We start from the raw sequence: 56,588 nt of genomic DNA, 5'->3' as shown, positions 1-56,588 counted from the left end.
GGAAGAAACCTTCCTGATCTTCCAGCACATTGCTCCAGAACGGCGAGTGATACAGCGCCACCGCGCCATGCACCAGCGCCCAGGCCGCACAGTAATGGAAGTAAGGCGGCACGTCTTCGAGCTTGCCTTCGCTGATCCGGCCCTTGATCAGCAGGGTCAGGCGTTCGAAGTTCGAGGCGCGGATCTTGTGCAGCTCTTCGACCATCTCCGGCACCTGGTTGCCCTTGACCACCTTTTCTTCCAGGCGATCGAACAACCGATAGCGTTGCGGGTCGCGCATGCGAAATTCGAAGTAGGCCCGGGACAGGGCTTCCTTGTCCTTGTCGACATCGGCCGAATGCAACAACTCGTTCAAATCGCGCTCGTAATCGAGCATCAGGCGCAGATAGATCTCCGCCTTGGATTTGAAGTGCTTGTAGATCGTGCCTTTGCCGATACCGACGGCATCAGCAATCATCTCGACGGTGACACTGTCTTCACCTTGTTCGAGGAACAGCTTGAGCGCGGTATCGAGAATTTCTTGCTCGCGGCGACGAAACTCACGGACCTTACGAGGTTCTTTATGCATAAGAAAAGGTCTGTAGGGGTCAAAATTCGAAGCCGCGTATTATGCCTAACTTGCGCAAAAATGCACGGATCATCCAACCATATATGTGTTTCTTGATGAATTCGCACCACCTTGAGGGTTAATGAGAACTCAACCGAAGCGCGCGTATTCCAAATTTGTTTAAAAACCCGACCAGCTAAACTGGACTCGGCGCAATACTGATCAATACTTCAACTGTCGGCGAGGCATCTCCCCCAAGTGTCGCGTCGATGAAGGTGCCAACGGATTGCGTGCCTTTGTTTTACTCCTAATGGTCTTAACCCGGATTCCCCCCCCAGAACCCGGGTTTTTTTTGCCTGAAATTCAGTGGCAAGAACCCGTCGGAGCGGTCTGAGGCCGCGATCTTTTCTAACGTTACACCGATGCCCTGACATGTGCCAACGGGAACAAACGCTTGAAATTCCCGGTGGTTTGCTCGGCAAATCGTTCGTAGGACTCACCTCGCAACATGGCCAGAAATTCCGCTACCTCACGCACGTATTGCGGCAGGTTCGGTTTGCCGCGATAAGGGATCGGCGCCAGGTACGGTGAGTCGGTCTCCACCAGCAAGCGGTCAGCCGGCACCTTGCTGGCAACATCCCGCAGGGCATCGGCATTGCGAAAAGTGACAATACCGGACAAGGAAATGTAATACCCCATGTCCAGCGCCGCCTTGGCCATTTCCCAGTCTTCGGTGAAGCAATGCAGCACACCCGCTTGAGGCAGTGCCGCTTCGCGCAGCAGTTCAAGGGTATCGGCGCGGGCGCCACGGGTATGAATAATCACCGGTTTGCCAGTCTGCCCCGCCGCTTGCAGGTGCAGACGGAACGATGCCTGCTGCAACGCTGCCGCCTCCGGTTCGTAGTGATAATCCAGACCGGTTTCACCAATCGCCACCACCCGCGGATGATTGAGCTCGCGCAACAGCCAGTCCAGCGCGGGCGCAGCACCCGGCTGCACATCGAGCGGATGCACGCCCACCGAACAGTCGACGTCGTCGTAACGTTCGGCCAGGGCTTTGACGTCGGCGGCGTTATCGGCGCTGACACCGATGCACAGGAAATGCCCTACTCCGCGGGCACGGGCCGCATCGAGCGCGGCATCCAGGGAACCGTCATGAGCGGCAAGGTCGAGGCGATCAAGGTGACAATGGGAATCTACGAGCATAAAAGGGCTGCAACTTACATCGTATGGGTGGGACGGTCGGACTTCAGGGCTCCGGCCAGATGGGTTTCGATGCGACTGCGCGCGGTGTCGTCGCCTTCATTGAATTGCACGCCAACACCGGCGGCGCGATTGCCCTGGGCGCCTTTGGGGGTAATCCAGGTGACTTTGCCAGCGACCGGAATCTTTTCCGGTTCATCCATCAGGTGCAGCAACATGAACACCTCATCGCCCAACTTGTAGCTTTTGTTGGTCGGGATAAACAGGCCACCGTTCTTGATGAAGGGCATGTAGGCTGCGTAGAGCACGGCCCTGTCCTTGATGGTCAAGGACAAGATGCCATTGCGCGGCCCCGGACTGACGGGCTCGTTCATGTTGACCTCCGCTGTCTGATGATCAGAGTCTAGTGTCAGACGGTCACTTTGGGGTAGGCAAAGATACCCATTGCACCAGTAGCGCCTCCAGCAACAAGGCCGGATTGAGGTTGGCCTTGCTCATCACCTTCTGGCGCTGGGCGAGGATCCAGTCCTGGATATTCAGGACTTTGTCCTGAGCGGACTTCTGTGCCAGGTATTGAATCACTTTGCGCATGTCCGCCAGCCCCAGCCCTGCTTCATCCTGAGTCAATTGATAACGCAGGATCAGGCTCGACCAGTCGCAGAACCAATCGAACAGCAGCAACATGGGAATGGTTTTCCATTCTTCTGCCAGTTGCGTCGGCGATTGCTGTTGCTTGAGCAACTTCTTCACGCCCTCGACCACCAGCGCCCGTTGTTCGCGCACACCCTGTGCCTGCAACTTGACGGCGGCCAATGGCGAACCGGCGGCGAGGGTAAGCAGTTCAATACGCTCTTGTTCCGAACAGTCCGGCAAAGCGCTGGCCAGCCAGCCCAGGCTCATGGTTTCGCTTGGCAATGGGCAGGCTTGCTGCACGCAACGGCTCTTGATAGTCGGCAGCAGACGACTGGTCTGATGGCTGACCAGCAGCAATACGGTATCGCCGGACGGCTCTTCAAGGCTTTTCAGCAAGGCGTTGGCGGCGTTGATGTTCATCGATTCGACTGGCTCGATCAGCACCACTTTGCGCCCGCCCATTTGCGCGGTCTGAACCACGAAGCTGACCAGATCACGCACCTGGTCAACCTTGATCGCCTTGTCTGCCTCCTCAGGCTCCAGAATGTAGTTGTCGGGATGACTCCCGGCATTCAGCAGCAGACAGGATTTACATTCACCGCAGGCGCCTTGGGCGGTCGGGCGCTGGCACAACAAACTGGCCATCAGACGTTCGGCCAGCGCACGCTTGCCGATCCCGGCCGGGCCATGCAGCAAATAGGCGTGAGCATGCTGGGCACGGCCGGCCAATTGCTGCCAGAGACTGTCCTGCCACGGATAGGCTTCAGCCACGGGTCAACTCCAGCAGACGTGGCAACAAGGCATCCAGGGACTGCTGAACCTGCGCCAGCGGCTGAGCGGCATCCACCAGGACATAACGCGCAGGATCCGCTTTGGCACGCTCAAGGAAGGCCGTGCGCACCGCATCAAAAAACGCTCGGCCTTCGAGTTCGAAACGATCCAGCCGACCGCGGGCGCTGGCGCGGGCCAGGCCCACATCTACCGGCAGGTCGAAAATCAGCGTCAGGTCCGGACGCAAATCGCCCTGGACGAATGTTTCGAGGGTTGCAATGCGCTCCAGCGATAAACCGCGACCACCGCCCTGATAGGCATACGTCGAATCGGTAAAGCGATCGCACAGCACCACGGCGCCACGGGCCAGCGCCGGGCGGATCACCTCGGCCAGATGCTGGGCCCGCGCGGCAAACACCAACAGCAGCTCGGTGTCAGGGTTCATGACCTCATCGACCGGCGCCAAGAGCACGTCACGGATCCGCTCAGCCAAGGGCGTGCCGCCGGGTTCCCGGGTCAACACCACCTCGATCCCGGCAGCGCGCAAGCGCTCGGCCAGGTATTCGCGGTTGGTGCTCTTGCCGGCACCTTCCGGGCCTTCCAGGGTAATAAACAAGCCAGTCACAGGCAGTCCTTAGTCAGAGTCATTGCGGGCTTTGCGGCGCGGGCACATCCGCTTCGGGTGCTGGCGCGGGTTCTTGTTCCGGCTCTGGTGCAGAGTCTGGCACGGAATCCTGCATGGAATCCTGCGGCACCACTGGCGGCAGCTCTTCAGGGGCGATGTTGGGCGAAGCCGCCGGGATTGGCGCCTGGAGATCTTCGGCCGGCAAAGCAACAGTCGGCGCAGGGCTGGAACGGTAATCGGCACGTCGATTGATCTGGAACTCGCGCACCGCATTGTTGTGAGCGTCCAGATCATCGGAGAATACGTGGCTGCCATCACCGCGAGCGACAAAGTACAGGCTGTTGCCGTTCGCTGGATTCAGCGCCGCATGGATCGCTTCACGGCCCACCATCGCAATCGGCGTCGGCGGCAGGCCAGCAATTATGTACGTGTTATAGGGTGTCGGCTCCTTGAGATGAGCGCGGGTCAGCTTGCCGTTGTAACGGTCACCCAGACCATAAATCACGGTCGGATCGGTCTGCAACAGCATGCCCATTTCCATGCGCCGCACGAACACGCCGGCGATCTGCCGACGCTCCTGCGGCACACCGGTTTCCTTTTCCACCAGCGAAGCCATGATCAGCGCCTGATAGGGCTCGGTGTAGGGAACATCGGCAGAACGCTGACTCCACTCCTTGGCAAGGACCTCGTCGAGGCGGTCGTAAGCTTTCTTGAGCAGGTCGGCGTCGCTCATGCCGCGCACGAAACGATAGGTGTCGGGGAAGAATCGTCCTTCGGGGAAAACCCCGCTGTGGCCGAGTTTGTCCATCACCTGGCTGTCGCTCAGACCGGTCAGGGTCTGTTCGAGTTTTTCATCCTTGGCCAGCGCTGCGCGAACCTGATGGAAATTCCAGCCTTCGACCAGCGTCAGGCTGTATTGCACCATTTCCCCGCGCTTCCACAGGTCGATCAGCCCATTGACTGTCATACCGGGCACCATGCGGTATTCGCCGCTGTGCAACGGTTGCCCTGCCAGATTAAAGCGCCAGTACACGCGCAGCCAGAAAGCGTCTTTGATGACGCCATCAGCTTCGAGTCGAAGGAAGGTGCGATTTGGCGTAGTGCCTTTGGGCACTTCCAGCAGCTTTTCCTGAGTGATGTTCAGCGGCTGCTTCAGCGCCGAATCGATTTTCCAGGCGCAAGCGCCGGCCAACAGCCCCGCCAGAACCAATCCGGTTTCCAGCAGCAGCAAGAATTTACGTCTCACGAATCAAGCATCCAGTAGCGCACGGGCAATGGTTTGGAGTTTACGGGTGAGCGGCCCAACCGGCCAGCTCAGTGCGGCGTAGGCGCGCACCGGCCAAACGCCATACACGCTGTTGCAGACAAAGACCTCATCAGCCCATTGCAGCTGCTCTAGAGTGATATCGGTGATTTGCGTGGGAATTCCCAATGACTTGGCTTGAAACAATAATTCAGCACGCATCACGCCCGCCACACCGCAACGTTTGAGATTGGCGGTCACCAGCACACCATCGCGCACCAGGAACAAATTGCTGAACACACCTTCGATCACCCGCCCGACCTGGTCGAGCATCAAGCCTTCAGCATGCTCGGCGTCCTGCCATTCGGAACGGGCAATGACCTGTTCCAGACGATTCAAATGCTTGAGGCCAGCGAGCAGTGGCTGCTTGGAAAGCCGTGTTGCACAAGGAAACAGACGAACGCCCTGCTCCGCATGAACAGCCGGATAAGCCGCGGGGGGATTGCCTTGCAGAATGCGTCGAGCCTGAGCCGAGGGATCGACGGCGTAACCGCGCAGGCTGTCGCCGCGGGTGAGGATCAGCTTGAGCACGCCCTCGCCCAGCGCGGCGGCGTAGGCCAGCAGCTCTGCGCGGATCAGTTGATGATCAGCGGCAATCGCCAAGCGCGAACAACCCTCCGCCAGACGCGACAGATGTCGATCCAGCAACAGTGGCTGCCCGCCCTTGACTGCAATGGTCTCGAACAGACCATCACCGTAAGCCAGGCCGCGATCCTTCAGCGACAAAGCGTCAGCCGGTTGACCGTCGACCCAGCTGTCCATCAGTCAGCGAACCGACGGAACACCAGCGAGCCATTGGTGCCGCCAAATCCGAAGGAGTTGGACAGCACCACGTCGATATCCATGCCACGCGCGGTGTGGGGTACGAAGTCGAGGTCGCAGCCTTCGTCCGGCTCATCGAGGTTGATGGTCGGTGGCGCTACCTGGCTGTTGATCGCCAGCACGCTGAAAATCGCCTCGACCGCGCCCGCTGCACCCAACAGGTGACCGGTCATGGACTTGGTCGAACTGACCGCCAGCTTGTAGGCGTGATCGCCGAACACGGATTTGATCGCACAGGCTTCGGCGAGGTCGCCAGCCGAAGTCGACGTGCCGTGGGCGTTGATGTACTGAACCTGATCGCTATTGATCTTCGCATCGCGCAAGGCATTGCTGATGCAACGCGCAGCACCCGCACCATCGGCCGGTGGCGAGGTCATGTGGTAGGCATCGCCACTGGTGCCGAAACCGATCAGTTCGGCATAGATGGTCGCGCCACGCGCCTTGGCGTGCTCCAGTTCTTCGAGCACCAGTGCACCGGCGCCGTCAGACAGGACGAAACCATCGCGGCCCTTGTCCCATGGACGACTGGCACGGGTCGGCTCGTCGTTGCGGGTCGACAGTGCGCGGGAGGCACCGAAGCCGCCCATGCCCAGACCACACGCGGCCATCTCGGCACCACCGGCGATCATCACGTCGGCTTCGTCGTACATGATGTTGCGTGCCGCCATGCCGATGCAGTGCGTACCGGTCGTACACGCTGTGGCGATGGCGTAGTTAGGTCCCTGTGCCCCCAAATGGATGGACAGGAAACCGGAAATCATATTGATGATCGAGCCAGGCACGAAAAACGGAGAAATCCGTCGTGGGCCGGAATCATGCAGTGTACGGCTGGTCTCTTCGATATTGGTCAGACCACCAATACCCGACCCCATGGCCACGCCGATCCGCTCGCGGTTGGCGTCGGTGACCTCGAGGCCTGCATTACGCACGGCTTGAAAACCTGCAGCCAGACCGTATTGAATGAACAGGTCGAGTTTGCGAGCTTCCTTGACCGACAGGTATTCCTCGACATTGAAGCCCTTTACCGAGCCGCCAAAACGGGTGGAATAGGCAGAAAGGTCGGTGTGTTCGATCAGACCAATGCCACTGCGGCCAGCCAGAATGCCCTGCCAGCTGCTCGGCACATCCGTGCCCAGTGGCGACAACATACCCATACCGGTGACTACGACGCGTCTACGCGACACAGCACTCTCCTTTTTCAAATGACGACTTTGCATCAGGCCTAAAGAAAAAACCGCACGCCAAAATGGCAGTGCGGTTTTTCCATGACAGCGAGCGACGACTAAAAACTATTACGCCTGGTGGCTGGTAACGTAGTCGATTGCCGCTTGTACAGTAGTGATCTTCTCAGCTTCTTCGTCAGGGATTTCGGTCTCGAATTCCTCTTCCAGAGCCATCACCAGCTCAACAGTGTCAAGGGAGTCGGCACCCAGGTCTTCAACGAAGGAAGCAGTGTTGACCACTTCTTCTTCTTTAACGCCCAGTTGCTCAGCAACGATTTTCTTGACGCGCTCTTCGATGGTGCTCATACCTTGTTTTCACTCCTAATGGACAAATTCAGGCAGCTGGCCGGTGGGTAAGTGTATAGAAAGACTTTTCAGTTTTTCAACTGAAAGCTTCACTCCTCAAACCCGGCGGCCCTCTGTCTATAAATAGATTGCAGCTTTATAACGGATTTTAGACAGCTCGTATGACATTTTTTTGAAGCAATCCGTCACATTTAACTCATGTACATCCCGCCGTTCACCGGGATTGTAGCCCCAGTAACGTAAGCCGCACCGTCAGATGCAAGAAAAGCGACCACAGACGCGATCTCTTGAGCTTGCCCCAGACGACCCAGCGGAATTTGCGTCTGCAAGGCTTCACGCTGCGCCTCGGGCAGTTCACGGGTCATATCGGTGTCGATGAACCCTGGGGCCACCGAGTTTACCGTAATCGCACGCGAACCGACTTCACGCGCCAGTGCACGGCTGAAACCTTCCAGACCGGCCTTGGCGGCAGCGTAGTTTACTTGGCCTGCGTTGCCCATGGCACCCACAACCGAGCCAATACTGATAATTCGTCCCCAACGCGCCTTGGTCATGCCGCGCAGAACGCCCTTGGACAGGCGGAACAGACTGTTCAAATTGGTATCGACGACGTCATGCCATTCGTCATCTTTCATGCGCATCATCAGGTTATCGCGGGTGATACCGGCATTATTGACCAGGATCAACGGCGCACCGAATTGCTCCTGAATGCTCGCCAGCACGGCCGCTACGGACTCGTCGCTGGTGACATTGAGTTCCAGGCCAGTGCCCTGAATACCATTTTCTTTCAGGGTCGCAGCGATACGCTCGGCCCCTGAAGCGGAAGTCGCGGTGCCAATGACAATGGCACCCTGACGACCCAATTCCAGAGCGATAGCCTGGCCGATACCACGGCTGGCACCAGTGACCAATGCAACTTTACCTTGCAGACTCATGCAAGCTTCTCCTTGTTCAGGCCAGCGCTGCGCGGGCGGCAGCGAAAGCGTCTGGGGTATTGAGGTTAGAGGTCGACACGCCTTCGGCGCAACGTTTGTTCAGACCGGCCAGCACTTTGCCAGGGCCGCACTCGACCAGATTGGTCGCACCTCTGGCTGCCAGCGCCTGGACCGATTCGACCCAGCGTACAGGCTTGTAGAGCTGCTCAAGCAGATCGCGCTTGAGGGTTTCCAGATCCGCTGGAACATCGGCGCTGACGTTCTGTACCACAGGGATCTGCGGCGCTTTCCAGTTGATCGCTGCGATCGATTCGGCGAACCGCTCAGCGGCGGGGCGCATCAATTCGCAGTGGGACGGTACGCTGACCGGCAATGGCATGGCGCGCTTGGCGCCACGTGCCTTGCAACCCTCGATGGCGCGTTCGACCGCCGCCTTGGCACCAGCGATCACGACCTGGCCCGGGGAATTGAAGTTGACCGCGCTAACTACTTCGCCTTGCGCCGCTTCGGCACAGGCTGCCAGCACGTCGGCATCTTCCAGACCCAGGATTGCGGCCATGCCGCCCTGCCCGGCCGGAACCGCTTCCTGCATCAACTGACCGCGACGCTCTACCAGTCTCACTGCATCGCCCAGGCTCAGACTGCCGGCAGCCACCAAGGCGCTGTACTCGCCCAGGCTGTGACCGGCAACGTACGCCGGACACGCGCCGCCTTGTTCCAGCCACAGACGCCATAAGGCGATCGAAGCGGTCAGAATGGCCGGCTGGGTTTTATCGGTTTGATTGAGTTGTTCTTCCGGCCCTTGCTGGGTCAGTGCCCACAGGTCGTAACCCAGAGCTTGGGAAGCTTCTTTGAATGTTTCGAGGACCACCGGATGTTGCGCGCCCAACTCGGCCAGCATGCCGAGGGACTGCGAACCCTGTCCTGGAAAGACGAATGCGAGGGAAGCAGACATTTAACAAGCCCCTAATGATCTTGTCGTCGGAGAATGACGCCCCGTTTCCGGAACGCAAGAAACTCACAGTTGGATGGCCCATTGAACTGAGCGGTCACATTTAAGCATTGTCCGACGAAAACGCCTAAGGCAACAAATCTTCCAGGCGCCCATGAAGCCGTTCCGGCAGGTTTTCCTGGATCTCGATCAGCGCCCGTTGAATCGCACTCTGAAAACCCTGCACCCCCGCCGAACCGTGGCTTTTCACGACAATTCCCTGCAAACCGAGGAAACTTGCGCCGTTATGTCGCGCCGGCGCCAGCTCAGCCTGCAAGCGTTTCATCAGCGGCAGCGCCAGCGCACCCACCACTTTGGAGGCGAAATTTTTCTTGAATAACGCCTCGATGCGCCCGGCAATCATGGTCGCCAGGCCTTCGCTGGACTTGAGCAGGATATTGCCGACAAAGCCATCACACACCACCACATCCGCCTCGCCACGGTACAAGCCGTCACCTTCGACGAATCCGATGTAGTTGATGCCACGAGCACTCTGCAACAACGTAGCCGCCAGCTTGACCTGCTGATTGCCCTTGATGTCTTCAGTGCCGATGTTCAGCAATGCAACCTTCGGGCGAACAATACCCAGGGTTTCTGCCGCAACCGAGCCCATCACTGCAAACTGCAACAAGTGCTCGGCACTGCAATCGACGTTGGCACCCAGATCGAGCAACTGGCAATAGCCCTTCTGCGTCGGAATGGCCGCGATCATTGCCGGCCGATCAATGCCCGGCAACGTCTTCAGCACAAACCGCGATAACGCCATCAGCGCACCGGTATTGCCGGCACTGACGCAGGCCTGGACTTTGCCGTCGCGCAGCAACTCCAGCGCCACGCGCATCGACGAATCGGGCTTGCCGCGCAAGGCCTGGGCAGGCTTTTCATCCATGGTGATGACTTCGGACGCCGGCGTAATCGACAGGCGCGCGCGATCCACAGTCGAGTGGCTGGCGAGCAATTCTTCAAGAAGGGAGGGTTGACCGACGAGGGTCAGGTGTAGCGAGGGTGTAGCAGACAGACAAGCGAGGCTGGCCTGAACAATGCTGCGGGGACCGAAGTCCCCGCCCATTGCGTCAATCGCGATGACTTGAGCGGACAAGTGATTACTCGTCAGCGCCCTTGTCGATCACTTTACGGCCACGGTATACGCCTTCTGGCGATACGTGGTGACGCAGGTGAACTTCACCGGTGGTTTTTTCTACAGACAGGGTGCTAGCCTCGAGAGCGTCGTGCGAACGACGCATGTCACGGGCAGAGCGGGATTTTTTGTTCTGCTGAACAGCCATAATTGATTAACTCCTAAACGTTTGGGTCACGCTTTAACTGCGCCAATACACTGAACGGGTTGGACCGCGTTACCTCGTCCTCGCTCGGTTCGGGCTCATCGAGACCCGCCGGCTGCTGGCATTCTTCCGGATGATGAGCAGGCACAATGGGCAAGGCGAGCAAAAGCTCCTCCTCGATCAGTGACTGCAGATCCAAAGGATCTTCGCCCAGTTCCAGCACGTCATAACCTTTCGGCAACGACTGGGTATTCGCACCCTCCTTCACCACAGCATAACTGCATTCGCTATGGATCGGCAGGGTGACCAGCTCAAGACAACGCTGGCAAACCATTTTGACTTCGGTGTCGATAAAGCTGTGAATTACCACAGATTTACGTTCATCTCGTTCAAAAACGAATTTAGCCTGCACCGTACCGACAGTATCGGAAAGCGGGTCGCAGAGTCTCTCCAAATCGGCCAGCAGCAGTTCACCTTGAAGGGTGGTGCCACGGTCAGCCAATTTGCGCGGGTCAACGTGAGGTGGAATCGGGTCATTCAACATAGGCGCAGCATTATAGGGATGCCCCCAGCCATGTCAAAGGAAATTCAGCCCTGCCCGTCACTTGAGCCTGCGCTAGAATTCGCCCCTGCCCTTTGGAGATGCGCATGCTGCCTTTATTACTCGCTTCAAGCTCGGCCTATCGCCGGCAATTGCTGGCCCGTTTGCGATTGCCGTTCACGTGCAGCTCGCCGGATATCGACGAAAGTCATCGCCCGGACGAGTCAGCCGTGGACCTGGTAAAGCGCCTCGCCGAAGAAAAAGCCCGCGCACTTGCAGACCGCCATCCTGCCCACTTGATCATCGGCTCGGACCAGGTCGCGGTACTCGGCGAGCGGATCATCGGCAAGCCCCACACCTTCGAAAAGGCCCGCGAACAGCTCCTGGCATCCAGCGGCGCCAGCGTGACCTTCCTGACCGGCCTGGCACTGCTCAACAGCCAGACCGGCCACTGCCAGGTCGACTGCGTGCCCTTTACCGTACACATGCGCACGCTCGACGCAGCGCGCATTGAACGTTACTTGCATGCTGAACAGCCCTATGACTGCGCTGGCAGCTTCAAGGCCGAAGGTTTGGGGGTGAGCCTGTTTAAAAGCACCGATGGCTCTGACGCCACCAGCCTGATCGGCTTGCCGTTGATTCGCCTGGTGGACATGTTGCTGACCGAAGGCGTGCAGATACCTTAAAGGTCAACAGATCGCAGCCTCGTTTCACTCGACAACTCCTACATTGAAATGCGTATTCCCTTGTAGGAGCTGTCGAGTGAAACGAGGCTGCGATCTTTTGACTGTAAAAAAACCGGCAAAAAGCCGGTTTTTTTTACGCAGCAAGAAGATCAGCGCAATGCCGGCCCCTGAAAGCCCATCCACATTGCCAAATGCTCAGCCACGCTGGCACCGAGCTTTTTCGAGAAGCGATCGAACGGCGATTCCTCGACAGTGAAATCCACCAGCTCTTTCTCGCCGATCACATCACGGGCAACCGAACTGGCACTGCCCAGACCATCGATCAAGCCCAGCGACAGCGCCTGTTCACCCGACCAGATCAGCCCGGAAAACAATTCCGGATGCTCTTTATCTTTCAGGCGATCACCACGGCCCTGCTTGACGCTATTGATGAACTGCTGATGAGTGGTATCAAGCACGCTCTGCCAGAATTGTATTTCCGCGGGCTTCTGCGGCTGGAACGGATCGAGGAATGACTTGTGCTCCCCCGAGGTGTAGGTACGACGCTCCACCCCCAACTTCTCCATGGTCCCGACAAAACCGTAGCCGGCCGCGGTCACACCAATGGAACCCACCAGGCTCGCCTTGTCGGCGTAGATCTGATCCGCGGCGCTAGCGATGTAATAGGCACCGGAAGCGCCCAGATCCGAGATCACCGCATAAACCTTGGTATCTGGATGCAGGCCGCGCAAACGACGGATCTCGTCATAGACATAACCCGACTGCACCGGACTGCCGCCCGGGCTGTTGATTCGCAGAATCACGCCCTTGACCTTCTTGTCCTCGAAGGCCGCACGCAGACTGCCGACAATATTGTCGGCACTGGCCGGTTCTTTATCGGCAATCATGCCCGTTATATCGATCAGCGCCGTGTAGCCAGAGCCGAGGGCGGCGCCTTTCTCGATGCTCATCATCGGCGATAACAGAATCAACAAGCCGAACAGATACAGAAAAGTCAGCGACTTGAAGAATATCCCCCAACGACGGGACCGGCGCTGTTCCTGCACACCAGCGAGCAAGGTTTTTTCCAGCAGCTTCCAGCTTTTCTCGTCACCCGTTTCCGCGCTCGCCTTGGCGGGCGCTTTCCATTCGTCGGTCATGCCATCACCCCAGCAGAAAAACCCATTAAACCCGCTGACCCAGCCAGGCGCGCAACTCTGAAAAACGATCGATGGCCAGTTTCGGCTCAAATAGCTTCAAGGCGTCGATTGATTGAGCGCCATAGCTGACCGCTACCGAATCCATGCCCGCGTTGCGCGCCATCTGCAGATCGAACGACGAATCGCCAACCATCAGCGCCTGCTCCGGACGAACCTCGCAATGGGCGAGAATCTGCTCAAGCATCAGCGGATGGGGCTTGCTGGAAGTTTCGTCAGCGGCACGGGTAATATCGAAATAATCTTCCCAGCCGTGAGACTTCAGTACCCGATCCAGCCCACGACGAGCCTTGCCGGTCGCTACTGCCAGATGATACCCCTCGGCACGAAACGCTTCGAGAGACTCGACAACCCCCTCAAACAACGGGGAAGGCACGGCCTCCGCCGCAATGTAGTGATCCGCATAGTGCTGACGGAACGCTACCAGTTCGATGTCGCCAATCTCGGGATACAGAGTGCGAATCGCTTCCGGCAAGCCCAGACCGATAATGCCTTTGACGGCAGAATCATCGCGCAATTGAAAACCGGACCGCTCGGATGCGACGTGCATCGCTTCGACAATCCGACCAATGGAGTCAGCGAGCGTACCGTCCCAATCAAAAATCAGCAGCTTGTAATCAATAGGGTGCACTCAAGCGCTCCACGGTTTTAGCCCACATTTCGTCGACCGGCGCCTGCAACTTGAGCTCACCGCCATCGGGCAGTGGCACTGTCAGCATGTAGGCGTGCAGAAACAGACGTTTGCCGCCCAGATCACGAATCTCTTTGCTGAACCCCTCATCGCCGTACTTGGTGTCACCCGCGATGCAATGTCCGGCATGCAGAGTATGGACGCGAATCTGGTGAGTGCGACCCGTGATCGGCTTGGCCTCGACCATAGTGGCAAAGTCGCCAAAACGACGCAGAACCTTGAACACGGTGACAGACTCCTTGCCCTCGTCCTCATCCACTTCAACCATGCGCTCGCCGGAGCGCAGATTGCTCTTGCCCAACGGCGCACGGACTTGCTTGATCGAGGTCGCCCAGTTGCCGCGCACCAGCGCCATATAGCGCTTGTCGACGCCATCACCACGCAGCGCGGCGTGCAAATGACGCAACATGCTGCGCTTTTTGGCGATCATCAGCAGGCCGGAAGTGTCCCGGTCGAGGCGGTGAACCAGCTCAAGTTCTTTTGCATCGGGACGTAACTGGCGAAAGGCTTCGATCACACCGTAATTCAAGCCGCTGCCACCGTGAACCGCGATGCCAGCGGGCTTGTTGATCACGATCAGCGCCTTGTCTTCGTAGACAATCGAGGCTTCGAGCCGTTGCAGCAGCCCTTGCGCCAACGGCACCGGTTCGTCGCACTCAGGCACACGAACCGGTGGCACGCGCACGATATCGCCCGCCTGCAGCTTGTATTCGGGCTTGATCCGACCTTTGTTCACCCGCACTTCGCCTTTACGCAATATGCGGTAAATCAAGGTCTTGGGCACGCCTTTGAGCCGAGCGAGAAGGAAGTTATCAATACGTTGGCCGGCATATTCCGGCGAGACCTCCAGCAGTTGTACGGCTGGGGTCGAAGGGGCAGTAGTCGTCATGGCGCGGATGATAACAATTTTTTATGGAATTGAAGCACTTAATCATTGCTGCTATAGTCGCGAACGCCGCCAAAAGTGGCCTGGACAGCGGACCAACGGTTAAAAACCGGCCCTGACCAACGCAATTCACGAGGACGAGAGGCCGTCCTACGGGGCTTTCGCTACGTAACGGCAGAGTTTGCAGTTGTAACGAGCGCAGGTGACATAAGGCCTGAATCATGCCGCAAAGCAGAGTTTTCACTCGCCTTCCGAGCAAATATTCACGGCCAGTTCACAAAGTGCAGTCAGCTGCGAGCGACCCCGAGCGAACGCTTCGGAAACACCGCCTAAATTAGCCATGATGCGTGACCTCCCCTTTCGGAGCTCACGGTAAATGCCAACCCGCTGCGGATTCTGCGCGCGGCAGCACCCGAATTATCAGGGATACGTGTAGGGTGGAGATGCACAACCGCTGGACTGTGTAGCAATAGGCTTTATCAAGACGCTTCATCTCGTCCACAGCCGCCGGTTGATTCCTCCTCCTGACTGAGTGCTTAAGTAGCCACAGCAAGCAGGACGCGTACGTCGCGACACCGACCCAATTGGTCGGGGTTCGCTAGACACTGGAGTGGCCAACCACTCCTGACGCACCTGACACCGACCGTGAGAAGTCGTGTGTGCCGAACGCCGTTTCCGGCAGCCCGGAAACCGACGGTACTACATGAAAAGAATGCTGATTAACGCAACGCAACCCGAAGAGTTGCGTGTTGCACTGGTAGATGGCCAGCGCCTCTACGACCTGGACATCGAATCCGGTGCACGCGAGCAGAAGAAGGCCAACATCTATAAAGGCCGGATTACTCGCATCGAACCAAGCCTTGAGGCTGCCTTTGTCGATTTCGGCTCCGAGCGCCACGGCTTCCTGCCCCTCAAAGAAATCTCCCGCGAATACTTCAAGAAAGCCCCCGAAGGCCGCGTCAACATCAAGGACGTCCTGAGCGAAGGCCAGGAAGTCATCGTTCAGGTTGAAAAAGAAGAACGTGGCAACAAGGGCGCCGCCCTGACCACCTTCATCAGCCTGGCCGGTCGTTACCTGGTGCTGATGCCGAACAACCCGCGTGCCGGCGGTATCTCCCGTCGTATCGAAGGTGAAGAGCGCAACGAACTGCGTGAAGCCCTGAATGGTCTGGTTGCCCCGGCCGACATGGGCCTGATCGTTCGCACTGCCGGCCTTGGCCGCAGCAGCGAAGAAATGCAGTGGGACCTCGATTACCTGCTGCAACTGTGGACCGCCATCAAAGAAGCTTCGCTGGACCGCTCCGCGCCCTTCCTGATCTATCAGGAAAGCAACGTGATCATCCGCGCCATCCGTGATTACCTGCGCCAGGACATCGGCGAAGTGCTGATCGACAGCGTTGAAGCCCAGGACGAAGCCCTGACTTTCATTCGCCAGGTGATGCCGCAGTACGCCAGCAAAATCAAACTGTACGAAGACAGCGTTCCGCTGTTCAACCGTTTCCAGATCGAAAGCCAGATCGAAACCGCCTTCCAGCGCGTGGTCGAACTGCCTTCCGGCGGCTCCATCGTTATCGATCCGACCGAAGCCCTGGTGTCCATCGACATCAACTCGGCGCGCGCCACCAAAGGCAGCGACATCGAAGAAACCGCCCTGCAGACCAACCTTGAAGCCGCCGAAGAAATCGCCCGTCAGTTGCGCCTGCGTGACATTGGCGGCCTGATCGTCATCGACTTCATCGACATGACCCCGGCCAAGAACCAGCGCGCCGTGGAAGAGAAAGTCCGCGAATGCCTGGAAGCCGACCGCGCTCGCGTGCAAGTCGGTCGCATCTCGCGCTTCGGCCTGCTGGAAATGTCCCGTCAGCGCCTGCGTCCATCGCTAGGCGAAAGCAGCGGCATCGTCTGCCCGCGTTGCAACGGCACCGGCATCATCCGTGATGTTGAATCGCTGTCGCTGGCGATCCTGCGCCTGATCGAAGAAGAAGCCCTGAAAGACCGTACCGCTGAAGTTCGCGCACAAGTGCCGATTCCAGTGGCTGCGTTCCTGCTCAACGAAAAGCGCAACTCGATCACCAAGATCGAACTGCGCACCCGTGCCCGTATCGTCATTCTGCCGAACGATCACCTCGAAACGCCGCACTTCGAAGTTCAGCGTCTGCGCGATGACAGCCCGGAAGCCAGCATCAACCAGTCCAGCTACGAAATCGCCGCTGCCGCCGCCGAGGTCGAAGAAGTCCAGCCAGCCGCCGCGACCCGCACTCTGGTTCGCCAGGAAGCCGCGGTCAAGACGGCTCCGGCCCGCGCCAACGCTCCGGTTCCGACCGAGGTCGCCGCTGCTCCAGTGGCGGCACCGGTCGTCGCCCCAGAGCCAAGCCTGTTCAAAGGCCTGGTGAAATCGCTGGTCAGCCTGTTTGCCACCAAGGAAGAGCCTGTTGCGCCGGTTGTGGTTGAAAAGCCAGCCATTGAACGCCCTGCTCGCAATGAAGAGCGCCGTAACGGCCGGCAGCAGAGCCGCAATCGTAATGGTCGCCGCGACGAAGAGCGCAAGCCTCGCGAGGAACGTGCACCGCGTGAAGAACGCGCACCACGTGAGCCACGTGAAGCCCGCGAAGAAGCGCCAGCAGTCGCCCAGGAACGCGCTCCGCGCGAAGAGCGCGCACCACGCGCCCCTCGTGAAGAACGTGCACCGCGTGCCCCGCGTGAAGATCGCAAGCCACGTGGCGAGCGTGAAGAACGTCCGGTTCGTGAATTGCGCGAACCTCTGGATGCCGCTCCGGCCGCGGCCGCCAACGCTGAAGAGCGTCCAGCCCGTCAGCCACGTGAAGAACGCGCTCCACGCCCACCCCGTGAAGAACGTCAGCCACGTACCGAGCAAGCGGCTGCCGTTGCTGAAGAAGAGTTGACCAGCAACGAAGAGCAACTGCAGGAAGACGGTCAGGAAGTCGCCGAAGGTGATCGTCCTCGCCGCCGCTCCCGTGGCCAGCGTCGTCGCAGCAACCGTCGTGAGCGTCAACGCGATGCCAACGGCAATGTGATCGAAGGTTCGGAAGAGTCCGAATCGGCGGAAAATGCCGAAGCGCCAAGCGCTGCCGATCTGGCCGCCGGCCTGGCGGTGACCGCCGCCGTTGCCAGCTCCGTGATCAGCGCGCCTGCTGAAGCACAAGCCAACGAGCAAGCCGAACGTGCCACTGCCGCCACACAGGAAGCTGCTCCGGTTGAAGCGCCAGTCGTTGAAGCGACCACGCCGGTAGAAGTCACTGCCTCTCCGGAAATCGAAGTGGCGCCGGTTCGTGAAGCCCAATCTCAAGTTGAAGCTGAGCCAACCGTTGCTGCCGAGCCTGCTCCATCCGCAGAGCCTGTGGTTGAAGCGCCAGTGGCTGAACCGGTACGTGAAGTTCGCGAAGAGCAAACCACGTTCAACTGGGTTGCCGAGCCACCTGTAGCGGTCGAAGCTCCAGCGCCAGTCGCTGAGGCGCCGGTTGCTGCTGCCGAGCCTGCTCCTGCGGTTGTTGAAGCGCCAGTTGTTGCCCAAGAGGCTGCACCAGTGGCTGAAGCCGCCCCCGTCAGCGCTCTGACCCCAAGTGGCCGTGCACCGAACGACCCGCGTGAAGTACGTCGTCGCAAGCGTGAAGAGGAGCGTCTGCAGAAGGAAGCCGAACTGGCTGCCGCTGCTGCTCCGGCCGCTGCCGAGCCAGCCCCGGTTGTTGCTGAAGTTGTCGAGGCAGCCCCTGCCCCGGCCGCTGAAGTCGCTGCCGAACCGGTTGAATCGGCGATCGACGAAGCACCGCGCTCCGTTCAAGAAGCGGTAGAGCAACACGAGCAAGCCCTGGAAAAAGAGCACGAGCCTAAACCCCTCGCCTGATTCCATCGGCCACTAAAAAGCCCCGCCTGGTGATCCAGGCGGGGCTTTTTTTATGTTTGCAGAGAAGCAGCGGGACCGCGTTGTGGATCGTTCCCACGCTCTGCGTGGGAATGCCTCAATGGACGCTCTGCGTCCGCTTGGGACGCGGAGCGTCCCGGGCTGCATTCCCACGCAGAGCGTGGGAACGATCATCCATCAGGCAAAGACCAACGCCTCTGGCACATCCACATCCCACAGCACCCCGGGATCGTTCACCGCCACCTCGACCAACCTCGCCTGTGCAAACAGCGACTTGGCGCCGTGATCGCCGGTCAATGCCATCAATCCCGGACCAAAACTTCGCCCGAATCCCACCGGGTGCCCATATTGCCCCTCATACACCGGCACGCTGATGGCATCGTCGGCAATATTGGCGACAACCTGTTCAATGGTGGATGGCAATATAAACGGCATATCACCCAGTACGATCAGCCAGCCATCGAGTTGTTTGCACGCCGCCACACCCGCCGCAATGCTATCGCCCAGACCGGTCGACTCGATCCGCACAACCTCGCAACCATAGGCCTGAGCCATGCGAATCACTTGCGGGCGATCCGCCGTGGTCACCAGTAGGCGCTTCTCAAGCGTGGCTGGCAGATTTGCCAGCACCTGCTCGATCATCGAATGCACAGAAACGCCGTCACGAGCGGTGCAATCCACCAGCAGCTTGTCCTTTTCGTCGCCCGCGACCTGTCGAAACCGACTGCCCTGCCCCGCGGCCAGAACGATAACGCCAATGGAGTCGCTCATACGCCCTCCTGCAACGGCCTCTTGTGTTTCAGCTCGACGCCGTTTTTGATCGCCACAATTTCAGCCAGCAGCGACAAGGCGATTTCCGCCGGTGTATGGCTGCCGATGTGCAAACCGATCGGCCCGTGCAAGCGCTCGATGGCCTGTTGTGACAAGCCTAGCTGAGTCAGGTTGTCCCGGCGCTTCTGGCTGTTGGCCCGCGACCCCAGCGCACCGACATAAAATGCCTTGGAATCCAGCGCCGTGAGCAGCACCATGTCATCCAGGCGTGGATCGTGGGTCAGCGCGACAATGGCTGTGCGCTCGTCGGTCTGGATGGTCAGCACCGCTTCATCGGGCATGCCCGGGACGAAACGACCGTGTTGCTCTTCCCAGCCGTAGATGAACTCGGTGCGCGGATCGCAGATCAGCACTTCGAAATCCAGCAGCCGCGCCATCTCGGCAACGTAGCGCGACAGTTGGCCCGCGCCGATCAGCAACAGCCGCCAGCGCGGACCATAAATGGCGCGCAAGGTTTGCCCGTCAAACACCAGCGCATCGGTCTTGCTCGCCGGTTGCAGGATCACTTCACCGGTGGCCAGATTCAGCTCACGCGCAACGATTTCATGGGCTTCGCAGCGCGCCAGCAATTCGGCAACCCACGCCGGATCGCCGACGCGCTCCTCGGTCAGGCGCAATGTGCCGCCGCACGGCAAACCAAACCGTGCGGCCTCCTCCCGGGTGACGCCGTAGGTAATCAATTGCACCGGCGGCCCTTCGGCCGGGATACGGCCATCGTAGAGTCGGGCAATCAGGTCATCCTCGACACAGCCACCGGACACCGAGCCAATCACCACGCCATCTTCACGCAAGGCGAGCATGGCGCCAGGTGCCCGGGGCGCGGTGCCCCAGGTCTGGACCACGCTGTACAACATCACCCGCTGACCGGCGCGGCGCCATTCCAGCACGCTGCGCAGGACATTCAGATCGACGCTGTCCATCAGGCTTGTGCCTTCTGCCAACCTTGCAGCTGATAGCGTACCGGCAGATTACGAATGCGCTTGCCGGTGGCGGCGAAGATCGCGTTGCACAGCGCTGGCGCAATGGGCGGCACGCCTGGCTCACCGACCCCGCCCAAGGGCACATTGCCCGGTGGCGTGACCAGATGCACAGCGATTTCCTTCGGGGCCAGGGACATGCGCGCCACTTCGTACATGTGGAAGTTGTCCTGCTGAACCTTGCCATCCTTGAAGCTGATTTCCCCCAGCACCGCGTTGCCCAGGCCCATGACACAGGCACCTTCGAACTGCGAGCGAATACGCTCGGGGTTGATTTGCGGGCCGCAATCCACGGCGATGTCGGCCTTGTGCACGATCAACGCACCATCGTCTTTGACTTCAACCTCGATCACCGCCGCCACATACGTGACGAAGCTGTAATGCACCGCCAGCCCCAAGCCTCGCCCCTTGGGCAACTCACGCCCCCACCCGGCCGCTTTGGCGGCGGTTTCCAGCACGGTGCGCATCCGTGCGGTGTCGATGGGATAACGCTCGGGGGATTCGCCGTAGTTCCACTCTTCACTCAAGGTGCGCGGATCGATCTGACGGTCCGGGCCGAGCAGCTTGATCTGATACTTGAGCGGATCCTGGCCAGCCTTATGCGCCAGTTCATCGACAAAACTCTGAATCGCAAAACCGTGGGGAATGTTCGACACCGAGCGAAACCAGCCGACCCGCGTGTGAACCGCCGCTTCGGGGTTTTCCAGGCGTACGTTAGGGATCGCATAAGCCATGTTGGTGAAGCCCATACCCAGCTCGAAAGCCGCTTCATGGTTCATGCCCGGCGCGAACAGCGCGGTGATACTCGGTGCCACCGTGCGGTGCAACCAGCCGGACGGCAAGCCGTCCTTGTTCAGGCTGGCCTTCAGATACTCGGCCGACACCGTGTGGAAATAGGAGTTGTGGATGTCGTCTTCACGGGTCCATTGCACCCGCACGGCCTTGCCCGGGAACTCCTTGGCCAGAATTGCCGCTTCGATGATGAAGTCCGGCTTGGATTTGCGACCGAACCCGCCGCCGAGCAAGGTGACATTCAAGGTGACGTTATCGAATGGGATGCCCAGGCGCTCGCCGATCCGTTCACGACTGACTTGTGGCGCCTGGCTTGGAGCCCAGGCTTCGCATACGCCGTCCTTGAAACGGGCAATGGCGACCATCGGTTCCATGGGCGATTGCGCCAGGTGCGGCAGGTAGTAAGAGGCTTCGAGGGTGCTGTCGGCGCTGCTCATGGCCTGGTCGATGCTGCCGGTATTGCGCACCACTTTGCCGGGTTTGAGGGACGCGGCTTCGAGCTCCTTGCGGTAGGCGATCGAGTCATAACTGGCGTTGGGGCCGTCATCCCACTCGATTTTCAGCGCCTCGCGGCCCTTGATCGCCGCCCAGGTATTACTGGCTACCACGGCCACGCCACCCAGCGGCTGAAACTCGGACGGCAATGGACGGCTTTCGATTTTCAGAACCTTGATGACACCCGGGACTTTCATTGCGGCGCTGGCATCGAAGGATTTGACCTTGCCGCCATAGACCGCTGGCCGCGCGACGGTGGCGAACAGCATGCCGTCGAAATGCACATCGGCGCCGTAGACTGCCCGACCATTGACGATGTCCGCACCGTCGATGGCTTTTGTGCCTTCCTTGCCGATGTAACGGAACTCCGAGGGCTGCTTGAGTCGCAGGCTGTCGCGGGCCGGCACCGCCAGTGCACCGGCAGCTGCGGCCAATGCGCCGTAGCCCAGCTCACGACCGGTGGGTTGGTGAATGACTTTATGCAGTTGCGCACGACACTCGCCAACCGGCACTTTCCATTGCGCGGCGGCGGATTGCTCAAGCATGGTCCGCGCGGCAGCCCCGCAACGGCGCATCGGCTCGTACCAGTGACGCATGCTGCGTGAGCCGTCGGTGTCCTGATTGCCGAAACGCACTTCGTCGCCCGGCGCCTGTTGCACTTTGACCAGCGCCCAGTCGGCGTCCAGCTCATCGGCCACGACCATGGTCAGGCTGGTGCGCACGCCCTGACCCATTTCCGAGCGGTTGCAGATCACGGTCACGCTGCCATCGGCGGCAATGCTGACATAAACCTTGGGATCATCGACCCAGCCGTTGGGCATGCCGTCGGCACCGAACTTCTTGTCTTTTTCGGCAGCGAGCGCGTCCTGCCACCCCCAACTGGCTGCGAGCACCAGCGCACTGGTGGCGCCCACGCCTTTGAGGAAGCCGCGGCGGCTGAGGTTACTCAGCGCAAAATCATTCGGTAACTGGCTCATGCCTTGGCCTCCTTCAGGTGAGTGGATGCCTGGCGGATGGCGGTCTTGATCCGGTTGTAAGTGCCGCATCGGCAAATGTTGCCGACCATCGCCTCTTCAATCTGCTCGTCGCTGGGGTTCGGATTGGTTTTCAGCAACGCCGTGGCCGACATGATCTGCCCGCCCTGGCAGTAACCGCACTGAGCCACGGCGCTGTCGAGCCAGGCTTGCTGGACGACTTTGCCAACCGGGTCGGCGTGCAGGTTATCGATGGTGGTAACGTTCTGGCCGGCTACCGAGCCAATCGGCGTGATGCAACTGCGCGCAGGCGCGCCGTCGATATGAATGGTGCAGGCGCCACACAAGCCCATGCCGCAACCGAATTTGGTGCCGTTGTAACCGGCCACGTCACGGATCGCCCAGAGCAGCGGCATGTCCTCGGTGACATCAAGTTGATGATCTTTTCCATTGAGTTTCAGGGTAATCATGGGCACGCCCGCCATTTTTTCTCATAAAGAGTTCGAATTATGGGGTCGAGCAATCTGCCGCGTGGGTTCCTTCACGCCGATCGACTCAGGCTAATGGGCTCTCTTATGCGGACGGCAACGTCTGCACCGGGCCTTTGGTGGAGCAAATGCTTGCATCGTTAGGTGGCTAAGTTAAGCCAGCATTAACAAAAAAGCCCTGCTTGGACAGGGCTTTTTAGCTGCAAGCTTTAGCTGCACGCTTCTAATAGAAACAAAGCAGCGACGCTCGACATATGAGGATTGTAGCTTGGCGCTTGAAACCTGAAACTTGACGCTGCCTTTCTAATACCGATTGGGTTCCATTTCCAGGTCGACATGGAAACGCTCCGAAATGTCGTTCTGAATGCGTTGCGCCAGGTTCAGCAATTGCAGGCCCGTTGCGGTGCCGTAGTTGACCAGTACCAGCGCCTGGAATTTATGCACACCGGCATCACCGTCGCGAAAACCTTTCCAGCCGGCCTGTTCGATCAGCCAGCCCGCCGCCAGTTTCATTTGCCCGTCGGGTTGCGCGTAGGCCACCAGTTCCGGGTACTGCTCCTTGAGTTGCGCCACCAATGTTGCCGGCACCAAGGGATTCTTGAAGAAGCTGCCGGCATTGCCGAGCACCGCCGGATCCGGGAGTTTTTCGTTGCGAATGCTGCAAATGGCCTGGCTGACATCGGTAGGCGTCGGGTGATCGATGCCCAGCGATGCCAGGCGCTGGCGAACCGGACCGTATTCCAGGTGCAGGTGCGCGGTGCGCGTGAGGGTGAAACGCACCCGCAGGATCAACCAACGTCCCGGTTCCTGTTTGAACAGGCTGTCGCGGTAGGCGAAGTTGCACTCGGCCAGCGTGAAGTCCCGTAGCTCGCCGGTCTGGCGATCAAGGGCGGTCAGGCCGGCAAAAACGTCTTTGATCTCGACGCCGTAAGCGCCGATGTTCTGCATCGGTGCCGCGCCCACGGTGCCGGGAATCAGGCTGAGGTTTTCCAGCCCCGCCAACCCTTGCGCCAAGGTATGTTGCACAAACGGATGCCACGGTTCGCCCGCCTCGGCCTCGATCACCACCTGGTTACCGTCATCGCTCAGCAGGCGAATCCCCCGTGTGGCCATGCGCAGCACCAGCGCCTGCACATCAGCGGTCAGCAGCAGATTGCTGCCGCCACCGATCACCAGCACCGGCACATCATGTTCCAACCCATAGGCCAGCGCTTCGCGCACGTCGGCATCGCTATGAGCCTCGGCAAACAGCCGTGCCTGAACATCTACGCCAAAGCTGTTGAACGGCTTGAGCGAAACCCGTCGTTGAACCTGCAAACTCATAACCGGCCCTTCAATTCGATGACCAGCAGATCGCTGGCGCGCTCGATCAGGTCCAGTACCGTTTCGAAGCCCTGGTCACTGTCGTGATAAGGATCAGGCACTTCATCGATTTGCGACTGGAAGCGACGCAGGAACAGGTCGAGTTCGGCCTTGCACTTGGCCGGTTGCAAGGCCTTGAGATGGCGCAGGTTGCTGTTGTCCATCGCCAGAATCAGGTCGTAGGTGGCGAAATCGGCGCGGCTGACTTGCCGCGCGCGCTGGGCAGACAAGTCATAACCGCGCAACCTGGCCGCGGCCTGGCTGCGTTTGTCCGGGGGCTTGCCGACATGCCAGTCACCGGTACCGGCGGAGGCCACTTCGACTTGATCGGCCAGCCCCGCCTCACTCAGCTTGTGCCGCAACACGCCTTCGGCCGTAGGGGAACGGCAGATATTGCCCAGGCAAACGAACAGAACCCGCATCAGGCCTCCAGCAAGCGACGAACGCGCTCGAGGTCTTCAAGGGTATCGACCCCGGTAGGTGGTGCGATCAACGCATCGGCGACGTGAATCCGCACGCCGTGCCAGAGCGCCCGCAGTTGCTCCAGAGATTCGGTGTTTTCCAGCCAGCACGGGCCCCAAGTGACAAAGTCATGCAGGAAGCCGGCGCGGTAAGCATAAATGCCGATATGGCGGCGATACGGCACGCCTTCCGGCAAGGTCTCGCGGCTCTTGGCGAAGGCGTCGCGAGCCCATGGCAAGGTGGCACGACTGAACGTCAGCGCCAGGCCATCAAGGTCGCAGACCACCTTGACCACGTTGGGATTGAACAGGGTTTCCACGTCTTCGATCGGCTCGGCCAGAGTGGCCATGCGCGCTTCGGTGTGGGCGGCCAGGTTGGCGGCGACCTGATCGATCACGCTCGGCGGAATCAACGGCTCGTCGCCCTGGACGTTGACCACGATGGCGTCCGGGGCCAGGCCCAGTTTCGCCGCGACTTCAGCCAGACGGTCGGTGCCGGAATTGTGATCTTCGCGCGTCAGCACCACGTCGGCGCCAAAGCTTTTGCAGGCCTCGACAATGCGCGCATCGTCGGTGGCAACGACCACTCGCTGGGCATTGCTTTTGCTCGCTTGTTCCCAGACATGCTGGATCATCGGCTTGCCGGCGATCAGCAGCAGGGGTTTGCCCGGCAGACGGGTGGAGGCAAAGCGCGACGGAATGACGACGGTAAAGGCGGTGCTCATTTATCCAGACGCTCGTCGGTGGTCAGGGTGCGCGCTTCGCTTTCGAGCATCACCGGGATGCCGTCGCGAATCGGATACGCCAGGCCGGCGCCCTTGCTGATCAGCTCGGTTTTGTCGGCGCTGAGCTTGAGCGGGCCTTTGCAGACCGGGCAAGCGAGGATATCGAGCAATTTGGTGTCCATGAACATTCCCTGGATAGAAACGGATTTAAGGCGAAAGACGAGCCGGCAACAGGCGCATCAGCTGCGTATCGAACCAGGCCACGAAGGCCGGCGATGGCACAGCATCGACCGCCAGGTACCACCAATCGGCGACAGCGAAGGCACGGCACTTCACTGCGTCTTTTTCCGTCATCACCACGGGCAATGACGGCGTGAAATTCAAGGCCTGCACGTTGTACTCGGCGTGGTCGGCAAATGCATGCGGCACTGGCCGCCAGTGTAGCGTTTCGAGGGTCGTGAAGAAACGCTGGGGATTGCCGATCCCGGCCACGGCGTGAATGGCCTGGCCTGGGGCGAAGTGATCAAGGGGCCGGCGTTCGCCGCTTTGCAGGTTGACCAGTGCCGTGGGTTGCAGCTGGAAGGCAAAACCGTCGATGCGGTCCGCCGTGGCACCGTTATAAAGCACCGCATCGACGCTTTGCAGACGCTCGATCGGCTCACGCAACGGCCCGGCCGGCAGGCAACGCTGGTTACCCAGCCCCCGGGCGGCATCGATCAGCACCAGTTCCAGGTGCCGGGCCAGCCGGTAATGCTGCATGCCGTCGTCGGAAAGGATCAGGTCCAGCGGCTCGCTCGCCAGCAAGGCTTTGACTGCGCGGCTGCGGTCCGGGTCGATCATCAGCGGCACGCCGGTGCGCTGGACGATCAGTAATGGCTCATCACCCGCCACATCCGCACTTTGGTCCGCCTCGACCCGCCAGGGCAATTGCGCAGGTTTGGCGCCGTAACCACGGCTGACCACGCCGACTCGCAAACCGTTGCGCTGGCAATGCTGGATCATCCATAGAATCAGCGGTGTCTTGCCGGTGCCGCCCACCGTGATGTTGCCAACCACGATCAGCGGCACCGGCGGCTGATAAATCTCGCCGTCACCCGCCAGAAAGCGCTCGCGTTTGCCGATGACCACACGCCGATACAGCCATTCCAGAGGCTGCAACAGCTTCAGCGCCGGATGGCCTTCGTACCACGCAGCGAGCAATCGATCGGACATGGCCATCAGGATGCCGGCGCCGCCTCGACAGTGGTCATGCGCAAGTGACTGAAACCGAGCTTGCCGGCAGCGTCCATTGCGGTAATGACAGACTGGTGGGGGGTTTTGCCATCAGCGCTGATGGACAGCGGCATGTTGGTATCGCCGTTGGATTCTTTCTGGAGCGCTTCCATCAGGCTGGTGAGGTCGTTCTTGGGCAGCAACTGGTTGTTGACCGAGAACACCCCTTCGGCGCTGATAGCGATGTCCAGTTGCTTGGTCTGCTGATCTTCGGCCGGGGAACCGCTGACCGCTTCCGGCAGGTCGACGCGCAACTGGGTTTCACGGGTGAAGGTGGTGGTCACAACGAAAAACAGCAGCAGGATAAACACCACGTCGATCAACGACGCGAGGTTGATGTCTATCGTTTCCCGTGGTTTACGACGGAATTTCACGCTTTGCCCTCAGCCAGGTCCACGTCGCGGTCACCCTGCACTACCTCGACCAGCTTGATTGCTTCCTGTTCCATGCCCACCACCAGTTCATCAATGCGGCGTTGCAGGAAACGGTGGAAGAACACGGCCGGGATGCCGACCATCAGACCGGCGGCGGTGGTGATCAGCGCCTTGGAAATCCCCCCGGCCAGCACCGAGGCGTTGGTGCCCATGCCCGTACCCATGAATGCACTGAAAATATCGATCATGCCCAGCACCGTACCCAGCAGCCCCAGCAACGGGGCCATGGCGGCAATGGTGCCCAGGGCATTGATGTAGCGTTCGAGCTCGTGAATCACTCGCGCAGCGGCCTCTTCGATGCACTCTTTCATGATCTCGCGACCATGCCTGGAATTCGCCAGACCGGCGGCGAGGATCTCGCCCAACGGAGAGTTGGCGCGCAGTTCCTTGAGCTTGTCTTTATTGAGTTGTTTGTCCTTGATCCAGACCCAGACCTGCCCGAGCAAATGCTCCGGGGTCACGCGGCTGGCACGCAGGGTCCAGAGACGCTCGGCAATGATCGCCATGGCCGCGATGGAACTCAGAATGATCGGCAGCATCATCCAACCGCCGGATTTGACCAATTCCCACACAGTGACAGTCCCCTCGAAAAAGTGCGCCACTCTAACATAGGGGGTGGACGCACCGAAGACCGCGATGTCGTATCCGGTCGGGCTTTGACAGGTCGGGTTACTGGCTGGATGGTGGCGGATCGCGCCAGAAGCGCCGTTCTTGAAGCATCGTCCACGGCGGCTTGAAGCGCCCCAGTTGCAGACGAATGGCACCTAGTTCGGCGCTGTCGTAGATCGCCACGCCACGCTTTTGATACCGCGCCACCACCGTGGGATGGGGATGACCGAAAGAATTGCCATTGCCACGTGAGATCAGCACCGCTTTGGGTTGCAATACCTTGAGCAACGCCATCGAAGACGAACTGCGACTGCCATGATGGGGGGCCTGCAACCAATCCGTCGGCACCGCCAGTGAGCTGTCGAGCAGCACCTGCTCGGCCGCGGCATCGATGTCGCCAGTCAGCAGTAACCGCTCGCTATTGGCTTCGATCTGCAACACGCAGGATTTCTGATTGCTGTCGCTGGCCGATGACCACTGCCAGAGTTGAAACTTCACCCCGTCCCAGTTCCATTGCTGACCGCTCTCACAGCCCTCGGCGTGTAGCTCCTCTGGCAGGGCCGGGTGATCGCCACTGAGTACTTGTTTCACCGGTAGTGCGCTCGCAATGGCTCGCGCACCGCCGGCGTGATCGGCATCGGCGTGGCTGATGAGCATTAGATCGAGTCCATCCACTCCCAGCTTGCGCAATGACGGCAGTACTACCCGCTCACCCAGGTCGATATCGCCGAACCGTGGCCCGGCGTCATACAGCAAAGTGTGATGGCGAGTGCGCACCAGGACCGCCAAACCTTGACCGACATCCAGTTGCCAGACCTCGGCCATGCCTTCAGGCAATGTGTGCCGGGGCGAAAAAACCAGTAGCAGCAACATCGGCCAACCCAACGGGCGCAACGGCACGCCACGCGGCATTAACAGCAGGAAGGCCCCCAGCGTACCGAACGCCCATGCCCACAATGGGACCGCCACCGGCACCCACGCGGGCAATTGCCCGGCGATCAATGCCAACCCCTTGAACAAAAGATCGATCAGACCGCCGGCCAACCACAGCAATCCTTCGCCCACATAAGGAACGGGCAACAACATCGTTCCAAGCAAGGCCGGCGGCAGGACCACCAGACTGACCCAAGGCACCGCCAGCAAATTGGCCAGCGGCCCGCTGAGACTGATCGGCAACCCCAACACCAACAGCAGCGGGCATAGACCGATCGCGATCAACCATTGGGCGCGGGTCCAGGTTTGCCACCAGCGCCACGGCCCCAATCGCCCGCCAAAGGTGAAAATCAGCACCGCGACTGCCGCAAAGGACAACCAGAAACCCGGCTGCAGGCTCGCCAGCGGGTCCAGCAGCAAAACACCATTCAGCGCCAACAACAGTGGCCACCATAGGCCGAGATGACGAAACCGCAGTCGCCATAACAGCATCAGAGCGATCATCAGGCAGGCCCGCCGCACCGGTACCTCAAAGCCGGCCAGCAACCCATAACCGAGCGCCGCGGCGAACGCCAGTCCGCATGCCCATGGCAGCCACGGCAAGCGCTTGGGCCATAAACCATAACGCGCCAACCCGGTAATCAGCAGATACACCACCCCCGCCAGCAAGCCGATGTGTTGCCCGGAAATCACCAACAGATGCACGGTGCCGGTGTCTTGCAGCACCTGCCAATCCTCACGACTCAGCCCCGCGCCATCCCCCAGCACCAACGCCGTCAGCGCGCCCGTTCGCCCCTGGGCATCCACCGCCTGCAAACGTTGCCGGATGCCGTCGCGCCAGGCCCATTGCGCCTCCATCAGTCGTTGGCCGTCCTTGACGGTCCCAGTGGCGCCGATGTGCCGGGCCAGTAACCAGGCGTCGTAATCGAACCCATGCGGATTGAGCAACCCGGCAGGACGCTTCAATTTGACCGCCAGCCGCCAATGCTCGCCACTGTTGACGGGCGGCCCGCCATACCAGGCCAGGCGCAGGTGCCGAGGCAAACTGGTGCGACGCGACTGACTGTCCGTCAGTTCGAAACGCACCACCCCCTCAGCTTGCTGCGGCAACCCGGTCACACGACCTTCGAGCCAGCGAGTCTCGCCATCAAGCTTCGCTGCCAGGCGATCATTCAGCGCCCACTGTGCATTCGCGCCCGCCCAACTGAAACCGAACAGCAAAAATGCCAGGGGGAAGGTGCGAAACGGCAACAGCATCAAACCCACTATCGGCAACAACAGCCACAACACCGCTGGCGGTAATACCGGTAAAAAACGCAGGGCCAACAGACCCAGCGCCAGCGCCATCATCCCTGTGCGCATAAGCCCGTCCTTGAGAGTTCCAGCCCTAGGCTTAGCCGGTCCGTCGCACATCTGTCGTTATCAATTGTCACAAAGTCTGAATGGGCGGTTCGTAGAATCAAGACATACTTGCCGCCTTAACCGACCGAGAAGCCCTATGCCCCGGCGCTTATTCAAACGATACATGCCAGACCCGACCAGCATCAGGGAACACAAATCCTTACGCTTTCTCGGCACCCTGCTGCATGACCCGAACCTCTGGCACCTCAATCGCCATTCCGTCGCGCGGGCGATGGCGGTCGGACTGTTCGCGGCCTTCCTGCCCGTCCCGTTGCAGATGCTGTTGGCGGCCGTCCTTGCCATTGTGGTGCGCGGCAACATGCCGATTGCCGTCAGTCTGGTCTGGCTGACCAACCCGATCACCATGCCGGCGGTATTCTTTTGCACTTACCAGACCGGTGCCTGGCTGATGGACGTTCCCGCCCGCAGCCTGCCGGATGAGTTGACCTGGGAATGGATCAGCGGCGAACTCTCGAGCCTGTGGCAACCGTTTTTGCTTGGTTCGGTGGTGACGGGGTTGGTGCTGGGTGCCCTCGCCTATTGTCTGGTGATGATGTATTGGCGCTGGTGGGTGAGTCGGCAATGGAAGCGGCGCAAGAAAAGTCGAATGTGAGAATGTAAAACGGCCTCCAATGCGGAGGCCGTTTTTTTGGTGTCTGGGCTGACGTCATCGCGGGCAGCCAGCTCCCACAGGGATCTGTGTCGTTCACAAATAATGTGGCCAACTCCAATTCATTGTGGGAGCGGGCTTGCCCGCGATGAAGGCGACTCGGTCGCTCTTAGGTACGCATCCCGCGCCCACTCACCAGCAATCGTGAACAACCGATATACAGCACAATGGTCGCAATCAGCATGAAGGTGATCGCCACGCTGATCCGGATATCCGACACACCAAGAATTCCGTAACGAAAGGCGTTGACCATGTGCAGCACCGGGTTGGCCAGCGACACGCTCTGCCAGAACGGTGGCAGCAAACTGATCGAGTAGAACACCCCGCCCAGATACGTCAACGGCGTCAGCACGAATGTCGGGATGATCGAAATATCGTCGAAGTTACGCGCAAATACCGCGTTGATGAAACCCAGCAGCGAGAAAATCGTCGCCGTCAGCACCACCACCAGGACGGTCACCCCCAAGTGATGCACCTGCAAATGAGTGAAGAACAACGACAGCAGGGTCACGATAATCCCGACCATCAACCCGCGCAGCACGCCGCCCAAGGTGTAGCCAATCAGAATCGTATGGGGCGACACCGGCGATACCATCAACTCTTCGATGGAACGCTGGAACTTGCTGCCAAAGAAACTCGACACCACGTTGCCGTAGGAGTTGGTGATCACCGACATCATGATCAACCCCGGCACGATGTACTCCATGTAGGTGAAGCCACCCATGTCGCCGATCTGCCGACCGATGAGATTGCCGAAGATCACGAAGTACAAAACCATGGTGATTGCCGGTGGCAGCAACGTCTGTGGCCAGATCCGGGTGAAGCGTCTGATCTCGCGATAAACGATGGTATTGAGGGCAATGAGGTTGGGTTGAAGCTCGGAACTCATACCGCCACCTTCGACAGATTCTTCTCCACCAGAGACACGAACAACTCCTCGAGGCGATTGGTTTTGTTACGCAGGCTCAACACTTCGATGTTCTGCTGCGCCAATTGGGTGAACAGCGCGGTAATGCCCATGGCTTTGTCGACCTGGACTTCCAGGGTATGACTGTCAATCAGTTTGGCCGGGTAACCGAGCAATTGCGGAGCCACTTGCAAGGTGTTCTTCAAATCCAGCAAGAAGGTTTCGACATGCAGTTGGCTGAGCAACTGCTTCATGCTGGTGTTCTCGACAATGGTGCCGTGGTCAATGATGCCGATGTTGCGGCACAACTGCTCAGCCTCTTCCAGATAGTGGGTGGTGAGGATGATGGTGATGCCTTTCTTGTTCAGTTCGGTGAGGAAGGTCCACATCGAGCGGCGCAATTCGATGTCCACCCCCGCCGTCGGTTCGTCGAGGATCAGCAGGCGCGGTTCATGAACCAGCGCTCGGGCGATCATCAGTCGGCGCTTCATGCCGCCGGACAGCGAGCGCGACGGCACATCGCGCTTGTCCCACAGGCCCAGTTGGGTCAGGTATTGCTCGGCGCGTTCCTTGGCGATTTTCGCCGGGATGCCGTAGTAACCGGCCTGGGTCACGACAATGTCGAAGGTCTTTTCGAACTGGTTGAAGTTGAATTCCTGGGGCACAACACCAATGCAGCGTTTGAGCGCCGCCGGCTCCTTGTCCAGGTCATGACCGAAGATATTCACCGTTCCGCTGGTCTTGTTCACCAGGGTCGAGAGAATGCCGATGGTCGTGGATTTGCCGGCGCCGTTAGGGCCGAGCAAGGCGAAAAAGTCACCTTCGGCGACGTCCAGATCGATACCACTCAAGGCCTGGAAACCGTTGCCGTAGGTTTTGGTTAGCTGCCGGATGGACAGAGCGGAACTCATATCGGATTACGCACCAAGAAGGGAAGAAAGGAATAAATAAGGCCGGGCAGCAAGCAATGCAACCACGGCGCATGAGCGCAATGGTGCTTGTCGCTGCCGCACAAGTACAGTCAAGCGTGTCGATAGTGAGTATTAAGTCAACGCGGTCATGACTGCCTTCCGATAGGCCGGACGCTGTTTCAATCGGGCATACCAGGCCTGGAGATGAGGCTGTGGCGCGCGCTCGATCGGCATCTCGAACCAGGCATAAATGAAACTGCCCAGAGGAATGTCGCCCATGCCGATCTCATCGCCCGACAGATACGGTTTGGTCGCCAGCGCTTGATCGACCATCGACAGCAGATCGTCACACTCCTTGATCGCGGCCTTGATGGCCGGCCAGTCCTGCTGGTCTGGTGGGGTGCGCAACACGCCCCAGAACACCGTGCGGAACGGGGCGGCAAAACTTGAGGTGGTCCAGTCCATCCACTTTTCGGCAGAGGCGCGGGCCTGCAGGTCTGTCGGATACCAAGCCGTATCGCTGGCATGACGAGCCATCAGGTAGCGAACGATGGCGTTGGACTCCCACAGTACAAAACCGTCGTCTTCGATCACCGGCACGCGGCCGTTGGGATTCATCGCGCGATATTCAGGCGTGTCGACCACGCCAAAGGCGCCGCCGGCATCGATGGCTTCATAAGCCAGGCCCAGTTCTTCGGCCGCCCACAACGGCTTGCGGACATTCGACGAGTTTTTCCGCCCCCAGATCTTCAGCATGACCGCTCCTTTTTGGATGAATGCGCAGGCAGCATACGCCGGATCAGGCGCGACTCAAATCGCTCTGCATGTCACCCAGCAGTACCGGCAACTGCTCGCCGAACAGATGCGGATAGCACTTTTCCAGGTGTTGGAAAAAGAACGCTTCAGGCACATCGGTGAACTGGCCATGATCGATCAGGTATTCCATCAACTGCTCGCCGTCACGGTTGAAGGGATGGAAAACGCTGTCGTTGATCCCGTCGAATTCCAACGGCGCGACATTGAACAGTTCGCAGAGTTGTTGATTGAACGCTGGCGTGGCTTTGACCCAGCGATCGTTCAGATACAACTCGGTGTAGCCGTGCATGGCGAACACATCGCTTTTGAGCAATTCGAGCAGACGCGGCGTCGACAGATGATTGCGCACATCCGCCAGGCCGATCCGCGCCGGGATCCCGCAATGCCGGGCTGCACCGGCGAGCAGTGTGGCTTTGGGCACGCAATAACTCTCCCCGGCCGCCAGCGCATAGCTGCCGCGCAAGGTCTCTGGATCGCGGCTGAAGGTGTAAGGGTTGTAGCGCACGGCGTCGCGCACCGCGTAATAGAGATTGATCGCCTGTTCGAGCGGATCGCGCCCGGCGCCGCGATGTTTTTCGGCGAACTCCACCACCGAGGGGTGGTCACTATCGATGAAGCGGCCGGGGCTCAGACAGGCGTGCATGGGAACAATCTCCTGGGGGAAGCCACGAGTCTAGCGACACCTTCAGCACAGAGATAACGACGTTTCGGCCAAATATCAGCGTTTGCCGCGCTGTCGATAACAGCGCTCAACCGCCTGTCCTCGAAACGCCTGACAAGTTTCTTCCGTTGCTTCCTACAAACTCAGACCTATCGCTCTGACCTCCACTTTTATGGATGCCGTCTAAGCTCTGAAGGTGGTTTTGCCCCTGGCTTCATGGAGAATTGAATATGCTGCTGTTGTGGATACTGGTTCTGGTGGTCGGGATTGCCTATCTGGCCCATCGCCGCACTGCGCCTCTGCCCGCCTTGGGCATCATCGCTGTCTATCTGCTGGCGATGGGCATCTTCAGCCCTGCCCCCGTCTGGCTCATGCTGATTTTCTGGGTGATGCTCGCAGCCGTGGGCGCTTTCCTGTTGCTGCCGGATCTGCGCCAAAAACTCTTCACGGCACCGATGTTCAGCTGGTTTCAAAAAAACTTGCCGCCGATGTCGCAAACCGAACGTGAAGCCATTGAAGCCGGCACGGTCTGGTGGGACGGCGAGCTGTTCAGTGGGCGTCCGGACTGGAACAAGCTGCTGGCTTATCCCAAAGCGCAACTGAGCGAAGAAGAACAAGCGTTCATCGATGGCCCCACCGAAGAACTCTGCGCCATGGTCAGCGATTGGCAGATCGGCCAGTTACTGGATCTGCCGCCCAAGGCTTGGGATCACATCAAACAACATGGCTTTTTTGCCCTGATCATTCCCAAGGAATATGGTGGCAAAGGCTTTTCAGCGTATGCCCACTCCCAGGTGGCGATGAAACTGGCCACCCGCAGCGGCGATCTGGCGTCGACCGTCATGGTGCCCAACTCACTCGGTCCGGCGGAACTGCTGCTGCATTACGGCACCGACGAACAACGCAATCATTACCTGCCACGGCTGGCCCGCGGCGAAGACATCCCCTGTTTTGCCCTGACCGGCCCGATGGCGGGCTCCAATGTCGGCGGGATGACCGATACCGGGGTCATCTGCAAAGGTGAATGGGAAGGCAAGGAAACCCTCGGCCTGCGTCTGAACTGGGAAAAACGCTACATCACCCTCGGCCCGGTGGCGACCTTGATCGGCCTGGCCTTCAAGGCCTATGACCCGGATCATCTGCTGGGCGACAAAGTCGACCTGGGGATCAGCCTCGCCTTGATTCCAACCCAGACCCCCGGTGTAGAAATCGGTCGCCGTCACTTGCCGCTGGGCGCCTCGTTCATGAATGGCCCGAACGCCGGCAAGGATGTGTTCGTACCGCTGGAATTCATCATCGGCGGTCAGGAGATGCTCGGCGAAGGCTGGATGATGCTGATGAACTGCCTGTCGGTCGGGCGTTCCATTTCGCTGCCTGCCATCGGTACCGCTGCAGGCAAGTTCACCAGTCTGGTGACGGGCCAGTACGCGCAGGTTCGCGAACAATTCAACGCACCGCTGTCAGCCTTCGAAGGCATTCAAGAGGCACTGGCGCGGATTGGCGGCAATACCTGGCTGATGGACAGCGCACGGATGCTCACCGCCAACGCGGTCGACCTCGGCGAAAAACCCTCGGTACCTTCGGCCATTATCAAATACCACCTCTCTGAACGCGGTCGCGAATGCATCAGCCACGCCATGGATGTTCACGGCGGCAGGGCCATCATCATGGGCCCGAACAACTACCTGGCGCGTGCCTGGCAAGGTGCGCCCATTTCCGTCACGGTCGAAGGTGCGAACATTCTGACACGCAGTTTGATGATCTTCGGCCAGGGCGCTATTCGCTGTCATCCGTTCGTGCTCAAGGAAATGGCCCTCGCCCATCGCGAAGACAAACAACAGGCACTGATCGAGTTCGATGCACTGCTGCTCGATCACATTGGTTTTGCTGTATGCAATGCCTCCAGCACGCTGGTGCTGAACCTCGGCCTGGGGCATTTCGAACACATGCCCGGGGACAGGCTCAGCCAAGGCTATTTCCGCGCCCTCAACCGTCAGGCCGCGGCCTTTGCCCTGCTTGCAGACCTGAGCATGATGCTGCTGGGCGGTGATCTGAAACGTCGCGAACGGTTGTCCGCACGTCTGGGCGATGTACACAGCTACCTGTATCTGGCCTCCGGCGCACTCAAGCGTTATCACGATCTCGATTCACCGGAATATATGCATCCGCTATTCGCCTGGGCCATGGAAGAAAGTCTCGGTCAGTCCGAACGTGCGCTGGACGAACTGCTGACCAATTTCCCGAACAAGGTAGTTGGATGCCTGCTGCGGGTGATGGTGTTCCCGTTCGGTCGGCGCCACAGAGGCCCCTCGGACAGGCTGGCGGCCAATGTCGCAGCCGTCATCGGCCGCCCCAAGGGTGATCCTGCGCTTGAGGAATTGCTGGGCGGCTGCTATCGCCCGCAATCGCCCGAGGATTCGGTCGGCGCCCTGCAGTACGCTTGCGATTTGCTGAACGCCGCCAAGCCGCTACAGAAAAAACTCAACACGGCGCTCAAAAGTCGCCAGGTCACACCCGATGTCGGAGAGTCTCCCATCGATGCCGCTCTGGAGGCTGGTGTCTTGCAACCGCTTGAAGCCCAGACCTTGCGCGAGGTAGAAGTGGCGCGACGCAAGGTGATTGATGTCGATGATTTCGATCCAAAGGAGCTGGTATTGGCCAAAGGCAAGGTCCGCTGATCCGGCGGACCCTGTGTCTTGCATGGGGCTCTTTAATATGTGAAAAGGGGCGCAGGAGCTTTATACTCCCGCGCCCGTTTTGCTCTTGAGGACTTATCTCGTGTCCAATGTCGTTGCCGATCATCTCGTCTTGCTTGACCACCTGCGCAGCATCCTGGTCGCCGTAGGTGAGGCCGAACAGGTTCCCGAAGAAAGCCATGCCTTGTTCCTGGAGCGCTTCGACGAACTGCTGGCATCCTTGCCGATCGAGCCGATTGAAAGTCAGTACCTGGGCCAGGACATCTTGACCCAAGTGATTTCCCGCTATCCGCAGATTGCCCACCTGATCCCGCGGGACCTGCTGTGGTACTTCGCAGGCGACTGTCTGCATTACCTGTCGGACGAAGAAATCGATATGTACCAGGCGCTGGAAGAACGTCGCTACGAAGCCGAACAGAACGACGAACCGTTCGACTGGAACCAGGAAAAACAGCTGCTGTCGATGTCGAACCAGGACAGCAAGCACTGATCTCTGTTAAGTAACGCAAAAGGCCCGCATGGTTGAACATGCGGGCCTTTTTTGTGGCATTGCCGAGAGATGTGGTGGTTCGAAGTCAGTCTTCGAGGCCGGTCAAAGCAATCCATCACTCTCGGGCAACTCATACTCCGCCGCGACCTTGCCCAACGCACCCGGCTTGCCCGGCCGGCTCAAGGTTGGCTCCTTCTCCAGGCATTCCACCAGGTAGTCGATGAGCACCCGTAATTTGGGCGGTAAATAGCGGGTGGGCGAATGCAGCAGCCAGGCGCCGCCGTGGTAGGACGCCAGAAAAGTCCAGTCCGGCAGAACCTGCACGATCAGCCCTTGTTCCAGCGCATAACGGGCTGTGAAGTACGGCAGGCTGCCGATGCCGATGTGTTGCAATACCGCGCCCAGTCGCACGCCCGTGTGATTGGCGGCATAACGGCCGCGCACGCCGACGGTCACGGCTTTACTGCCTTTCTTGAATTTCCAGCGCGCATCGCTCGGGGTTTCGCCCAGGTAGATGCAGCTGTGGTTGAGCAAATCATGGGGATGCGTCGGCGTGCCGTGTTCGGCCAGGTAGTGTGGCGTTGCACAGAGCAAATGATCGATGGTCAATAACTGCCGCCCCACCAGCCCCGCGGGTGGGCGGTCGGTAATACGGATCGCCAGATCGACGTTGTCGTCGATCAAATCCACCTGACGGTCATCGAGCAACAACTCCACGTTCACTTTGGGATAGCGCCGCAGAAATTCGGGCATGTGCGGATGAATCACGAATCGCCCGACCGCCTTGGGCACGCTGACACGCACCAGCCCTTCCGCCTCATGGGTGAACTGACCACTGATTTCCATCACCGACTTCGCCGCGCTGACCATCTCCTGGCAACGCTTGAACACCTCTTCGCCAGCGTCACTCAGGCGCAGTTTGCGCGTAGTGCGTTGCAGCAGCCGCGTGGCGAGTGCTTTCTCCAGCCGCGAAATGCTGCGACTCACCGCCGAGGGTGAAGAACCTAGTTGGCGTGCCGCTTCGGAGAAACTGCCGGTCTCGACAACCTTGACGAAAATCGCCATTTCACCGAGCAGAGGCAGGGGAAGATTTATGCTCACAGCGCAACAGTCCTTTGATGATTGAACGGATTATCACGCTATTCCACGATTCATATAATAAAAAATAGAAATTTTAATAAGGGCATGGAATATGACGCTTCGCCTCTTCTTCCATAGTGATGACCTCAAGGCCAATGTGGAAGTCCTGGATTGCACGCCCTACGAAAACGAATTCGCAGTCGTGTTGCGTGCCACACTGTTTCATCCCCAAGGCGGCGGGCAACCCTGGGATACCGGCTCGATCGGCGAAAGCAAGGTGCTGCGGGTGGTTCAGGAACCGGACCGGATCATCCATTTCGTCGACCAGCCGGTAAAACCTGGCATGACCCAGATTCGGGTCGACGAGCAACGCCGGCGGTTCAACACCCGCATGCATTCGGCGGGGCACTTGATCGGACATTTCGTCCAGGCGATGGGCTGGATGCCGATCAAGGCTCATCACTGGCCGGATGAAGGACGTGTTCAATTCAAGCCGGGGAATAACGCTCAGGAGTTCGATGCCCAGACGATTCAGCATGGCATCACGCAATGGATCGCCCATGACCTGCCGCGTCTGACGTCATTACGCGAAGGCGCCCGGGAAATCGGTTTCGGTGAACTGCCCGCCTACGGTTGCGGCGGCACCCATGTACGGAGCCTGAAGGATTTGGGCACGGTCACGATCGCGTCCCTTTCACAGAAGAAAGGAACGCTGTCAGTCCACTACAGCGTGGATTGAGCATTTTGGCGATGTCGGCCCCGTCATCGCCTGACGCCGGGGAGCTTGCGTTCGCCGGCTCTGTTGACTATCTGATAGATGGACCTAAAAACATGATGCTTGACGTCGAGCGTCTCGATGAGACGTGCATACAAAAACTGGCCAATGAAGAAGTCCTCGCCATCCGCGTCAAAGGCTTGTTACCTGGGCCGCTGGCGATTCAGATCGGTGACAAGATCCTCGCCCCCGGCTTCGAAGGCTATATCAACGCGCCGAGCATCGGTCGCATTGGCATGGCGTTTTATGAAGCGGAAAATCAGCCGCTGCTGATCGAGGACTATTTCGAGCGCGCCACCAGCAACATCGCCGAGTTACGCAGCCGTTGTGCCCCCTACTCCTCGCCTGTCGACACACTGCGCTGCATGCTCGACGAGTCCTGGCCGGCGGGGGCGCACCTGGAGAATCTCTATGGCCGCAAGATGTATGTGGGGTTATCCCGGGTCGTGAAGCCCGGAGTGTGCTTCCTCGCCCATCACGACATTTTCGCCAAGGACGCCCCGGACAGCTTCCAGGCCAGAAGCCTGGAAGCGCAGTTCGCCTGCAACGTTTACCTGAACATGCCCACCGAGGGTGGCGCGTTGCAGATGTGGGACCATGACATTTCTCCAGACCAGTTCGATGAAATGCGTGGCGACAGTTACGGCATCGACCCCGCCTTGCTTGGCCCTCCGACTTTGGAGATCCGTCCCGAGCCGGGTGACTTCATCATGTTCAATTCGCGTTGCATGCACTCGGTGACCCCGGGGGTGGACGACCCGCGATTGAGCCTGTCCTTCTTTGTCGGCTATCGCGGCAATGCTTCACCCCTGACTTTCTGGAGCTGAGATGTTTTCGAATTACCTGGGCGAGTTTCTGGCGCTGGCAACCATCCATTTTCTGGCCGTGGTCGCCCCCGGACCGGATTTTGCCGTGACCATCCGCCAAAGCGTGCGTTTCGGCCGTTTAGTGGGGATTTGCACGGCCCTGGGCATCGGCGCAGGCATTTCCGTGCATGTGCTTTACACCTTGCTCGGCGTCGGCGCGCTGATGCACACCACCCCCTGGTTGTTGACGGTGGCAAAGGTGGTGGGCGGCGCCTATATTTTGTACCTCGGTGTGAGCCTGCTGCGTAGCAAACCCAAAACTGTGCTGGAGGGCGACAAAGGTGCAGACGAACCGGTGGTCGAGCAAACATTGCTGAAGGCGTTCACCACAGGTTTTCTAACCAATGCCACCAACCCCAAGGCCACCCTGTTTTTCCTGGCGATCTTTACCACGATCATCAGTGCCACGACACCGCTGCAGATTCAGGCGCTGTACGGGCTGTGGATGTGTTTCGTGAACGCCTTATGGTTCGTGATCGTGGCCCTGTTCTTTTCCAGCGCCCGGGTGCGATTGCTGTTCATGCGCATGGGGCACTGGTTCGAACGAACCATGGGCGTGATCCTGATTCTGTTCGCTGGCCGGTTGATTCTGTCGATGTAGAACAAACATACGCCCCCCAGTCTGACTGGCGGGCCGATATGGATGCCACGGACAAACAATGAACACTGCTCAACAATCGATTCAACAGTACATAAAAGCCAAGGACAGTAATCGCCCAACATTTGTTACGCCAGGCCTTTGCGCCAGACGCGATACTGGACATGCTCGTGCACACCGGATCTATCTCGTTTCTGATCTGCACTGCATCATGGAGTGGGCATCGCATCTGGATTACCCCTGGTGCAGTTCGCAAGCGCTAGTGAGCAATGCTCCTGATATAGACATGCTTGAAGAGGTGATCCAGTACCTTGCGACCAATACTCCAAGCAGAACTTCGCAGGTGTAGAACTACACAATCTGTCGTATTCAGCTTCCTTGTCATATCCCGCCCGACGCCATTGTTACGATTGGTCAGCATCCGAAAAATACAAACCGGCACGCCTGAAAAGACGTCACTTAATGAGTGGCGTTTTTGTGAAAGATGCAGCGCAAAACCCCAAGAAAAACTCGCAGGACCGTGAAGCCCCCCTTATTTCATCAGCATCCGCCGCATTTCCAGTGATTGCGTGGCCGGACCGTGGCTTTCAGAAAAAAACCAGTATCTGTATCGAAAGTTTTCGTTCAAAGCATGGCGCTTTGCCTTGGTTGAACTACCTTTCAAACAAGAAGAAGACATAACGGTTCGAAATGCCACGTTAGGTTCAGCGATCAGATAGCGGATTGGCAAAAGGAGTTACCTCACTATGATCCTGACAAGCGTTTTCCGGCTCAGTGCGTTAATTGCCGGTTGCTTTTTAGGGGAGTCAGGTCGGCGCAAAGTGCCGTCTTTAGCTGCTGTCGAGCCTGCATATATCGTTCGGGTTGACAGCCCAGGCATCTGGATCACTAAAAACCGTTATAGCAAAGGTCGCTCGCCGTTCAGTCAGAACAGCGTATTGCAGCTGTTTGCATGTAGCACCAAAGAATATTGCCGGGGCCATTAGTCAGGGGTCTGGCGGGGTAGAGGGCCGACCGAGGCCCCTTGTAGTGATCCGAGGCAACCTGGTTTTGCCTCAAAGATGGCCTATTCAGCGAGGATGCACTTAATGAGCTATCGTACCGTGCCCGCTTTCAAGCGAATTATCCATGGTCTGTTCTGGATGGGCCTTGGTGTGGATGCGGCTCAGGCCGCGGCGGCCAATTGTTCGCAGTTGGATAACTTACCGGCAACGTTCGAGGTCGGTCAGGGACTTCAGAACGAACTGCGCGTCCCTGTCCCGGTGACCCAGTTGGCAGTGGGCGACCCGAAAGTTGCCGACGTGCAACAAAGCGGCAACAACCCCAACGCCTTCTTGCTCACCGGTATCGCACCAGGGGCCACCAGCCTGATGGTCTGGACCGCCTGTTCGAAAGAGCCGCGCCAAAGCATGGTGTTCGTCAAGGGCAAGGCCACCGCGGCGCTGACCAGCGTCTCGACAGTGCCTTCCGAAGACCCGCTGTTGCCGATCCAGGTGCAAACCGACATCCGCTTCGTAGAAGTCAGCCGGACCAAACTCAAGGAAGCCAATGCCTCGATTTTTGCCCGTCAGGGCAACTTCCTGTTCGGCTCGCCGAGAACCTTTCCCACCATCGACGGCATTGTCACGCCATCGTTGCCGGTGAACAACGGCATGTTCAACTTCGCTTTTGCGTCCAGCGATACGCTGGTGTCGATCAACGCACTGGAAGGCAGCGGTTTCGCCTACACCCTGGCACGGCCAAGCCTGGTCGCGCTCAGCGGGCAGAGTGCGAGCTTCCTGGCCGGTGGTGAAGTACCGATTCCGGTACCCAGTTCAGGCAGCGATAACGTGTCCATCGAGTACAAGGAATTCGGTATCCGCCTGACCCTGACGCCGACCATCATCGGCAAAAACCGTATTGCGCTGAAGGTGGCACCGGAAGTCAGTGAACTGGACTTCACCAACGCCGTGAGCATCGCCGGCACCGTTGTTCCAGCGCTGACCATACGCCGTACCGACACCAGCATCTCCCTGGCCGATGGCGAAAGCTTTGTCATCAGCGGCCTGATCAGCACCCGCAACAATTCCCAGGTGAACAAGTTTCCGGGGCTGGGCGATATCCCGATTCTGGGGGCGTTCTTTCGCGATAACACCGTCAACCGTGAAGAGCGTGAACTGCTGATGATCGTTACCCCGCATCTGGTCCAGCCACTGGCTGTCAACGCACAACTACCGTCATTGCCTGGCGAACAGCTGCGCAATTACGACCCGAACTTCTACCGCATGTTCTTCCTCGAAAATGGCGACTTCGACAGTCGTTCCGGGCTTTCACAATGAGCCAGAGCAGCCTGAATCTCACCCTCATTCGTAACGGTGACCTTGAGCGCTTGCCGGGCCGGCTTTCTTGCCATTGGCCAAGCGTTCAACGTGTTGTAGCCAAAGGACATTCGATGAAAGCAGTCATTGCAGTCATGGCGACATTGATGCTCGCAGGTTGTGCCACTAATGGTTTGTCTTCGCGACCGGCCATCTGTGCCAAGCCCGATTCGGAACAAGAGTTGGCCCTGAGTCTGGCCGACAACATGGCCAACGATGGCCGTTTGTATGCCAGCCTGGCGAATCTGGAAGGTTTGCCCGACAACCTGGTTCAGGTTCGCCTGCGCAAGGCCCGGGTGCTGCGTTTGATGGGGCGTAACGAGGCGGGGCCGTTGTATCAAAGCTTGCTCGGCACCTGTCTGGCCGCCGACGGGGAACATGGCCTGGGCCAATTGGCCGCGGCCAAAAATGATTACGCCACCGCGACCAAACACCTTGAGCGTGCGGTCAAGATGGCCCCCACCGATGACAAGATGCGCAATGACCTGGGGGTCGTTTACCTCAATCAACGACGTATCCCTGAAGCACGCTTCGAGTTCATGACCGCCATGGAGCTCAAACAGTCCAATTCATTGGCGGCACTCAATATGGTGACGCTGCTGATTTATCAGGATAACTGGAAGTCGGCTGCCGAACTCGCGAACCGCGCCAGCTTGAGTCCCCAGCAAATCGCCGAGGCTCAAAGCCGCGCGGAAAAACTCAAGGCCTCCGCAAAAAAAGTGGCGGCTTCGCAGGGCAATCGCAGAACTGAGGTAGCCACTGCCTCATCCGGTGCGACCAAGTAAAACGTACGAGGAGTCGAGATGAATACCAAGAGGCTGTTGATCGTGTGCATGGCTTGCCTGTCCACCAGTGCCTGGGCTATTGAACCGGGCCCCTCTTCGAAGGAGCAAAAAGGCACCGAGCAGTGGTTGGTAATGCAGAGTCGCGGTGTCGTTGCCTCCACTAAACTGCAAACCGCTTCGGCCGCCGAACGTGACCTGGCCATGCAGCGTTGGCTGAACAGCTTCCTCTACCCGATTCCGGAGTTTTTTGACCAGGATACAGGGGGCGAAGTCCCCAGCAGCGAATGAGGCCTATCAGTCTCTGGTGAAGTCCAAACTAGCCTGGCTGAATAGCCGGGCTAGACGTCGTGTGCAAGTAAAGCAGCGGTATCTGCGAATTAATCCAAGCCTGGCTGGATTACCGCGTGCTGGCGAAGCCTGCGAGCTTTGCTCTTCAGCGATTCCCTCTCCCATCAGAATCAAAAGATCGCAGGCCTCGCCAACTCCTACGTCTGACCGCAGCGTTCCTTAAGGAGTGCCTGGCAACAATTCTTGCGCCTTGGCCAGCCTGTCACCGAGCGTATCGCGACAATCAACCAACGCCCGGTCGTTGATGAACGGATATACGCAAATCCCTGTAGAAGCTGCCGCAGGCTGCGAGCTTTTGATTTAGAGGTCTGGACAATGAATTGCCTGCCAGAAAAATCAAAAGATCGCAGCTTGCGGCAGCTTCCTACAGGGATGTGGACCTATGGAAGGAAAGTGCAGATCAGACTCGAGTGGCAAGGCCATCGTACTCGACAGCCTCCGCCCGTTATTTCACCCGAATGCTCTCATCACGCCGATCATGGCCGGACCAATGGCGACCAGGAAAAAGCTCGGCCACAGGCAGAAAATCAGCGGGAATATCAGCTTGGTACCGATTTTAGCCCCCATCTCTTCGGCAGCCTGCATACGCCGGTCACGGAACTCATCGGCATAGATGCGCAGGGTATCGGCCACGCTGGTACCGAAGCGAATACTCTGCGCCAGCAGGCTGACCAACCCTTGTACATCATCCAGCCCAGTGCGCAGGGCCAGTTGTTTGAGCGCCTCGGTACTGGTGATGCCCGCGCGGATTTGCGCATTGACCAGGGCCAGCTCTTCAGCCAGTTCAACCTGACTGACCGACATTTCTTCAGCCACCCGCTCGATGGTCGTGGGCAGCGCCAGGCCCGACTCCACGCACACCACCATCAGGTCCAGTGCGTCCGGAAACGCGGCGCGTAGCCGGTTTTGACGCGCCTGCTTGCGCTTGCCGACATACAGGGCCGGCAGCAGCCATCCGACACCCGCCATCATGAGCACCAACAGCAGGCCAACGGTCAGCGAAACCTTGGGGATCAAAGGCAATAGCAACAATGCAACGCCGACCAGCAACAGCGGTAACATCAGACGTACCGCCCAGTACATCTGCACCGCCGAAGCAGAACGGTACCCTGCGTGCGTCAGCAAAGTCTGGGTGGCGGATGCCTGAGCCGATTCGCTCGAGGCAAAGCGCTGACCGACCCGTTCCAGCAACAGTTGCAGATTGCCCGGAGCCTCCTGCCCGCTTGTATTGCCTAAATGACCACGCTTGATCAACGCCAGGCGACGCTGCACCGGGTCTTGAAGGCCCAGCATCAGCAAGATCACGGCGACCACTGCAAGCACCGTACTGATCCCAATGGCGCCGAGAAACAACAGACGCCCCATCTCCTCGTTCCCGGTGACCCGACTGAACAACCCGAGTAAAAAGTCCATGAACTGTACCTCCCGGTAGCGAATACCGCTTTAAACCTGAATCCGGATGATTTTTTTTATCCAGAAAATCCCGATCAACATGGCGCAGAAAGCCCCGATGATCAGCTTGTGGCCTATCGGATCATTGAGCAGCACCGGCAAGTAAGTGGGGCTTGTAACGATGATCGCAATCGCCAGCACGAAGGGAATGGCCACCAGTATCCAGGCCGACATCCGTCCTTCGGCCGACAGGGTTTTGATCTTGCGCTGGAAGCGGTAACGCCCGCGAATCAGCCGGCTCAAACGCTCCAGCACTTCAGTCAGGTTGCCGCCGGTCTCACGATGGATGAGGATCGAGGTCACCAGCATCATCACCGTCATGCTCGGCATACGCTCGAGCAGGCCGAGCATGGCGCGGCGCACATCGTTGCCATAGTTGATGTCGGCGAAGGTCAGACCGAACTCATGGGCGACCGGCCCCTTGTGCTCCTCGGCGACCAGGCGCAGGGTTTCGTTGAACGGGTGCCCGGCGCGCAGGGCCCGGCACATGGCATCCAGCGCATCCGGCAGGCCTTCCTCAAACTCAGCGAAACGTTTGCCACGGTCACGAGCAATTTTCAGTACAGGTAACCAGAACACCCCGAAGCCCGCCAGCAGCGCCATCCACCAGAGCGCCGAAACCATCCACATCGAGATAGCCGCACAACCGCCCAGGAACAGCCCGAGCAACAGCACCCGATAAGCCCGGTATTCGTGGCCACCTTGCTCGATCATCTGGGTCAGGCTCGCCATAAACGGCAACTGCTCGAGCATGGCCTCCAGTGGCGACAAGCGCGTCAGGTATTTCTGCCGCAACACTGTCTGCATGTTGGGTAAATTATTGGCTTTCTCCAGTACATGCAGACGACCGCGGATGCGCTTGCGCATCTTGCCGGCCTCGCCGAACACCGGCACTACCACGCCTTGGGACAGAAGGAACACGGCGATAAACACCATGCCGAGGAACATCAGAATGAATTCACCAGGAATATTGTTCATGACTGCCGTGCCTCCATCCATTCAGGCCTGAACATCGTCAGCGGCAACTCGATACCGCGCTTGGCCAGCACATCGCGGAAGGCCGGGATCATGCCGCTGGGGCGATAATCGCCAAGCACTTCGCCGTTCTCGCCCATGCCTTGACGCGCAAAGGAGAAGATTTCGGTCATGGTGATGATCTCGCCCTCCATGCCGTTGATCTCTTGCACGCTGACCAGGCGGCGCTTGCCGTCCTCTTGACGTTCCAGCTGGATCACCACGTCGATGGCCGACGCAATCTGCTGCCGCATGGCCTTGATCGGGAAGGTCGCCCCGGTCATCGATACCATGTTCTCGATTCGGCCCAACGCATCGCGCGCGGTGTTGGCGTGGATGGTGGTCAACGAGCCGTCGTGGCCGGTGTTCATCGCGGTCAGCATGTCCAGCGCCTCGGCGCCGCGCACTTCGCCGATCACAATGCGGTCCGGACGCATCCGCAAACTGTTGCGCACCAGCTCCCGCTGACTCACCTCGCCTCGCCCCTCGATATTCGAAGGCCGGGTTTCCAGGCGCACCACGTGGGGTTGCTGCAGTTGCAGTTCAGCCGAGTCTTCGATGGTGACGATCCGCTCGTTTTGCGGAATGAAACTGGACAGCACATTGAGCATGGTGGTCTTGCCGCTGCCGGTACCGCCGGAAATCAACACGTTCAGGCGTCCACGGACAATCGCCTTGAGCAGCAGGGCAATGGCCGGGGTCAATGTCCCCACCGAGATCAGGCTGTCGGTATTGAGCAGGTCCACCGCAAAGCGGCGAATCGACATGCTCGGGCCGTCGATGGCCAGCGGCGGGATAATTGCGTTGACCCGCGAACCGTCCTTGAGCCGGGCGTCCACCAATGGCGAGGACTCGTCGATACGACGACCCAGGCTGGAGACGATGCGGTCGATGATGTTCAGCAAATGCTGATCATCGCGAAAGCGCACATCGGTCCGTTGCAGTTTGCCGAAGCGCTCGACATAGACCGAGGCAAAGCCATTGACCAGAATGTCGGACACGCTGTGATCGGCCAGCAACGGTTCCAGAGGCCCCAAACCAAGCACTTCGTCTGTGATTTGCTTGATGATCAACTGGCGGCTGACGGAACTCACCGGTGCCGAATGCTCATCGAGCAAGCGCTGGCAAATATCGCGAATCTGCCGCGTGGCCTCGGCCTGTTCAAGGGAGTCCAGCAAGGACAGGTCCATGACCTTGAGCAACTGCTGGTAGATCTTTTCCCGCCACTCGGCTTCCACCGGGGTGACCTGGCTTCTGGTTTCGTACAGAACGTCCGGCACCGCACGTTCCCACGCCATTATTTCCTCTGCCGGATCCAGCAGGTCCTCGGTCGCCGACGATGAGGCGGGTTTACCGGACTGTTTGCGCAAGCGGTTACGAAAGTCGCTGATCATGGGTCATCCCCCGAAAAAACGGTTGAAGGCGCGTTTGAGTAAGCCTTTGTTCCCGGCTACTTGTTGACCGACCAGGTCCTCGGTCATGTCGCGCAGAGCGGTAGTAATCGCTGCCCTCGGCGCATGCAGCCCCAACGGCACGCCAGTGTTCTGACTCTGGCTGACCAGGTTGAAGTCGTTGGGTAATTTCGACAGATTGGTGCAGCGCAGCGCCTCGCCGATGTCTTTGAGGCTGATGGCGGCTGACTTGTCATAGCGGTTGACCACGATCTGCAATTGATCGCCGCGCACACCCAGGTCATCGCGAAGAATTCGCACCAGGGAGCTGGCGTCGCGCAGATGGCTGACGCTCTGCTGCACCACCACGTACACCCGATCCACTTGTTCCAGTACCGAGCCGGTGAGGTGGTCGATTTGCCGCGGCAGGTCGATCACCACCCAGTCATAGCTGGCGCGGGCCAGTTTCAACAGGGCATCAAGCTGTTCGGGCTGGGCATCCTGCGGCAGACACAGCTCACCGGCCCGGCCACCCAGCACATGCAAGCTTTGGCTGAAGTGACTGCAAAAACCGCGTAACGCGACGCTGTCCATGCCATCGATCTGATGCAACACCTCCAGATGGCTGTGGGTTTGCGCCACATCCAGGTAATGCGTCACGCTGCCAAATTGCAGGTCCATATCCAGTAACAGAGTACTGCCGCCCTTGGCGCTGAGTTGTTGAGCCAGGTTGCAGGCCAGCAGGGTTCCGCCGGAGCCGCCCTTGGCGCCCATCACGGCGATCAATTTGCCTTCTGCTCCGCTGCCGGTCCGAACTTCCATGACCAGCCGATTCAAGGCGGCAACCAGCTCGGTCTCGGCAATGGGCTCGGGCAGCACGTCCCGGGCGCCGGCCTGCATGGCCAGGCGCATGCCTTCCTGTTCGCTCAGCAGACCACACACCAACATCGGTGGACGTTCATGGGCTGGACGCTGCAACAACGCCGACAGCTCTTCACGCCACAGATGGCTGACGCGCAACAGCAGCAGATCGGGCATCCGGTCCAGGCCGTAGAGCGGGTCGACATGCCCATTACTCACCAGGCGGGTGCTCACCTCAAGGCTGGGCATGCGCTGGCAGACACTCTGCAGATCGCGCAAAGAGGTGGCATCGCGGCTGCTGATCAACAACCGGAGCCCGGCTTTGCCGGTCGAGGTGGCGACTGGAGTTTCCTTGGTATTCAGCATGGTGTGATCTCCCCGGAATCGGAATGACGCCCAAGGCTTTCGCGTGGCAAGGTTGCCCTGAATGTGGGCAAGGTAATGGGCACGCCGAACCCGGGAATGAACAGATTGAAAACGAAGTTTTGCAGGTTCAACTGGACATAGCGGATGGCACGAAAGCCATTGCTGCCGCTCGTATCGCCGGGGTTGGCGACCAAAGCGCCGTTGGCATCCAGGTAGGTCAGCGTCAGGTTGCTGGTGTTCAGATTGGTAATCAGCTGGCTTGTCCCGGCATCACTGGCGGCATTGAAGATTGCCCGACGCAACACCACCGGATCGCTGATATTGCACACGGCCGCCAAGCGTGCACCGCGCCGTGCGGCTTCATCCAGTGCATTGACGGTGAAGTACAGTCGACCCATTTCCAACACGGCGAATAACAGTGTGAATACGAGCATACCGATGATGGCGAATTCCACGACATAGGTGCCGCGCATGCGTTTGCGATTCATCACAATGCCCTCATGACAGTGGTGGCGACCAGCGGAATGCTCAGGGCAATCGGATTGCCGAAGAAATTCGGAATCGCTCCGGTGCAATTGCCACTGCCGATCACCGGGCAGAACGTATAAGTGATAGTGACCCGCACATGGTCCAGACCCACCGCGGCGACTTCCACCATGTCGGTCGTCAACCCGGATAACACCGCGCTGCCGGTCTGGCTGGGCACGCCGTAGACTGCGACTTTTTTCGTCTGATCCACCAACGTACTGCTTAGAGAGACCTCCCCAAGCGTCGCATTCCAGGCCTGGCTTGCGACGAAACGATCAGCATCACGGCTGGCCTGCAGCAACACGTTGTAGTGGTAGAGCATGCGGCCGAACTCGCCGAAAGCCAGCAACAACAGGAGCAACAACGGCAGCACGAGGGTGAATTCCACCAGGGCCAGGCCTTGCTGGCGCTGCGACTGTTTAAACGCGTGAAGTCTCATGACGCCCCCTCCTACGAGTCAGTGCTCGGAGTGCCGCTGTTGAGATAGGTTTTGTAGAGCTGGATGATTTGCGGGCCGGAATCGTCCATTGGGTTAGGACCCGACACGTTGTCGCCTTCGCACTCCTTCACAAACTGCCCGAAGATCTGCGCTTCAGTGCCGCCCCCGTTCATGGGCTGCACCACGAAATAGCAGCCAAAACCCAGGACAGGGATTGAGGTTGAACCGCCCTGTTTCCCGGTGCATTCACCCACCACGATTTTCAACATCCGGCGCTCGAACACCCCATTACTCTCACAACCACTGCCGGCTCCTGCCACACACGCGGCCACGCTGGCACGCCAGTCGTTGTAATCCATGATTGCTTCGCCACCGGCCGTAAGATTGCCATCGCTCGATGTGACAGGCTGGCCCTTGTATTGCGCTTGTGCCGGGGTAACTGAATCGTTGTACGTAATCTGAGGGTTGCTGGATGCGGTCACCAGGTCTGGCGGGTAGTCCGAAGCACTGACCGGGCCGTTGTAGATGCCAAAGCGTGTATTCAGGCCTTGGGACGCAGGGCCGACCATGTTGCCGGGAGAGGTCTGGACGTTTTCTCCCACATTGCGGCAGACCGAGCCGCCTCCAGCCAGGTCCTGCCTGACCGTACTGCCGCCCGAGCCGAAATCGAGCAACTGGAAGTTGCCCGGGCCAATGGCGGCCGAATTGCCGGCAGCCGACTTCAATACCTGCAAATCACCAAACTGGAAGCCCCAGAACATACCGGCGTCAGGGTCGTATTGGGTTGCATCACCACAGACCATCAACGGGGCAAGATCACACGGGCTGGTAGGGCTGGGGCCTGCCGTGGCGATCGCCGCCACCGCTTTGTCCCCCAGCACACCGAATGACTGAACGAAGCCCCAGAAAAAACCCGTCAGACTATAGTTCGATACCGATACCCGAACGTATTTGGCATTCGTCGGCCCAGGAAAAGTGAACGGGCCATAGACGCTGTCAGACAGTTCCACTACCGCAAATGCACCTGGATTACCGGCAACAGCCGTGGACAATTCGTTGTTGCCGGCGGCATTGGCATTTTGCAACAGCGTATCGAGCGCAGCAGATCGCGTCGTGCTGGCAAAGTTGGCAGCACCTGCTACCTGGCTCAGGGTTTTGGCGCCACTCAGGGCGGCGGCGTCCACCGCATTCTGCAGGCGCGTTTTGTTCAGCAACATGTGTCCGCCGTCCAGAGCCAACGCCGCCAGCATGGACATCACCGCCAACGCAATCACCATCAATACGCTCACCGAACCTTCCTGGCGCCTTGGCGTCCCAGTGAACGGCTGCTGAATTCTAAGATTCATCATCAAGCCCTCATTTACCGAAACTGATCCGGATCGGCTCCGCCAATACCTGGGTATCCCAGGCGCCTGTTGCGCTCTGTCAGCGAATGTTGACTACTTTGGTTTCGATCCCGCGGATGATGGTGATAGCCCCGCCACGCTCGCCACTGCTGCGTACCACGCGTTTTGGCGCCGGGGCTGCGGCCATCGCCATGACCGGTGCCGCAGGTGCAGGCGCAACGGTCGCGATTTTCTTCTGGTCGTTCAGCGGATTGCGCAAGGCCAGTTGCAATTTGCCTTCCGTTTGTGCGGTAACCAGGGTTTCAGCCTCTGCGGTCGTCATTTCCAGCGTCACTGCACGTACCACTACCGGCTGGGTCTTGTCGGTACCTGCGGTCTGGTCAACCGCCAACACCCGCAAGTTCTCGAGGATGGTCTTGGAAACGGCGTTGTTGCTGCCGGCACTGGTGGTTTTAGTCGCCAGTACATCAACACGGTTGCCTGGCAGGAGGAACCCACCCACGCCAACCACATCGTCTACGCGTACGGAAATGGCACGTTTGTCCGTTGCAATCAGCGAGGCCAGGGTACTGCCGCCCAAGTGCTCGCTCAGGCGTGCGCCACGCATTACGTCGCCCCGCAAAATGTCGAACGTTGCGATCTTGCCCACGGCCTTGTCGGTTGAATCGAGCGCATCGTCGGGAATTGTGTCCATCGGCATGCGTACGGTCGTGACTTGTTGGGCCTCGACCATCTGCCCGAAGGGAATTTCTACCGTGGCGACCACCACACTTCGAAGGTGATCATCGGGGGTGGCATTGAGCCGTGCGCTCAGCCAGGAGTCGGCCATCCATGCGGCCCCAAGGCCCATGACCAGAGAAATGCCTATCAGGGAAACAGTACGAGAGCTCATGTCAGTATCTCCGCTTCAAAGAAAGTCGAGCTGGACGAAATAGTTGTGCCAGGCCCATTCCAGCTCCTGCGGCGACAGGGCTCCGGAACCGCCCAGGTAACGCTGACGGTCGAGGGCCATGTTCAGGAGATCGCGGGGGTGGCAAGGCACCAGGGGCATGCCTTCACTTGCATAAAGCCTTTGCAATACATAACGCAGCAGCAGCGGGTCAAAAGGAATGCCCAGACGCTCGCTTTCCTGACGCCAGATCTTTTCGTACTCCTCAGGCTTCAGGTAACCGAACTGCAGCTTGTAGCCAATCCGGCGAAGAAAGGCCTCATCGGCCAGCTCCAGAGGATTGAGGTTGGTGGAAAACACCAGAACCAAATCGAACGGCAGCTCGCAATGCCGACCGCCGCCCAGGTTGATGAAGTCGCGCTTCTCTTCCATGGGTACGATCCAGCGATTCAACAGCTCGGCCGGAGCCATGCGCTGGCGTCCCATGTCGTCGATGATGAACAGGCCATTACTGGCTTTTAGCTGCAAGGCGGCCTGGTACTGACGGGTGGATGAGTCATAACGAACATCCAACTGTTCCATGCTCAACTCACCGCCCGTAATGACAATCGGGCGTTTGCAGCACAGCAAGCGACGGTCGATCCCTTCGTTGAGCATCAGATTGTTCGATTGACTGTTGTCATCCAGACGCTGATGCACCTGCGGGTCATAGATCTCGATCACCGACTCATTGATGACGATGGCATGAGGCACCCAGATCGCTTCAGCGAACAGACGAATCAGCCGACTGCTTACATACGTCTTGCCGGTACCTGCGGGGCCATAAATCATGATCGCGCGCCCGGAGTTCAGCGCCACCCCCAACTGATCAAGCATCCCCTCGGTGAGTACCACGCCAGCAAGAGCGTTGCGCATATCGTTGGCGTTGATGCGGCCGTGGTGGATGGTCTGGATTTTGATCAGGGAACGATAAGTACTCACCGGGAAAGGTGCCGCGCCGATGTAGCCACTGCGCGACAGGGCATCGCGGGCGGCGCTGCGGCCGCGGTCGGTCAGGCCATAACGCAACATCTGCCCACCGGTCTGGCCCATCTGGCCTAGCACTTCGACACGACCATCCTTGCGCAGGAATGCCAGGACTTCTTCCAGTACAGCGCCGGTCAGCGCCAGACGCTCCACCAGCCGCGACATGTCCAGCACGCCGGCGTCATGCAGGTGCTTGCACACCAAGTCACCCAGGAAACTGTCGGTCAGACCGGTCTCGCGGATGGTGCATGGCTGAGGCGCCAGTCGTTGCACCGCTTCCCGATCGCTGGGGTAGGCATCACTATCGACGATGACGTGCATGACTAAGCTCCCAATCCACCAGCAACGAGTTGCCAGTAGACGCTGTTTAAAGTGCCGATCAGGATGGCGATCGAATAAGGAAAAGGTTTGCCGGCTACTTCATCTGGAGTCGGCGCCAGATAGGCCTGTGCTTTCAGAATCAGCCAATAGCGGCCCAGGGTTTGAAGTAATTGACCGCGGAACAGCACAATCAGAAAACCGCATACACCGCCAGCAATCAGACTGAACATGGCAGCCCACAACGCGTAATGAAGGGGTAGAAAACTGCCGACCATGGCCATCAGTTTGACGTCTCCTGCGGCCATGCCACCGAAGGCGTACATCGGCAGGAAAAACGCAAAACAGATCAGGATGCCCAACAGGCTGTCACCCAATCCGCTGAAACCACCTGCATAAGTCTGACTGGCCAATCCCAGGGCAAGCCCCAATAAAACCAGCATGTTGGGGATACGGTGGCGAAGCAGATCGCTCACCACCGCGACGCCCAGCAGTCCTAGCAGTACAACCGTCGAAACCAGCAATTCCATGGACATGGCGCGTCTCCCCAGCGTGAATTGCTGTTATGCGCAGGCAGCACCTTTGACCGCAGCGCACAGCGCTGTGATTCTGGCATTCACCTCGGTACCCAAAAGAACGAACATTGCGGCAACAGCTACCGTAATTAATCCACCGGCCACTGCGTATTCCACAATGGTCAGACCATCTTCATCTTTAGCGAACTTGCTTATCGAAGTTTTGATAGTTTGCAGATTCATTTTCTCTACCTCATTTCGTTAGTCATGCGGCTCAGAAAGTGCATTGGCGGGGGACGGCGCGAAGTCTATTGAGTTGTCTGGCTGGCGGCCCCCACCGTAATTTGCCGTTATGCGCAAGCAGCACCTTTGACCGCAGCGCACAGCGCTGTGATCCTGGTGGTCACGGCACCGCCCAAAAGGGTAAACATCGCGGCTACAGCTACCGTAATCAGCCCACCCGCCACCGCGTATTCCACAATGGTCAGGCCGTCTTCGTCTTTGGCGAACTTCACTACCGAAGCCTTGATTGTTTGCATGATCATTTTGCCCACCTCACTCGAATGTTGTTGTTTCCGGAGGCAGTGCGTTCTGCTCTGCCTGGATGCAACACTAGTCAGGGGCAAGGCATAGGCGTTAGGAAGATTTTGCACATCACTAGGATTTTTTTGCGGGGTGGGATGCCAACTACCGTGGTTGGCTTTTGGCAGGAACGGCAGGGCAAAAAAAGAAATGACTTGCGAATGCGATTGCTGTTGTTTCACAAGCGACGAGCGGTTGCGTCGCGAGATATCCGTTCACGCTAACAAATATTGGGGGGAATCGGATTGCCAACCAAAGATAGAGCGTATAGAACTAAAGTATGAGTTATTTATAAGCATTTAATCTGCAAAGTCAGAACTCATTGACAATACTACTCACCGAGAACGGCATGAAGAACCGCAGAGTAGAGACATGACGTCCAATTTGACCAGAAGGCCATCGCTACTGTGGTTCGATCTGACCCACGATCATTCCACGAAGGAACTCATCGCGCAGTTCGAGAGCGCTTGCGACTGCAAATTGGCGAAAAATTCCGTGTTGCCCATCGGTGGACAGGCGGACATGATCTGCATCCATTTTGATCGCCCCGACACGCCAGGCTTGAGGCTGTTGCTGGAGATCAAGCGCACCACTCCCTCCATCCCTATCACCATGTTCACCGTGCAGCATTCGGAAGAACTCGCGGTATGGGCCATGCGTTCCAGTGTCTGGGAATACATGGTGCTGCCGCTCTCGTCCGGCGAAAAAAAGCGTTACCTGACGGCCGTGGTGCAGCTGTGCGAGTTGCGCCGAAATGCCAACGGGGGCCAGACATCGCTGATCGATCACTCTCCCACCTTGCCGGACAGCATTCGATTGACTTCAGGACACCAAAAACACCAGGCGTTGAGCCACGTCATGCTGTACATCGACCAGCACTTTCGCGACAGCATCGATCAGAGAGAGTTGGCAAAGCGCTGCGGCATGACGACCTTTCGCTTCAGCCGCCTGTTCAAGGAAGCCAATGGCCTGGGCTTCACCGATTACATCCTGGACAAGCGCATGAACTTCGCCAAGGAACTGCTCGACAATAGTCAGATGCCTATTACCAGCATCGGCTATGAAGCCGGTTTCAAGGACCCGTCCTATTTCGCTCGCGCCTTCAAACAGTTCGTCAACTGCACGCCCAGTGAATACCGTTTGACCTGCCAGCTCAGAGCAGTGGCAGCGCAACCGGCGCTGGAGGATACAACCGCTGAAGTGCTCGAAAGCCTGGTGCAGAGCCTCGGCAGTTAAAGCGGTTTTTACCCTCACACAATTTCAGCCACAACGCATTCCTTGTAGCAGCTGCCGAGCTGGCGAGGCTGCGTTCGGCGGCGCAGCCGTCGTAACATCAGCAACTATGGCATGTCAGACAGACCGCATCAGCCGGACGCACGACTGCTACGCAGCCGAACGCAGCCTCGCCAGCTCGGCAGCTGCTACGGATAGCCCGAAGGTTTTTATTCCAATCAAGGGAAATGACAAATAGCGCGCATAAAAAAACGCCGCTCAATGAGCGGCGTTTTTTTGAATTTGGAGCGGGAAACGAGACTCGAACTCGCGACCCCGACCTTGGCAAGGTCGTGCTCTACCAACTGAGCTATTCCCGCAAATGGCGTCCCCTAGGGGACTCGAACCCCTGT

General features: G+C 58.9%; 59 protein-coding genes, 1 tRNA gene and 1 pseudogene (1 of these 61 running past the window's edge). 14 read left to right on the top strand and 47 right to left on the bottom strand.

Annotated features, from left to right (window positions below; genetic code table 11):
- From BZL43_RS25945 to BZL43_RS25880, 14 genes are all read right to left on the bottom strand, one after another.
- Positions 1–568, bottom strand: partial view of a TetR/AcrR family transcriptional regulator gene (locus tag BZL43_RS25945; protein ID WP_095634910.1) — the 5' portion only. It extends 71 nt beyond the left edge of the window; 568 of the gene's 639 nt are visible here — the first part of the coding sequence; its start codon is at positions 566–568; the stop codon falls past the left edge of the window.
- A 393-nt stretch (positions 569–961) separates the two neighbouring features.
- Positions 962–1,753: a TatD family hydrolase gene (locus BZL43_RS25940; RefSeq protein WP_095634909.1), complete on the bottom strand. Its 792-nt coding sequence runs from the start codon at positions 1,751–1,753 to the stop codon at positions 962–964.
- Positions 1,754–1,767: 14 nt separating this feature from the next.
- The gene (locus tag BZL43_RS25935) at positions 1,768–2,124 is read right to left on the bottom strand and encodes a PilZ domain-containing protein (protein WP_007903986.1); all 357 of its coding nucleotides are present in this window, start codon (positions 2,122–2,124) and stop codon (positions 1,768–1,770) included.
- A 43-nt stretch (positions 2,125–2,167) separates the two neighbouring features.
- Positions 2,168–3,154 carry a DNA polymerase III subunit delta' gene (locus BZL43_RS25930; protein WP_095634908.1) on the bottom strand — a complete coding sequence of 329 codons (987 nt, stop codon included), beginning with the start codon at positions 3,152–3,154 and terminating at the stop codon, positions 2,168–2,170.
- A complete protein-coding gene (gene tmk / locus BZL43_RS25925; RefSeq protein ID WP_095634907.1) occupies positions 3,147–3,779 on the bottom strand; it encodes a dTMP kinase in 633 nt (210 codons plus the stop codon). Before tmk ends, BZL43_RS25930 begins: the two co-directional genes overlap by 8 nt.
- Positions 3,780–3,798: 19 nt before the next feature.
- Positions 3,799–5,025 carry an endolytic transglycosylase MltG gene (gene mltG, locus BZL43_RS25920; protein ID WP_095634906.1) on the bottom strand — a complete coding sequence of 409 codons (1,227 nt, stop codon included), beginning with the start codon at positions 5,023–5,025 and terminating at the stop codon, positions 3,799–3,801.
- A gap of 3 nt (positions 5,026–5,028) precedes the next feature.
- Positions 5,029–5,844 (bottom strand): aminodeoxychorismate lyase, encoded by an 816-nt coding sequence (pabC, locus tag BZL43_RS25915; RefSeq protein ID WP_095634905.1) that lies wholly within the window; start codon positions 5,842–5,844, stop codon positions 5,029–5,031.
- The gene (gene fabF / locus BZL43_RS25910; protein WP_095634904.1) at positions 5,844–7,088 is read right to left on the bottom strand and encodes a beta-ketoacyl-ACP synthase II; all 1,245 of its coding nucleotides are present in this window, start codon (positions 7,086–7,088) and stop codon (positions 5,844–5,846) included. The genes pabC and fabF overlap by 1 nt, the downstream gene beginning before the upstream one ends.
- 108 nt (positions 7,089–7,196) lie before the next feature.
- Positions 7,197–7,433 carry an acyl carrier protein gene (acpP, locus tag BZL43_RS25905; protein WP_003175607.1) on the bottom strand — a complete coding sequence of 79 codons (237 nt, stop codon included), beginning with the start codon at positions 7,431–7,433 and terminating at the stop codon, positions 7,197–7,199.
- 191 nt (positions 7,434–7,624) lie between these two features.
- On the bottom strand, positions 7,625–8,368 hold the full coding sequence (gene fabG / locus BZL43_RS25900) for a 3-oxoacyl-ACP reductase FabG (RefSeq protein ID WP_095634903.1): 744 nt from the start codon (positions 8,366–8,368) through the stop codon (positions 7,625–7,627).
- 16 nt (positions 8,369–8,384) lie between these two features.
- On the bottom strand, positions 8,385–9,323 hold the full coding sequence (fabD, locus tag BZL43_RS25895) for an ACP S-malonyltransferase (RefSeq protein ID WP_095634902.1): 939 nt from the start codon (positions 9,321–9,323) through the stop codon (positions 8,385–8,387).
- A 124-nt stretch (positions 9,324–9,447) separates the two neighbouring features.
- A complete protein-coding gene (gene plsX, locus BZL43_RS25890) occupies positions 9,448–10,458 on the bottom strand; it encodes a phosphate acyltransferase PlsX (RefSeq protein ID WP_095634901.1) in 1,011 nt (336 codons plus the stop codon).
- A 4-nt stretch (positions 10,459–10,462) separates the two neighbouring features.
- Positions 10,463–10,645, bottom strand: a complete 183-nt coding sequence (rpmF, locus tag BZL43_RS25885) for a 50S ribosomal protein L32 (protein WP_003179396.1) — start codon at positions 10,643–10,645, stop codon at positions 10,463–10,465.
- A gap of 13 nt (positions 10,646–10,658) precedes the next feature.
- Complete coding sequence (locus tag BZL43_RS25880; RefSeq protein WP_004371317.1) at positions 10,659–11,186, bottom strand: YceD family protein; 528 nt, start codon at positions 11,184–11,186, stop codon at positions 10,659–10,661.
- A 104-nt stretch (positions 11,187–11,290) separates the two neighbouring features.
- On the opposite strand from BZL43_RS25880, the gene BZL43_RS25875 reads away from it, so the two are divergent.
- Positions 11,291–11,869 (top strand): nucleoside triphosphate pyrophosphatase, encoded by a 579-nt coding sequence (locus BZL43_RS25875; protein ID WP_095634900.1) that lies wholly within the window; start codon positions 11,291–11,293, stop codon positions 11,867–11,869.
- Positions 11,870–12,018: 149 nt separating this feature from the next.
- On the opposite strand, the gene sppA is transcribed toward BZL43_RS25875, so the two are convergent.
- From sppA to rluC, 3 genes are read right to left on the bottom strand one after another with little or no spacing between them, the layout of a single operon-like run.
- Positions 12,019–13,008, bottom strand: a complete 990-nt coding sequence (sppA, locus tag BZL43_RS25870) for a signal peptide peptidase SppA (protein ID WP_095634899.1) — start codon at positions 13,006–13,008, stop codon at positions 12,019–12,021.
- A gap of 25 nt (positions 13,009–13,033) precedes the next feature.
- Entirely contained in the window at positions 13,034–13,696 is a 663-nt protein-coding gene (locus BZL43_RS25865) for an HAD-IA family hydrolase (RefSeq protein ID WP_095634898.1), read from the bottom strand.
- Positions 13,683–14,645, bottom strand: coding sequence for a 23S rRNA pseudouridine(955/2504/2580) synthase RluC (gene rluC, locus BZL43_RS25860; protein WP_095634897.1), 963 nt, complete (start codon positions 14,643–14,645; stop codon positions 13,683–13,685). Before rluC ends, BZL43_RS25865 begins: the two co-directional genes overlap by 14 nt.
- 700 nt (positions 14,646–15,345) lie before the next feature.
- Between rluC and rne the strand changes: the two genes are divergently transcribed.
- On the top strand, positions 15,346–18,504 hold the full coding sequence (gene rne / locus BZL43_RS25855) for a ribonuclease E (protein WP_095634896.1): 3,159 nt from the start codon (positions 15,346–15,348) through the stop codon (positions 18,502–18,504).
- A 195-nt stretch (positions 18,505–18,699) separates the two neighbouring features.
- On the opposite strand, the gene BZL43_RS25850 is transcribed toward rne, so the two are convergent.
- From BZL43_RS25850 to BZL43_RS25795, 12 genes are all read right to left on the bottom strand, one after another.
- The gene (locus BZL43_RS25850; RefSeq protein ID WP_095634895.1) at positions 18,700–19,293 is read right to left on the bottom strand and encodes an NTP transferase domain-containing protein; all 594 of its coding nucleotides are present in this window, start codon (positions 19,291–19,293) and stop codon (positions 18,700–18,702) included.
- Positions 19,290–20,273 (bottom strand): XdhC family protein, encoded by a 984-nt coding sequence (locus BZL43_RS25845; protein WP_095634894.1) that lies wholly within the window; start codon positions 20,271–20,273, stop codon positions 19,290–19,292. The genes BZL43_RS25850 and BZL43_RS25845 overlap by 4 nt, the downstream gene beginning before the upstream one ends.
- Entirely contained in the window at positions 20,273–22,594 is a 2,322-nt protein-coding gene (locus BZL43_RS25840) for a xanthine dehydrogenase family protein molybdopterin-binding subunit (RefSeq protein WP_095634893.1), read from the bottom strand. Before BZL43_RS25840 ends, BZL43_RS25845 begins: the two co-directional genes overlap by 1 nt.
- Complete coding sequence (locus BZL43_RS25835; RefSeq protein WP_095634994.1) at positions 22,591–23,061, bottom strand: (2Fe-2S)-binding protein; 471 nt, start codon at positions 23,059–23,061, stop codon at positions 22,591–22,593. Before BZL43_RS25835 ends, BZL43_RS25840 begins: the two co-directional genes overlap by 4 nt.
- Before the next feature lie 321 nt (positions 23,062–23,382).
- Positions 23,383–24,402, bottom strand: coding sequence for a UDP-N-acetylmuramate dehydrogenase (murB, locus tag BZL43_RS25830; RefSeq protein WP_095634892.1), 1,020 nt, complete (start codon positions 24,400–24,402; stop codon positions 23,383–23,385).
- Complete coding sequence (locus tag BZL43_RS25825; protein ID WP_095634891.1) at positions 24,399–24,863, bottom strand: low molecular weight protein-tyrosine-phosphatase; 465 nt, start codon at positions 24,861–24,863, stop codon at positions 24,399–24,401. The genes murB and BZL43_RS25825 overlap by 4 nt, the downstream gene beginning before the upstream one ends.
- Positions 24,863–25,627 carry a 3-deoxy-manno-octulosonate cytidylyltransferase gene (gene kdsB / locus BZL43_RS25820; RefSeq protein WP_095634890.1) on the bottom strand — a complete coding sequence of 255 codons (765 nt, stop codon included), beginning with the start codon at positions 25,625–25,627 and terminating at the stop codon, positions 24,863–24,865. Before kdsB ends, BZL43_RS25825 begins: the two co-directional genes overlap by 1 nt.
- On the bottom strand, positions 25,624–25,809 hold the full coding sequence (locus tag BZL43_RS25815; protein WP_003179363.1) for a Trm112 family protein: 186 nt from the start codon (positions 25,807–25,809) through the stop codon (positions 25,624–25,626). Before BZL43_RS25815 ends, kdsB begins: the two co-directional genes overlap by 4 nt.
- A gap of 25 nt (positions 25,810–25,834) precedes the next feature.
- Positions 25,835–26,845 (bottom strand): tetraacyldisaccharide 4'-kinase, encoded by a 1,011-nt coding sequence (lpxK, locus tag BZL43_RS25810; protein ID WP_095634889.1) that lies wholly within the window; start codon positions 26,843–26,845, stop codon positions 25,835–25,837.
- Positions 26,845–27,273, bottom strand: coding sequence for a biopolymer transporter ExbD (locus BZL43_RS25805; protein WP_095634888.1), 429 nt, complete (start codon positions 27,271–27,273; stop codon positions 26,845–26,847). The genes lpxK and BZL43_RS25805 overlap by 1 nt, the downstream gene beginning before the upstream one ends.
- Positions 27,270–27,905, bottom strand: a complete 636-nt coding sequence (locus BZL43_RS25800) for a MotA/TolQ/ExbB proton channel family protein (RefSeq protein WP_052964866.1) — start codon at positions 27,903–27,905, stop codon at positions 27,270–27,272. The genes BZL43_RS25805 and BZL43_RS25800 overlap by 4 nt, the downstream gene beginning before the upstream one ends.
- Positions 27,906–28,002: 97 nt before the next feature.
- Complete coding sequence (locus BZL43_RS25795; protein ID WP_095634886.1) at positions 28,003–30,237, bottom strand: DNA internalization-related competence protein ComEC/Rec2; 2,235 nt, start codon at positions 30,235–30,237, stop codon at positions 28,003–28,005.
- A 136-nt stretch (positions 30,238–30,373) separates the two neighbouring features.
- On the opposite strand from BZL43_RS25795, the gene BZL43_RS25790 reads away from it, so the two are divergent.
- Complete coding sequence (locus tag BZL43_RS25790) at positions 30,374–30,889, top strand: DUF2062 domain-containing protein (RefSeq protein WP_095634885.1); 516 nt, start codon at positions 30,374–30,376, stop codon at positions 30,887–30,889.
- Positions 30,890–31,055: 166 nt separating this feature from the next.
- Here the strand turns inward: BZL43_RS25790 and BZL43_RS25785 are convergent, their stop codons facing one another.
- The 4 genes from BZL43_RS25785 to BZL43_RS25770 all read right to left on the bottom strand — a co-directional run bounded on the left by BZL43_RS25785 (position 31,056) and on the right by BZL43_RS25770 (position 34,223).
- A complete protein-coding gene (locus tag BZL43_RS25785; RefSeq protein ID WP_095634884.1) occupies positions 31,056–31,835 on the bottom strand; it encodes an ABC transporter permease in 780 nt (259 codons plus the stop codon).
- Positions 31,832–32,764, bottom strand: coding sequence for an ABC transporter ATP-binding protein (locus BZL43_RS25780; protein WP_095634883.1), 933 nt, complete (start codon positions 32,762–32,764; stop codon positions 31,832–31,834). Before BZL43_RS25780 ends, BZL43_RS25785 begins: the two co-directional genes overlap by 4 nt.
- A 132-nt stretch (positions 32,765–32,896) precedes the next feature.
- A complete protein-coding gene (locus tag BZL43_RS25775) occupies positions 32,897–33,520 on the bottom strand; it encodes a glutathione S-transferase family protein (RefSeq protein WP_095634882.1) in 624 nt (207 codons plus the stop codon).
- Between the two features lie 43 nt (positions 33,521–33,563).
- A complete protein-coding gene (locus tag BZL43_RS25770; protein WP_095634881.1) occupies positions 33,564–34,223 on the bottom strand; it encodes a transglutaminase family protein in 660 nt (219 codons plus the stop codon).
- A 248-nt stretch (positions 34,224–34,471) separates the two neighbouring features.
- On the opposite strand from BZL43_RS25770, the gene BZL43_RS25765 reads away from it, so the two are divergent.
- Positions 34,472–36,919 (top strand): acyl-CoA dehydrogenase, encoded by a 2,448-nt coding sequence (locus tag BZL43_RS25765; RefSeq protein WP_095634880.1) that lies wholly within the window; start codon positions 34,472–34,474, stop codon positions 36,917–36,919.
- A 100-nt stretch (positions 36,920–37,019) separates the two neighbouring features.
- Positions 37,020–37,427, top strand: a complete 408-nt coding sequence (locus tag BZL43_RS25760) for a PA2817 family protein (RefSeq protein WP_095634879.1) — start codon at positions 37,020–37,022, stop codon at positions 37,425–37,427.
- A 102-nt stretch (positions 37,428–37,529) separates the two neighbouring features.
- Here BZL43_RS25760 and BZL43_RS25755 read toward each other — a convergent pair whose 3' ends face one another.
- Positions 37,530–38,528 carry a LysR family transcriptional regulator gene (locus tag BZL43_RS25755; RefSeq protein ID WP_095634878.1) on the bottom strand — a complete coding sequence of 333 codons (999 nt, stop codon included), beginning with the start codon at positions 38,526–38,528 and terminating at the stop codon, positions 37,530–37,532.
- 91 nt (positions 38,529–38,619) lie between these two features.
- Between BZL43_RS25755 and BZL43_RS25750 the strand changes: the two genes are divergently transcribed.
- From BZL43_RS25750 to BZL43_RS25715, 8 genes and pseudogenes are all read left to right on the top strand, one after another.
- Entirely contained in the window at positions 38,620–39,246 is a 627-nt protein-coding gene (locus BZL43_RS25750) for a hypothetical protein (protein WP_095634877.1), read from the top strand.
- Between the two features lie 92 nt (positions 39,247–39,338).
- Positions 39,339–40,109, top strand: a complete 771-nt coding sequence (locus BZL43_RS25745) for a 2OG-Fe(II) oxygenase (RefSeq protein WP_008070203.1) — start codon at positions 39,339–39,341, stop codon at positions 40,107–40,109.
- A 1-nt stretch (position 40,110) separates the two neighbouring features.
- On the top strand, positions 40,111–40,749 hold the full coding sequence (locus tag BZL43_RS25740; RefSeq protein ID WP_095634876.1) for a LysE family translocator: 639 nt from the start codon (positions 40,111–40,113) through the stop codon (positions 40,747–40,749).
- Between the two features lie 58 nt (positions 40,750–40,807).
- A pseudogene (locus tag BZL43_RS28675) lies at positions 40,808–41,095 on the top strand (hypothetical protein).
- A 113-nt stretch (positions 41,096–41,208) separates the two neighbouring features.
- Positions 41,209–41,427, top strand: a complete 219-nt coding sequence (locus BZL43_RS28135; protein ID WP_143517899.1) for a hypothetical protein — start codon at positions 41,209–41,211, stop codon at positions 41,425–41,427.
- 407 nt (positions 41,428–41,834) lie between these two features.
- Entirely contained in the window at positions 41,835–43,064 is a 1,230-nt protein-coding gene (locus BZL43_RS25725; protein ID WP_095634874.1) for a type II and III secretion system protein family protein, read from the top strand.
- Between the two features lie 113 nt (positions 43,065–43,177).
- Positions 43,178–43,888 (top strand): tetratricopeptide repeat protein, encoded by a 711-nt coding sequence (locus BZL43_RS25720; RefSeq protein WP_095634873.1) that lies wholly within the window; start codon positions 43,178–43,180, stop codon positions 43,886–43,888.
- A gap of 18 nt (positions 43,889–43,906) precedes the next feature.
- The gene (locus BZL43_RS25715; protein WP_095634872.1) at positions 43,907–44,176 is read left to right on the top strand and encodes a DUF3613 domain-containing protein; all 270 of its coding nucleotides are present in this window, start codon (positions 43,907–43,909) and stop codon (positions 44,174–44,176) included.
- A 510-nt stretch (positions 44,177–44,686) separates the two neighbouring features.
- On the opposite strand, the gene BZL43_RS25710 is transcribed toward BZL43_RS25715, so the two are convergent.
- The 12 genes from BZL43_RS25710 to BZL43_RS25655 all read right to left on the bottom strand — a co-directional run bounded on the left by BZL43_RS25710 (position 44,687) and on the right by BZL43_RS25655 (position 54,926).
- Positions 44,687–45,649, bottom strand: coding sequence for a type II secretion system F family protein (locus tag BZL43_RS25710; protein ID WP_095634871.1), 963 nt, complete (start codon positions 45,647–45,649; stop codon positions 44,687–44,689).
- Between the two features lie 30 nt (positions 45,650–45,679).
- The gene (locus BZL43_RS25705; protein ID WP_095634870.1) at positions 45,680–46,666 is read right to left on the bottom strand and encodes a type II secretion system F family protein; all 987 of its coding nucleotides are present in this window, start codon (positions 46,664–46,666) and stop codon (positions 45,680–45,682) included.
- Positions 46,663–48,096, bottom strand: coding sequence for a CpaF family protein (locus BZL43_RS25700; RefSeq protein WP_095634869.1), 1,434 nt, complete (start codon positions 48,094–48,096; stop codon positions 46,663–46,665). Before BZL43_RS25700 ends, BZL43_RS25705 begins: the two co-directional genes overlap by 4 nt.
- 3 nt (positions 48,097–48,099) lie before the next feature.
- The gene (locus BZL43_RS25695; RefSeq protein WP_095634868.1) at positions 48,100–49,320 is read right to left on the bottom strand and encodes an AAA family ATPase; all 1,221 of its coding nucleotides are present in this window, start codon (positions 49,318–49,320) and stop codon (positions 48,100–48,102) included.
- On the bottom strand, positions 49,314–49,808 hold the full coding sequence (locus BZL43_RS25690) for a TadE/TadG family type IV pilus assembly protein (protein WP_095634867.1): 495 nt from the start codon (positions 49,806–49,808) through the stop codon (positions 49,314–49,316). Before BZL43_RS25690 ends, BZL43_RS25695 begins: the two co-directional genes overlap by 7 nt.
- Positions 49,808–50,287 (bottom strand): TadE/TadG family type IV pilus assembly protein, encoded by a 480-nt coding sequence (locus BZL43_RS25685; RefSeq protein ID WP_095634866.1) that lies wholly within the window; start codon positions 50,285–50,287, stop codon positions 49,808–49,810. The genes BZL43_RS25690 and BZL43_RS25685 overlap by 1 nt, the downstream gene beginning before the upstream one ends.
- 11 nt (positions 50,288–50,298) lie before the next feature.
- Positions 50,299–51,636 (bottom strand): TadE/TadG family type IV pilus assembly protein, encoded by a 1,338-nt coding sequence (locus BZL43_RS25680; RefSeq protein ID WP_095634865.1) that lies wholly within the window; start codon positions 51,634–51,636, stop codon positions 50,299–50,301.
- Positions 51,637–51,712: 76 nt separating this feature from the next.
- A complete protein-coding gene (cpaB, locus tag BZL43_RS25675; protein ID WP_095634864.1) occupies positions 51,713–52,525 on the bottom strand; it encodes a Flp pilus assembly protein CpaB in 813 nt (270 codons plus the stop codon).
- A 15-nt stretch (positions 52,526–52,540) separates the two neighbouring features.
- Entirely contained in the window at positions 52,541–53,869 is a 1,329-nt protein-coding gene (locus BZL43_RS25670) for an AAA family ATPase (RefSeq protein WP_095634863.1), read from the bottom strand.
- 2 nt (positions 53,870–53,871) lie between these two features.
- On the bottom strand, positions 53,872–54,402 hold the full coding sequence (locus tag BZL43_RS25665; RefSeq protein WP_095634862.1) for a prepilin peptidase: 531 nt from the start codon (positions 54,400–54,402) through the stop codon (positions 53,872–53,874).
- Between the two features lie 27 nt (positions 54,403–54,429).
- Entirely contained in the window at positions 54,430–54,624 is a 195-nt protein-coding gene (locus BZL43_RS25660) for a Flp family type IVb pilin (RefSeq protein ID WP_095634861.1), read from the bottom strand.
- A 107-nt stretch (positions 54,625–54,731) separates the two neighbouring features.
- A complete protein-coding gene (locus BZL43_RS25655) occupies positions 54,732–54,926 on the bottom strand; it encodes a Flp family type IVb pilin (protein WP_095634860.1) in 195 nt (64 codons plus the stop codon).
- A gap of 409 nt (positions 54,927–55,335) precedes the next feature.
- On the opposite strand from BZL43_RS25655, the gene BZL43_RS25650 reads away from it, so the two are divergent.
- Positions 55,336–56,199, top strand: coding sequence for a DNA-binding response regulator (locus BZL43_RS25650; protein WP_095634859.1), 864 nt, complete (start codon positions 55,336–55,338; stop codon positions 56,197–56,199).
- A 280-nt stretch (positions 56,200–56,479) separates the two neighbouring features.
- Here the strand turns inward: BZL43_RS25650 and BZL43_RS25645 are convergent.
- Positions 56,480–56,555 (bottom strand) — tRNA-Gly (locus BZL43_RS25645).
- Between the last annotated feature and the right edge of the window lie 33 nt (positions 56,556–56,588).

This window comes from Pseudomonas sp. PICF141 (genome assembly GCF_002286815.1).
Lineage (GTDB): Bacteria > Pseudomonadota > Gammaproteobacteria > Pseudomonadales > Pseudomonadaceae > Aquipseudomonas.
Note: the sequence above shows the minus strand (reverse complement) of the source record. Positions and strands in the feature narration are given on the sequence as shown.

Bases quoted from the DNA above. Each gene is read 5' to 3' on its own strand.
- BZL43_RS25690 (WP_095634867.1), bottom strand. From the start codon at position 49,808: ATGAATCGCAAACGCATGCGCGGCACCTATGTCGTGGAATTCGCCATC.
- BZL43_RS25825 (WP_095634891.1), bottom strand. From the start codon at position 24,863: ATGCGGGTTCTGTTCGTTTGCCTGGGCAATATCTGCCGTTCCCCTACG.
- rluC (WP_095634897.1), bottom strand. From the start codon at position 14,645: ATGACGACTACTGCCCCTTCGACCCCAGCCGTACAACTGCTGGAGGTC.
- rne (WP_095634896.1), top strand. From the start codon at position 15,346: ATGAAAAGAATGCTGATTAACGCAACGCAACCCGAAGAGTTGCGTGTT.
- BZL43_RS25710 (WP_095634871.1), bottom strand. From the start codon at position 45,649: ATGGACTTTTTACTCGGGTTGTTCAGTCGGGTCACCGGGAACGAGGAG.
- BZL43_RS25875 (WP_095634900.1), top strand. From the start codon at position 11,291: ATGCTGCCTTTATTACTCGCTTCAAGCTCGGCCTATCGCCGGCAATTG.
- BZL43_RS25780 (WP_095634883.1), bottom strand. From the start codon at position 32,764: ATGAGTTCCGCTCTGTCCATCCGGCAGCTAACCAAAACCTACGGCAAC.
- pabC (WP_095634905.1), bottom strand. From the start codon at position 5,844: ATGGACAGCTGGGTCGACGGTCAACCGGCTGACGCTTTGTCGCTGAAG.
- BZL43_RS25765 (WP_095634880.1), top strand. From the start codon at position 34,472: ATGCTGCTGTTGTGGATACTGGTTCTGGTGGTCGGGATTGCCTATCTG.
- kdsB (WP_095634890.1), bottom strand. From the start codon at position 25,627: ATGAGCACCGCCTTTACCGTCGTCATTCCGTCGCGCTTTGCCTCCACC.
- fabD (WP_095634902.1), bottom strand. From the start codon at position 9,323: ATGTCTGCTTCCCTCGCATTCGTCTTTCCAGGACAGGGTTCGCAGTCC.
- BZL43_RS25935 (WP_007903986.1), bottom strand. From the start codon at position 2,124: ATGAACGAGCCCGTCAGTCCGGGGCCGCGCAATGGCATCTTGTCCTTG.
- BZL43_RS25715 (WP_095634872.1), top strand. From the start codon at position 43,907: ATGAATACCAAGAGGCTGTTGATCGTGTGCATGGCTTGCCTGTCCACC.
- BZL43_RS25790 (WP_095634885.1), top strand. From the start codon at position 30,374: ATGCCCCGGCGCTTATTCAAACGATACATGCCAGACCCGACCAGCATC.
- acpP (WP_003175607.1), bottom strand. From the start codon at position 7,433: ATGAGCACCATCGAAGAGCGCGTCAAGAAAATCGTTGCTGAGCAACTG.
- BZL43_RS25940 (WP_095634909.1), bottom strand. From the start codon at position 1,753: ATGCTCGTAGATTCCCATTGTCACCTTGATCGCCTCGACCTTGCCGCT.
- BZL43_RS25720 (WP_095634873.1), top strand. From the start codon at position 43,178: ATGAAAGCAGTCATTGCAGTCATGGCGACATTGATGCTCGCAGGTTGT.
- BZL43_RS25745 (WP_008070203.1), top strand. From the start codon at position 39,339: ATGATGCTTGACGTCGAGCGTCTCGATGAGACGTGCATACAAAAACTG.
- sppA (WP_095634899.1), bottom strand. From the start codon at position 13,008: ATGACCGACGAATGGAAAGCGCCCGCCAAGGCGAGCGCGGAAACGGGT.
- BZL43_RS25815 (WP_003179363.1), bottom strand. From the start codon at position 25,809: ATGGACACCAAATTGCTCGATATCCTCGCTTGCCCGGTCTGCAAAGGC.
- BZL43_RS25650 (WP_095634859.1), top strand. From the start codon at position 55,336: ATGACGTCCAATTTGACCAGAAGGCCATCGCTACTGTGGTTCGATCTG.
- murB (WP_095634892.1), bottom strand. From the start codon at position 24,402: ATGAGTTTGCAGGTTCAACGACGGGTTTCGCTCAAGCCGTTCAACAGC.
- BZL43_RS25740 (WP_095634876.1), top strand. From the start codon at position 40,111: ATGTTTTCGAATTACCTGGGCGAGTTTCTGGCGCTGGCAACCATCCAT.
- BZL43_RS25685 (WP_095634866.1), bottom strand. From the start codon at position 50,287: ATGAGACTTCACGCGTTTAAACAGTCGCAGCGCCAGCAAGGCCTGGCC.
- BZL43_RS25670 (WP_095634863.1), bottom strand. From the start codon at position 53,869: ATGCACGTCATCGTCGATAGTGATGCCTACCCCAGCGATCGGGAAGCG.
- BZL43_RS25705 (WP_095634870.1), bottom strand. From the start codon at position 46,666: ATGAACAATATTCCTGGTGAATTCATTCTGATGTTCCTCGGCATGGTG.
- BZL43_RS25770 (WP_095634881.1), bottom strand. From the start codon at position 34,223: ATGCACGCCTGTCTGAGCCCCGGCCGCTTCATCGATAGTGACCACCCC.
- BZL43_RS25695 (WP_095634868.1), bottom strand. From the start codon at position 49,320: ATGCTGAATACCAAGGAAACTCCAGTCGCCACCTCGACCGGCAAAGCC.
- BZL43_RS25835 (WP_095634994.1), bottom strand. From the start codon at position 23,061: ATGATTACCCTGAAACTCAATGGAAAAGATCATCAACTTGATGTCACC.
- BZL43_RS25660 (WP_095634861.1), bottom strand. From the start codon at position 54,624: ATGAATCTGCAAACTATCAAAACTTCGATAAGCAAGTTCGCTAAAGAT.
- BZL43_RS25850 (WP_095634895.1), bottom strand. From the start codon at position 19,293: ATGAGCGACTCCATTGGCGTTATCGTTCTGGCCGCGGGGCAGGGCAGT.
- cpaB (WP_095634864.1), bottom strand. From the start codon at position 52,525: ATGAGCTCTCGTACTGTTTCCCTGATAGGCATTTCTCTGGTCATGGGC.
- rpmF (WP_003179396.1), bottom strand. From the start codon at position 10,645: ATGGCTGTTCAGCAGAACAAAAAATCCCGCTCTGCCCGTGACATGCGT.
- fabG (WP_095634903.1), bottom strand. From the start codon at position 8,368: ATGAGTCTGCAAGGTAAAGTTGCATTGGTCACTGGTGCCAGCCGTGGT.
- BZL43_RS25845 (WP_095634894.1), bottom strand. From the start codon at position 20,273: ATGGACAGCGTCGATCTGAATGTCCTGCGCAGCGTGCTGGAATGGCGC.
- BZL43_RS25880 (WP_004371317.1), bottom strand. From the start codon at position 11,186: ATGTTGAATGACCCGATTCCACCTCACGTTGACCCGCGCAAATTGGCT.
- BZL43_RS25795 (WP_095634886.1), bottom strand. From the start codon at position 30,237: ATGCGCACAGGGATGATGGCGCTGGCGCTGGGTCTGTTGGCCCTGCGT.
- BZL43_RS25655 (WP_095634860.1), bottom strand. From the start codon at position 54,926: ATGATCATGCAAACAATCAAGGCTTCGGTAGTGAAGTTCGCCAAAGAC.
- BZL43_RS25840 (WP_095634893.1), bottom strand. From the start codon at position 22,594: ATGAGCCAGTTACCGAATGATTTTGCGCTGAGTAACCTCAGCCGCCGC.
- BZL43_RS25750 (WP_095634877.1), top strand. From the start codon at position 38,620: ATGACGCTTCGCCTCTTCTTCCATAGTGATGACCTCAAGGCCAATGTG.
- BZL43_RS25680 (WP_095634865.1), bottom strand. From the start codon at position 51,636: ATGATGAATCTTAGAATTCAGCAGCCGTTCACTGGGACGCCAAGGCGC.
- BZL43_RS25775 (WP_095634882.1), bottom strand. From the start codon at position 33,520: ATGCTGAAGATCTGGGGGCGGAAAAACTCGTCGAATGTCCGCAAGCCG.
- BZL43_RS25725 (WP_095634874.1), top strand. From the start codon at position 41,835: ATGAGCTATCGTACCGTGCCCGCTTTCAAGCGAATTATCCATGGTCTG.
- BZL43_RS25700 (WP_095634869.1), bottom strand. From the start codon at position 48,096: ATGATCAGCGACTTTCGTAACCGCTTGCGCAAACAGTCCGGTAAACCC.
- BZL43_RS28135 (WP_143517899.1), top strand. From the start codon at position 41,209: ATGAGTGGCGTTTTTGTGAAAGATGCAGCGCAAAACCCCAAGAAAAAC.
- BZL43_RS25665 (WP_095634862.1), bottom strand. From the start codon at position 54,402: ATGTCCATGGAATTGCTGGTTTCGACGGTTGTACTGCTAGGACTGCTG.
- BZL43_RS25785 (WP_095634884.1), bottom strand. From the start codon at position 31,835: ATGAGTTCCGAGCTTCAACCCAACCTCATTGCCCTCAATACCATCGTT.
- lpxK (WP_095634889.1), bottom strand. From the start codon at position 26,845: ATGGCCATGTCCGATCGATTGCTCGCTGCGTGGTACGAAGGCCATCCG.